At 42.3% G+C, this 57,671-nt stretch carries 49 protein-coding genes, 2 tRNA genes and 1 other annotated feature (2 of these 52 running past the window's edge); of the genes, 20 read left to right on the top strand and 31 right to left on the bottom strand.

Annotated elements, in window-relative coordinates; genetic code table 11:
* From ACN222_RS26550 to ACN222_RS26535, 4 genes are all read right to left on the bottom strand, one after another.
* Positions 1-272, bottom strand: partial view of a hypothetical protein gene (locus tag ACN222_RS26550; RefSeq protein ID WP_010999444.1) — the 5' portion only. It extends 307 nt beyond the left edge of the window; only the first 272 of its 579 coding nucleotides appear in the window; its start codon is at positions 270-272; the stop codon falls past the left edge of the window.
* Positions 273-294: 22 nt separating this feature from the next.
* Positions 295-1,644 (bottom strand): DUF2254 domain-containing protein, encoded by a 1,350-nt coding sequence (locus tag ACN222_RS26545; RefSeq protein ID WP_010999443.1) that lies wholly within the window; start codon positions 1,642-1,644, stop codon positions 295-297.
* A 79-nt stretch (positions 1,645-1,723) separates the two neighbouring features.
* Positions 1,724-2,530, bottom strand: a complete 807-nt coding sequence (locus ACN222_RS26540) for an ion transporter (RefSeq protein WP_010999442.1) — start codon at positions 2,528-2,530, stop codon at positions 1,724-1,726.
* A gap of 51 nt (positions 2,531-2,581) precedes the next feature.
* Positions 2,582-3,871, bottom strand: a complete 1,290-nt coding sequence (locus ACN222_RS26535) for a DUF389 domain-containing protein (protein ID WP_044522601.1) — start codon at positions 3,869-3,871, stop codon at positions 2,582-2,584.
* A 691-nt stretch (positions 3,872-4,562) separates the two neighbouring features.
* On the opposite strand from ACN222_RS26535, the gene ACN222_RS26530 reads away from it, so the two are divergent.
* Both ACN222_RS26530 and ACN222_RS26525 read left to right on the top strand, forming a co-directional pair.
* Complete coding sequence (locus tag ACN222_RS26530) at positions 4,563-5,513, top strand: S-layer homology domain-containing protein (protein WP_010999440.1); 951 nt, start codon at positions 4,563-4,565, stop codon at positions 5,511-5,513.
* Positions 5,514-5,686: 173 nt separating this feature from the next.
* Entirely contained in the window at positions 5,687-6,553 is an 867-nt protein-coding gene (locus ACN222_RS26525; RefSeq protein ID WP_010999439.1) for a DUF2382 domain-containing protein, read from the top strand.
* Between the two features lie 472 nt (positions 6,554-7,025).
* Here the strand turns inward: ACN222_RS26525 and psaB are convergent, their stop codons facing one another.
* Both psaB and ACN222_RS26515 read right to left on the bottom strand, forming a co-directional pair.
* Positions 7,026-9,254, bottom strand: coding sequence for a photosystem I core protein PsaB (psaB, locus tag ACN222_RS26520; protein ID WP_010999438.1), 2,229 nt, complete (start codon positions 9,252-9,254; stop codon positions 7,026-7,028).
* A 796-nt stretch (positions 9,255-10,050) separates the two neighbouring features.
* Positions 10,051-10,266, bottom strand: a complete 216-nt coding sequence (locus ACN222_RS26515) for a hypothetical protein (RefSeq protein WP_010999437.1) — start codon at positions 10,264-10,266, stop codon at positions 10,051-10,053.
* A gap of 553 nt (positions 10,267-10,819) precedes the next feature.
* Here ACN222_RS26515 and ACN222_RS26510 point away from each other — a divergent pair.
* The 4 genes from ACN222_RS26510 (at position 10,820) to ACN222_RS26495 (ending at position 18,774) form a co-directional block, all read left to right on the top strand.
* A complete protein-coding gene (locus ACN222_RS26510; protein ID WP_419756880.1) occupies positions 10,820-13,375 on the top strand; it encodes a CHAT domain-containing protein in 2,556 nt (851 codons plus the stop codon).
* A 188-nt stretch (positions 13,376-13,563) separates the two neighbouring features.
* On the top strand, positions 13,564-14,550 hold the full coding sequence (locus ACN222_RS26505; RefSeq protein WP_010999434.1) for a DUF928 domain-containing protein: 987 nt from the start codon (positions 13,564-13,566) through the stop codon (positions 14,548-14,550).
* A gap of 106 nt (positions 14,551-14,656) precedes the next feature.
* Positions 14,657-17,464, top strand: coding sequence for a CHASE2 domain-containing protein (locus ACN222_RS26500; RefSeq protein WP_010999433.1), 2,808 nt, complete (start codon positions 14,657-14,659; stop codon positions 17,462-17,464).
* Positions 17,461-18,774, top strand: coding sequence for a response regulator (locus tag ACN222_RS26495; RefSeq protein WP_010999432.1), 1,314 nt, complete (start codon positions 17,461-17,463; stop codon positions 18,772-18,774). Before ACN222_RS26500 ends, ACN222_RS26495 begins: the two co-directional genes overlap by 4 nt.
* Before the next feature lie 328 nt (positions 18,775-19,102).
* Here the strand turns inward: ACN222_RS26495 and ACN222_RS26490 are convergent, their stop codons facing one another.
* Entirely contained in the window at positions 19,103-19,294 is a 192-nt protein-coding gene (locus ACN222_RS26490; protein WP_084789123.1) for a hypothetical protein, read from the bottom strand.
* 55 nt (positions 19,295-19,349) lie between these two features.
* Positions 19,350-20,417 (bottom strand): glycosyltransferase family 4 protein, encoded by a 1,068-nt coding sequence (locus tag ACN222_RS26485; RefSeq protein WP_044522594.1) that lies wholly within the window; start codon positions 20,415-20,417, stop codon positions 19,350-19,352.
* Between the two features lie 451 nt (positions 20,418-20,868).
* Here ACN222_RS26485 and xth point away from each other — a divergent pair, with 451 nt between their 5' ends.
* The 3 genes from xth to ACN222_RS26470 all read left to right on the top strand — a co-directional run bounded on the left by xth (position 20,869) and on the right by ACN222_RS26470 (position 24,298).
* Complete coding sequence (xth, locus tag ACN222_RS26480) at positions 20,869-21,651, top strand: exodeoxyribonuclease III (protein ID WP_010999430.1); 783 nt, start codon at positions 20,869-20,871, stop codon at positions 21,649-21,651.
* Positions 21,652-21,828: 177 nt separating this feature from the next.
* Complete coding sequence (locus ACN222_RS26475) at positions 21,829-22,704, top strand: SDR family oxidoreductase (protein WP_010999429.1); 876 nt, start codon at positions 21,829-21,831, stop codon at positions 22,702-22,704.
* Between the two features lie 97 nt (positions 22,705-22,801).
* Complete coding sequence (locus tag ACN222_RS26470) at positions 22,802-24,298, top strand: HlyD family efflux transporter periplasmic adaptor subunit (RefSeq protein WP_010999428.1); 1,497 nt, start codon at positions 22,802-22,804, stop codon at positions 24,296-24,298.
* 238 nt (positions 24,299-24,536) lie between these two features.
* Here the strand turns inward: ACN222_RS26470 and rplL are convergent, their stop codons facing one another.
* From rplL to ACN222_RS26425, 9 genes are all read right to left on the bottom strand, one after another.
* Positions 24,537-24,929, bottom strand: a complete 393-nt coding sequence (gene rplL, locus ACN222_RS26465; RefSeq protein ID WP_010999427.1) for a 50S ribosomal protein L7/L12 — start codon at positions 24,927-24,929, stop codon at positions 24,537-24,539.
* Positions 24,930-25,036: 107 nt separating this feature from the next.
* Positions 25,037-25,582 carry a 50S ribosomal protein L10 gene (gene rplJ, locus ACN222_RS26460; RefSeq protein WP_010999426.1) on the bottom strand — a complete coding sequence of 182 codons (546 nt, stop codon included), beginning with the start codon at positions 25,580-25,582 and terminating at the stop codon, positions 25,037-25,039.
* Between the two features lie 59 nt (positions 25,583-25,641).
* Positions 25,642-25,808 (bottom strand) — a sequence feature (ribosomal protein L10 leader region).
* A 56-nt stretch (positions 25,809-25,864) separates the two neighbouring features.
* Positions 25,865-26,581 (bottom strand): 50S ribosomal protein L1, encoded by a 717-nt coding sequence (rplA, locus tag ACN222_RS26455; protein ID WP_010999425.1) that lies wholly within the window; start codon positions 26,579-26,581, stop codon positions 25,865-25,867.
* A 128-nt stretch (positions 26,582-26,709) separates the two neighbouring features.
* A complete protein-coding gene (gene rplK, locus ACN222_RS26450) occupies positions 26,710-27,135 on the bottom strand; it encodes a 50S ribosomal protein L11 (protein ID WP_010999424.1) in 426 nt (141 codons plus the stop codon).
* 7 nt (positions 27,136-27,142) lie between these two features.
* Positions 27,143-27,775: a transcription termination/antitermination protein NusG gene (gene nusG, locus ACN222_RS26445; RefSeq protein WP_010999423.1), complete on the bottom strand. Its 633-nt coding sequence runs from the start codon at positions 27,773-27,775 to the stop codon at positions 27,143-27,145.
* Positions 27,775-27,996 carry a preprotein translocase subunit SecE gene (gene secE, locus ACN222_RS26440; RefSeq protein ID WP_010999422.1) on the bottom strand — a complete coding sequence of 74 codons (222 nt, stop codon included), beginning with the start codon at positions 27,994-27,996 and terminating at the stop codon, positions 27,775-27,777. Before secE ends, nusG begins: the two co-directional genes overlap by 1 nt.
* 197 nt (positions 27,997-28,193) lie before the next feature.
* Positions 28,194-28,266: transfer RNA gene (locus ACN222_RS26435), tRNA-Trp, on the bottom strand.
* A gap of 141 nt (positions 28,267-28,407) precedes the next feature.
* Positions 28,408-28,770 carry a 50S ribosomal protein L19 gene (gene rplS / locus ACN222_RS26430; RefSeq protein ID WP_044522592.1) on the bottom strand — a complete coding sequence of 121 codons (363 nt, stop codon included), beginning with the start codon at positions 28,768-28,770 and terminating at the stop codon, positions 28,408-28,410.
* A 191-nt stretch (positions 28,771-28,961) separates the two neighbouring features.
* A complete protein-coding gene (locus ACN222_RS26425; RefSeq protein WP_044522588.1) occupies positions 28,962-29,672 on the bottom strand; it encodes a TetR/AcrR family transcriptional regulator in 711 nt (236 codons plus the stop codon).
* Between the two features lie 88 nt (positions 29,673-29,760).
* Here ACN222_RS26425 and ACN222_RS26420 point away from each other — a divergent pair, with 88 nt between their 5' ends.
* Positions 29,761-30,765: an SDR family oxidoreductase gene (locus tag ACN222_RS26420; protein WP_010999419.1), complete on the top strand. Its 1,005-nt coding sequence runs from the start codon at positions 29,761-29,763 to the stop codon at positions 30,763-30,765.
* A 76-nt stretch (positions 30,766-30,841) separates the two neighbouring features.
* Here the strand turns inward: ACN222_RS26420 and ACN222_RS26415 are convergent, their stop codons facing one another.
* Entirely contained in the window at positions 30,842-34,084 is a 3,243-nt protein-coding gene (locus ACN222_RS26415) for an efflux RND transporter permease subunit (protein WP_010999418.1), read from the bottom strand.
* Between the two features lie 60 nt (positions 34,085-34,144).
* Entirely contained in the window at positions 34,145-35,560 is a 1,416-nt protein-coding gene (locus ACN222_RS26410; RefSeq protein ID WP_010999417.1) for an efflux RND transporter periplasmic adaptor subunit, read from the bottom strand.
* Positions 35,561-36,099: 539 nt separating this feature from the next.
* On the opposite strand from ACN222_RS26410, the gene ACN222_RS26405 reads away from it, so the two are divergent.
* Entirely contained in the window at positions 36,100-36,642 is a 543-nt protein-coding gene (locus tag ACN222_RS26405; protein ID WP_010999416.1) for a phycobiliprotein lyase, read from the top strand.
* Positions 36,643-36,785: 143 nt separating this feature from the next.
* On the opposite strand, the gene ACN222_RS26400 is transcribed toward ACN222_RS26405, so the two are convergent.
* The 3 genes from ACN222_RS26400 to psaK (ACN222_RS26390) form a co-directional block, all read right to left on the bottom strand.
* Positions 36,786-38,453 carry a choice-of-anchor I family protein gene (locus tag ACN222_RS26400; RefSeq protein WP_010999415.1) on the bottom strand — a complete coding sequence of 556 codons (1,668 nt, stop codon included), beginning with the start codon at positions 38,451-38,453 and terminating at the stop codon, positions 36,786-36,788.
* 540 nt (positions 38,454-38,993) lie between these two features.
* Entirely contained in the window at positions 38,994-39,272 is a 279-nt protein-coding gene (gene psaK, locus ACN222_RS26395) for a photosystem I reaction center subunit PsaK (RefSeq protein WP_190449668.1), read from the bottom strand.
* A gap of 247 nt (positions 39,273-39,519) precedes the next feature.
* Entirely contained in the window at positions 39,520-39,774 is a 255-nt protein-coding gene (psaK, locus tag ACN222_RS26390) for a photosystem I reaction center subunit PsaK (protein ID WP_011319310.1), read from the bottom strand.
* Between the two features lie 128 nt (positions 39,775-39,902).
* On the opposite strand from psaK (ACN222_RS26390), the gene ACN222_RS26385 reads away from it, so the two are divergent.
* Entirely contained in the window at positions 39,903-40,556 is a 654-nt protein-coding gene (locus tag ACN222_RS26385; RefSeq protein ID WP_010999412.1) for a phosphoribosylanthranilate isomerase, read from the top strand.
* Between the two features lie 43 nt (positions 40,557-40,599).
* Here ACN222_RS26385 and folE read toward each other — a convergent pair whose 3' ends face one another.
* The 5 genes from folE to ACN222_RS26360 all read right to left on the bottom strand — a co-directional run bounded on the left by folE (position 40,600) and on the right by ACN222_RS26360 (position 45,625).
* Positions 40,600-41,307 carry a GTP cyclohydrolase I FolE gene (gene folE / locus ACN222_RS26380; protein WP_010999411.1) on the bottom strand — a complete coding sequence of 236 codons (708 nt, stop codon included), beginning with the start codon at positions 41,305-41,307 and terminating at the stop codon, positions 40,600-40,602.
* Positions 41,308-41,470: 163 nt separating this feature from the next.
* Positions 41,471-42,196 carry an SDR family oxidoreductase gene (locus ACN222_RS26375; RefSeq protein ID WP_044522584.1) on the bottom strand — a complete coding sequence of 242 codons (726 nt, stop codon included), beginning with the start codon at positions 42,194-42,196 and terminating at the stop codon, positions 41,471-41,473.
* A gap of 361 nt (positions 42,197-42,557) precedes the next feature.
* Positions 42,558-43,538 (bottom strand): acetyl-CoA carboxylase carboxyltransferase subunit alpha, encoded by a 981-nt coding sequence (locus ACN222_RS26370; protein WP_010999409.1) that lies wholly within the window; start codon positions 43,536-43,538, stop codon positions 42,558-42,560.
* Positions 43,539-43,667: 129 nt separating this feature from the next.
* Positions 43,668-44,687 (bottom strand): long-chain acyl-[acyl-carrier-protein] reductase, encoded by a 1,020-nt coding sequence (locus tag ACN222_RS26365; RefSeq protein WP_010999408.1) that lies wholly within the window; start codon positions 44,685-44,687, stop codon positions 43,668-43,670.
* A gap of 242 nt (positions 44,688-44,929) precedes the next feature.
* The gene (locus tag ACN222_RS26360) at positions 44,930-45,625 is read right to left on the bottom strand and encodes an aldehyde oxygenase (deformylating) (protein WP_010999407.1); all 696 of its coding nucleotides are present in this window, start codon (positions 45,623-45,625) and stop codon (positions 44,930-44,932) included.
* Positions 45,626-45,802: 177 nt separating this feature from the next.
* On the opposite strand from ACN222_RS26360, the gene ACN222_RS26355 reads away from it, so the two are divergent.
* The 3 genes from ACN222_RS26355 (at position 45,803) to ACN222_RS26345 (ending at position 49,884) form a co-directional block, all read left to right on the top strand.
* Complete coding sequence (locus ACN222_RS26355; RefSeq protein ID WP_010999406.1) at positions 45,803-46,630, top strand: carbohydrate ABC transporter permease; 828 nt, start codon at positions 45,803-45,805, stop codon at positions 46,628-46,630.
* Between the two features lie 374 nt (positions 46,631-47,004).
* A complete protein-coding gene (locus tag ACN222_RS26350; protein WP_010999405.1) occupies positions 47,005-47,307 on the top strand; it encodes a hypothetical protein in 303 nt (100 codons plus the stop codon).
* 264 nt (positions 47,308-47,571) lie between these two features.
* Positions 47,572-49,884 carry a filamentous hemagglutinin N-terminal domain-containing protein gene (locus ACN222_RS26345; protein WP_010999404.1) on the top strand — a complete coding sequence of 771 codons (2,313 nt, stop codon included), beginning with the start codon at positions 47,572-47,574 and terminating at the stop codon, positions 49,882-49,884.
* A 47-nt stretch (positions 49,885-49,931) separates the two neighbouring features.
* On the opposite strand, the gene ACN222_RS26340 is transcribed toward ACN222_RS26345, so the two are convergent.
* On the bottom strand, positions 49,932-50,963 hold the full coding sequence (locus ACN222_RS26340; RefSeq protein WP_010999403.1) for a hypothetical protein: 1,032 nt from the start codon (positions 50,961-50,963) through the stop codon (positions 49,932-49,934).
* A gap of 151 nt (positions 50,964-51,114) precedes the next feature.
* Between ACN222_RS26340 and ACN222_RS26335 the strand changes: the two genes are divergently transcribed.
* The 3 genes from ACN222_RS26335 to ACN222_RS26325 are packed head-to-tail and all read left to right on the top strand — an operon-like array spanning position 51,115 to position 52,910.
* A complete protein-coding gene (locus tag ACN222_RS26335; protein ID WP_010999402.1) occupies positions 51,115-52,245 on the top strand; it encodes a serine/threonine-protein kinase in 1,131 nt (376 codons plus the stop codon).
* A 58-nt stretch (positions 52,246-52,303) separates the two neighbouring features.
* Positions 52,304-52,600, top strand: a complete 297-nt coding sequence (locus ACN222_RS26330; protein ID WP_010999401.1) for a type II toxin-antitoxin system HicA family toxin — start codon at positions 52,304-52,306, stop codon at positions 52,598-52,600.
* Positions 52,590-52,910 carry a type II toxin-antitoxin system HicB family antitoxin gene (locus ACN222_RS26325; RefSeq protein ID WP_044522580.1) on the top strand — a complete coding sequence of 107 codons (321 nt, stop codon included), beginning with the start codon at positions 52,590-52,592 and terminating at the stop codon, positions 52,908-52,910. The genes ACN222_RS26330 and ACN222_RS26325 overlap by 11 nt, the downstream gene beginning before the upstream one ends.
* 123 nt (positions 52,911-53,033) lie before the next feature.
* Here the strand turns inward: ACN222_RS26325 and gndA are convergent, their stop codons facing one another.
* Positions 53,034-54,464 (bottom strand): NADP-dependent phosphogluconate dehydrogenase, encoded by a 1,431-nt coding sequence (gene gndA / locus ACN222_RS26320; protein ID WP_010999399.1) that lies wholly within the window; start codon positions 54,462-54,464, stop codon positions 53,034-53,036.
* Between the two features lie 317 nt (positions 54,465-54,781).
* Between gndA and ACN222_RS26315 the strand changes: the two genes are divergently transcribed.
* Positions 54,782-55,525 carry a Ycf66 family protein gene (locus tag ACN222_RS26315; protein WP_010999398.1) on the top strand — a complete coding sequence of 248 codons (744 nt, stop codon included), beginning with the start codon at positions 54,782-54,784 and terminating at the stop codon, positions 55,523-55,525.
* 343 nt (positions 55,526-55,868) lie between these two features.
* Positions 55,869-56,738, top strand: coding sequence for a DUF5895 domain-containing protein (locus tag ACN222_RS26310; protein WP_010999397.1), 870 nt, complete (start codon positions 55,869-55,871; stop codon positions 56,736-56,738).
* 167 nt (positions 56,739-56,905) lie between these two features.
* Here the strand turns inward: ACN222_RS26310 and ACN222_RS26305 are convergent.
* Positions 56,906-56,977, bottom strand: a tRNA-Lys gene (locus tag ACN222_RS26305).
* Positions 56,978-57,021: 44 nt separating this feature from the next.
* A protein-coding gene (locus ACN222_RS26300; protein ID WP_010999396.1) for a GAF domain-containing protein crosses the window boundary here: on the bottom strand, positions 57,022-57,671 show its 3' end. It continues 1,606 nt past the right edge of the window; the window shows 650 of its 2,256 coding nt (coding positions 1,607-2,256); the start codon falls outside the window, past its right edge; it ends in the stop codon at positions 57,022-57,024.

The following is a 57,671-nucleotide window of genomic DNA, read 5'->3' as shown; positions in this document are numbered from 1 at the left end:
TGAACAATCTCGTCATAAAGCCCTGGCTTACCAAATAAATTCCACACCCAACCAGTAGCATTTAGCAATGCAGCTAAGACAAATAAAAAATCAAACAAGGTGGGTAATTTATCATCTCGCACCACAAATACAAAAGATGCTACAAGGAAAAATGCTAGACCCAAAGCATTTAACCACTTACCTTGAAATCCTGCGGCTATCACAAATATTGCCAATAGAGCTTGTCCTATCCAGGCGATAACTCGATAACCTCTCCAATTTAAACTTTGCATATATACTTACCCAAAAATAATTTTACGATTTCCAATTTTTAATATCGCTATCATTTTCTAAATTTTTAATAACTCGGTAATATCTTTCTTCTACATCTTTACGGTCTTGTTTTTGTGAGATTACCTCACAACTATCTTGTAAAATCATGTCAGCATGATGCCGTAGGGCTGCTTGATATTGGGAATTTTTAGTATAAGTTGCAATTAAAGCAATAGCTTCTAACAAACGCATAATCACTGCAATATCAGAACGTCCATACTGGCGAATTTGGTTAAAAGCTGTATCCATTAATCCAGGAAACTTTACGCCTTCGGCAATGATGCGTAGCTGATTATGATTGTAGCGATAAGGTGAAGGAAACTTTCGTTGCACAAGATGACAGAATCCGGTACTTAATTGGTCAATACAGCGAATTGCAGTAAATGGGTCATTGACTCCAGGAGAAATTGCGCGTAAGGCAATTTCTACTAACTGATTGATGGGAAATTCTACGTCCTGTTGCTCTGTCCGTTCTTTACCAATAATAAAGGCATTATTAATTTTTTTAGTCAGTTTTGAATGCAGTTTGTGTCCAGGAAAAATCAAGACTAAATCACTACCTTGAACTACAAATTTTCCTGGACGAATTTGCAAATGTATAAGCAAATTATAATGACAAGCAATTTTCATTAATTCTTCATTATCAATTGCTTGTAAATAACCAGTTCTATTGGCTCGAATCGGTACAGCTTCTTCCTCCAAAGGCGGAGGAATTTCTGCAACTCCAAGGCTATCTTCTGGTTTACCACGCCCTATTTTTTCGGGGAATAGTCGCTTAATTGCTGAATGCAAATCTGCACTCACATTTTGAATTACATGAGACGCTTGAATGATTGTAGAAGCGTGATGAATAAAATAAATCAGAATACCAATGCTAATTATTGCTAGTAAAATGCCGACTGTTACCGCTAGTTGTGGTACAAATTGGCTGTATCCATCTCCTTCGCCTCGAATTGTTCTGAGTACAAATAAGCAGTAGACAAAAGTACCAAGGAATGTACCAAGTACAACTTGATTACCAGTATCCTGCATAAAATTACGTAGAAGGCGGGGGCCAAAATTGGCAGCAGCTAGTTGCAGTGCCACGATGGTAATTGAAAAGGCTGTAGCTGCAACACTAACCATTGAACCTGCGACAGCTTCTAGGAGCGATCGCGCTCCATCAGCCCCACCAGTGTAAACCCACCAATAATCAATTTCTACCTTGTCTGTACGGTCAAGATTCAGCATTGTAAAAGCTAAAGCAGTAGCTACTACCGCCATAACTGCTGGTATGAACCAATAACTGGAGTGGAGCTGATCCCAGAGTTTGCTAATCTTGACGTTTTTCATCTTTCGTTAGTTTAAGAATCTACTTTGCCGTTACCATCTCGTGAAGTACGCACTTGAGCGTTATAGGGGTTTTGGTCTATTAATTTGAACTTCGATGCAATAATTGTTGAATTTCCTCTCTTAATGCTGCAATTTCACTCTGAAGCAGTTCGATAGATTTTGCTCCGGCTAATTCGGCTTCATCATCATCAGCATCTCGGTCAATAAAGAATGTCGCCAGAGTTGCAGTCACATAACCAAACACAGCAAAAGCATACAACGCCAAGAAAAAACATAGCACCCGACCTTCAGGGGTTTTCGGCCAATACTCAGAACCCATGGTGGTCATGAGCATTGCTGTCCACCATAAAGCAGTGCCATAGTTATGCAGTCCAGATTCCACAGGCACTTCATTCTCAAACGTATACATCCCTGCTGCTCCTAGTAAAGTCACAATCATTGTTAACACCACAACATAACCAAACCCTCGACGGCTCACACTAGCGGCCAAAACCCTCATTCCTCGGTTAGCACGAGTCACGACTCGCAATAGTTGTAGCCCTCTTACAGCCCGTGCTGTTCGTAATATTTTGATGACTCGGATAATCCGAAAAGTTCGCAGTGCAGGCAAAAACAGAGAAATAACTGTTAGCCAGCTGCTTTTGATATAGGAAGGTCTATGAGGAGCGATCGCTAGTTTCAGTAGAAAATCTAAAATAAAAATAATCCAAATAGCAATGCTAACGGCTTGTAGTAAAGAATTTAACCCCCAGATAATCTCAATAATGAATAGTGCTAACCACGCAAAGCCCAGCACCAACATAGGCGTTTCTAGCCAATCTTCCAACTGTTGCAAAACTTCGCTGCGTTCTTTTTCTAGGGCTTGTTTCTCTGAAAGCTTAGTCATGAGTCATGAGTCATTAGTTTTTTCCCTTACACCCCATATACCCCTATACGCTTACACCCCTGTATTTTCTAAAGGAGTTTCTAGCACGTTGACATCAACTAAAGGTGTGACATTAAAAGCTTGTTTTAATAATTGAGTTTGAATAGCTTGGGTGAGGCGATCGCTAATTTCTGCACTAGATAATGTCACTTGTGGTTGACGCTGTACATAAATCACGCAAAGTAGAGTCTCCTGTCCTTCAATGTTGGCGCGTGTAAAGCGCACATTCGACTCAACCAATTTTGCTAAACCCACTTGCTCGACGGTTTTTTGCACTTGAGCGTTAGCACGTTGGGCCAGGCTAGAACGTTGAAGATTAGGTGAATTTATAAATTGCCATGTGAGTAAACCTGCCAAGGTAATGACAGTGATTACCAATGCAGAAAAGAATACTTGTTTTTTACCGCGCTGATAGCGAGTTCCTTGAGCAGACAGCCCAAACATACGGAACAAGAGAGCAGCCGATAAATTGATGCCGCATAGTTGCAAGAACAGCAAAAATACGCCAGAAATTACCATATCCCACCTGCCAATTGCACTGGCCATACCGATAATTCCCGCAGGTGGGGCTAAGGAAGCGGCAACTAACATTCCTGTAGCCGCGCCAGATACTAAACTACTGCGTTCTGATTGTACTAAGTTAAGCGCCCCTGCTGCTCCGGCAGCTAATGGTAAAATTACTGCCACTGCTGAAACTTGGCTATTGTCTAACATTAAACTTGTAGGAATTTCTTGCCGTAATATGAGGCTAAGTAACCAAGTAGTAAAAATCGTGACGGTTAAAGCTGCAAAATATCGTAAAATACTCCGCCCCAAGAGTGAGCGATCGCCCCAAGCCGTAGCAATGGCTGTATTCATTGCCGGGCCTGCAAATGGCGCAATCAGCATCGCCGCTACTAGCAAGTAAGTTGTATTTGTATATAATCCAATCCAAACTACAAAGCCTGCGAGTGCGGCATAACTCAGAAAGCCTTGCCAAGAGCCTACACTCTGCAAACCAGAGAGCAATATCTCAATCGGGCTACGTTCCTCGACATCCACAACTTGCTGCGGTGCTTCCGATGCAGGTGGTTGTAAAGCCATCACACCAGTTGGTATCAGCGTGATATGTACTTTGGGTAAGTCTTGCAATTCCTCTATAACTTTCCCTACTTCTCGATTAGAAACATGAACTATCACTACATCAATTGGTTCGTCTGCATTCCCTTCAAATCGTGCCAAATTTGTGCCGTTATGGAATTTGGCAATGTCAATCACTGCTTTTCCGTTGCCTCTTGGCACTTGGATAATAAGTTGACGCATTTTCACCTCCTACAGCTAACCATGTTGCTTTTTCAGGTAATATCTCTACTACCCAAAGAAATATTTCCTGAAACAAAACATTTAATTATCGCCAGCAATGCCTATGATCAAGCAGATTATGCTCGAAGGATATATTGAGTTATTTCCTCGGCTTAAATTAACACTATAGTCATCCAATTTGATTATTGAACAAACTTAAGTTTGTTCAATAGTAGTCATATAGCTGGATGGAATTCTCTAAATAAATTAGCTATATTCCTAATTGTCAAATAAGTATAACGACTGGAAAAAACCAACCTATCTTAAGCAATGTAAAAATAATAGGACTTAGTTCGTAATAAGGACTAAAGTCCTTTTCTGTTCGCGGAGCCTCTCGCAGAGAGAACTTTAGTTCTCACTACAAATCTTTAATTATTTACTTTGTTCTACTTGTCTGGAACGAAACATTATTTATAATGCGAGCAATTATGGATGCGTATCCTTATAATCATTGCATTTTTATCATAATTGATTCACCATTAATGAACTTAGCTTTTGATTATATGTGAATTACTTCTAAAGAAATAAGATGGTTTCAGTCGGTGGTATTAATTTACTTTTAAAAAACACGAATCCACCAAAAATCCACTATTTACTAGTAACAATGGAGTCACGAGAAAAATACAATTATTAAGATTAGGAGCTATACATAATGACTCAGTTAAAGCGGTTAGCATCAGCAGGTATATCTTTACTAACTTTAAATTTGACAGTACTTGCAATTGGAGCATTAGAAACATATGCCCAATCTTCACCAGTAACCACCTTTAGTGACGTTCCGTCTAGTTACTGGGCGCAGCCATTTATTCAGGGTTTAGCTGCAAGAAATATTGTGGCTGGGTATCCTGATGGAACATTTCGACCAAAACAGCCAGTAAATCGGGATGAGTTTGCAGCCATTATTCGCAAAGCTTTTGATCAGCAACCCATTCGTCAAATAGAAAGTGGTGCTGTATATAAAGATATTCCTACGAGCCATTGGGCTGTTCGTCCTATTGAAGAAGCCTATCAACAAGGATTTATGACGGGTTATCCTGATGGTTATTTTCGTCCTAATCAACCCGTTTCTAGAATTGAGGCTATTGTGGCTTTAAATAGAGGTTTAAATTTAACTGCTACACAAGCAGTTACCGAACCTACTATTACACAGAGTGTGTTTCCCCAAAAAACTACACGCAGAACCACAAAAAGACAGATTTTCTTGCCTCTGGCAATCACAAGTTTGATGCAGCCTTTATTAATTCCACAAGCTCAGGCTGCTCCAGTTAATGTTCCCACACCTTCAACACCTTTAACAACTGAGCAAGAAGTAGCAGAAGCTAGTAAGCCTGCATCATTGCTTGTGACTAATACTTACGATGATGCTAGTAAAATTCCGCAATATGCTATTGGTAGCGTAGCCGCAGCCACCCAGGAAAATATAGTGGTTAATTATCCCAATCTGAGAGTACTTAATCCCAATAAACCTACAACTAGAGGGGAAGTTAGCGCTTTAATTTACCAAACTTTAGTTGCCAAAAATAAAATAGATCCGTTAGCAGAGAATTTACCTGCCAATCAGTATATTGTGCGATCTCCTATTAACAAACAAAATGTTCAATAAGTGTGAAATCAATCGGTGTCAGTAAATAATTTTCGGCTTGAGAAATATTTAACAATCTCAATTTTACCTCAACTTTTAATAGAAAAAGATTGCTATTATCTCAGCCTTCAGGAAGAAGAAGTAGAAAGATAAGTCTTTAGGATCGTAAATATAGCTCTCGGAGGAAGAATAACATGGCTTTATACAAACTAGAAGAGTTTGCTGCCGACTATAGAGATACTGAATTTGATAACTACAACATCAAAGATTTTGATGTTTATTCAGACATCGACAATGACAAAGTTGGCACTGTAAAACACATTTTGGTAGATGATTCAGGTCGTTTCCGGTATTTAGTGGTTGATACAGGTTTTTGGTTCTTTGGTAGACAAGTATTATTACCAATTGGGCGTTCCCGATTTAATTACACTAATCGGCGTGTGTACGCTAATGGACTGACGAAAGAGCAAGTAGAAAATCTACCAGATTTTAATGATTTGGAAGAAATCGATTACGACTACGAGGAAAAGGTGCGTGGTGTTTATCGTACTCCAGTTAGACAAGAACGTTTAGAGACTTCAACACCTGTAGATGCTCCTTCAGTTGCTCACGATCGTAATACATATAGGTATGAACAGGAACCAAATCTTTACGATATGAATGAGCGAAATCACCAAAATCTGAAATTATATGAAGAACGCTTAGTTGCTAATAAATCCCGTGTTAAGACTGGAGAAGTCTCTGTTGGTAAACACGTAGAAAATGAGACAGCAAGAGTTTCTGTACCAGTTGAGAAAGAACGGGTCATCATTGAACGTACTACTCCAGGAGAAGGCGCGAGATCTGTATCGCCTGCTGAGGCTGACTTCCGTGAAGGAGAAGTGACTCGTGTAGACATTTATGAAGAAACTCCTGATATTCACAAGGAAGCAGTTTTGCGTGAAGAAGTGAAAATTAATAAAGTGGTCGAACGAGATACAGTTGAAGCCGAAGAGACTCTTCGTCGTGAGGAATTAGACATTGATAAAGATGATGAGCGATTACATCACAGAAAAAGTTGAGTGACTTTGATATCGTGATCATAGAAGTAACAGGAATAGTTTCTAACTTTGCGTAGTCTATAAGCAGTAGATTCGGCAATAGATTAAGGTAAACTAACTACGCTCATCGCAAGCGATGAGCGTAGGCTTTTAAGTAGCCCTGAACTGTCTGTACTGAGTTCACAACACAAACAGTTCGAGCCTCTAGACTGCTTTTGTAAACCAGCCTCAGTAGCAGATATATTTTTACTGCCGTTATAGTCGCCATCCCTACTCCAAAAATAACCCTCATTAGTACATTTGAAACGTTTTTTGTTATGGACCATGTGTTGAATAGTGGTCTGACTGGTTATCTGATACTTAACTTTTTGCTTGACAACCCTTTTACACCGACATCTCTTAGAAATTTAAGCCAAATTTGAGAAAAAAATCCCCTTTTCACCTAACAGGATCAAGGGGGACAATGGCTAAGGTCAGAGGATATCAAAATTTTTTAACCGAATTTACCAGCCGTTGAGGCGATGAGGAATGCTGCATAGGTAAGGATGTAACCAACAGTAAAGTGAGCTAAACCGACTAACCAACCTTGGACAATAGATAAAGCTACAGGCTTATCTTTCCAACGAACTAAGTTAGCTAATGGCGTGCGTTCGTGCGCCCAAACCAGAGTTTCAATTAACTCTTGCCAGTAGCCACGCCAGCTAATCAGGAACATGAAGCCGGTAGCCCAAACTAGGTGTCCAAAGAGGAACATCCAAGCCCAGACAGACAAATTATTTGTGCCGTAGGGATTGTAACCGTTAATTAACTGAGCAGAGTTAGCCCACAGGTAATCACGGAACCAACCCATCAGGTATGTAGAGTTTTCATTAAACTGAGCAACATTACCTTGCCAGACTCCTAGATGCTTCCAGTGCCAGTAAAAAGTTACCCAGCCCAGGAGATTCAACATCCAGAAGAGAGCCAGATAGAAAGACTGTTCCCAAGAGGAGGTTTGGCAAGTACCACCCCGTCCAGGCCCATCACAGGGGAAGGTAAAGCCGAAGTCTTTCTTATCGGGCATCAGCTTAGTACCACGGGCATCCAACGCACCCTTAACACAAATCAAGGTGGTGGTATGCAAGCCGAGAGCGATCGCATGGTGTACCAAGAAATCACCAGGGCCAATGGTCAAGAATAAAGAGTTAGTGCCAGAGTTAATCGCGTCTAGCCAGTTGGGCAACCAGACGTTAGCGTGGTTTGGCCAAGCTGTATAAGCAATACTATCTGGGTTAGATAATAAAGTATCCATCCCATAAAGCAGTTTGCCATGAGCAGCCTGGATGAATTGAGCAAACACTGGCTCAATCAAAATTTGCTTTTCTGGAGTGCCAAAGGCAACTACAACATCGTTGTGAACGTATATTCCCAGGGTATGGAAACCTAAGAAAAGCGACACCCAACTTAGGTGAGAGATAATCGCTTCTTTATGCTTCAATACGCGGTCAAGGACATTACCTTGATTTTGCTCTGGGTCGTAATCTCGTATCCAGAAAATGCCAGCATGGGCAAACGCACCAATCATCAAGAACCCAGCAATGTACTGGTGATGGGTATATAGCGCCGCTTGTGTTGTGTAGTCCTTAGCTATGAAGGCGTAAGGCGGCAGCGAGTACATATGTTGCGCCACTAACGATAATGCAGTCCCTAATGCTGCCAAGTGTATGGACAGCTGGAAGTGTAGAGAGTTGTTGTATGTGTCGTATAACCCTTGATGGGGTAAGTTGAACTGACCTTCAGTGCGGATACCAAAGAATTGTTTGGCGTTAAGCATCTCTTTGATGCTGTGACCAATTCCGAAGTTAGTCCGGTACATATGCCCGGCGATGATAAAGATGACAGCGATCGCTAGATGGTGATGCGCCATATCAGTCAACCATAAAGACTCTGTTTGGGGATGGAAACCACCCAAAAAAGTCAAAATAGCGGTTCCTGCACCTTGGGATGTGCCAAAAATATGCCCGGTCGTATCTGCATTTTGGGCGTAAACACCCCAGTTACCTGTCCAGAATGGTGTTAAACCTGCTGGATGAGGCAAAGTGGTGAGAAAGTTTCTCCAGCCCACATGAACCCCACGAGATTCGGGGATGGCGACGTGAATCAAATGACCAGCCCAAGCCAAGGAGCTAACGCCAAACAAACCAGCTAAGTGGTGATTCAGACGAGGTTCAGCACTCTTAAACCAAGTCAAACTAGGACGGAACTTGGGTTGCAAGTGTAGCCAACCTGCGAACAGGAATAAGGCTGCTAACAGCAACAGGAAAACTGAACCCTGGTAGAGGTCGTTATTCGTCCGCATCCCGATGGTATACCACCAGTGATAAACACCAGAGTAAGCAATATTCACGGGATAGTTAGCACCACCTTGGCTAAAAGCTTCTATGGCTGGTTTACCAAAGTGGGGGTCCCAAATTGCATGGGCAATGGGGCGAATATGGAGCGGATCTTTAATCCACTGTTCAAAGTTACCTTGCCAGGCAACATGGAACAACAGACTTGATGCCCACAAGAAAATGATGGCAACATGACCGAAGTGAGTGGCGAAAATCTTTTGATAGAGATTTTCCTCGGTCATGCCATCATGACTTTCAAAGTCATTTCCTGTGGCGATCGCATACCAAATTCGACGTGTCGTCGGATCTTGAGCCAGATCCCGGCTAAATTTAGGATATTTTGTAGCCATGTATTCTAGTCATATCCTCCTGAAACGCTAATCCAAATTGCTAGTTCTCATGAGCCAGCAAATTTTTGCAATTGAATCAACATCCTTTCAGCCTACAAATGGAGGTCAATACTAATAGCCAAGGCTGGGGATTATTAGGATTGAACACGCTTAATTTTTGAACTTACATTTTGAGGCAGTATGATGCAATTCATGAGCCTAGAATTAATAAACAAATTAATTACCATTGCTACCATCTAACTAGAGACGGATTCTCATTACTAAATGAGTTTGTAGTTTTCTACACATTGCTGATGCTCCATGTAGCCTATATCATTTCTGTTTTAGGATGAGCTTAATCTTTAACAAAATTTGAATTTCTTGATGAAAAATATTAAGCTGCAAATTACATATAATTCAATAGGCTATGTTGATTTAATACTGGATTATTGATGAGATTGGTTAAGTAAATCAATTGCACCATTCTTAACAAAGTAGGCTGGGAAAACTAATTGCTGGGTTTAAAGTGAAAATAGCTCATACCGCAATACGGTTCAGTTAAGGCTAAAACTAAAACTGGCGTAAGTTGGGTTGAGGAACAAAACCCAACGTTATCAAGGCTTTGTTGGGTTTCGCTGCCTCTCAATCCAACCTACTATTCTTCTTAACTAAATTTTAGCCTTTTTAACGCTGTAGACGCTTCGGCTACTCTACGAGAACGCTAAGAGCGAAACCGCAGGGTGGTTAGCGCGGAGGATTTCTGATGATAATTTGCTAGTTCTAAAATAATTAAGCGCAACTTCATCGAGAATTAGTATTAAGGGTTGATAACTCCGTAGTAAATGGCAGCAACAAATAGGAAAGCCACCAATATCACCAAAGCCGAGATGTAAAGTAATCGTTTATAGGGTAAATTTGGATCAGTTATTCTATTATTTCTTCCTACCTGAGTGATAGATTCAGCTTTGTAGGAGCTTTGAGGATTAATCTGATCAATTGTATTTTCTGTTGTTTGAATTTCTGGCGATCTCATATATTTTTTGCCTCATATTTTGTGGCGGTGTTGTTGCCATAATTCCAAATCTTAACTAATCTGTTCATCATTCTTAAGAATTAGTTTGACTTACCGTTTCTTTCTGCTGAAAGATTTATCTAATATTCAAAAGAGTCAAGCACTCTCAAGATCAGGTATTTCGCTTGACTTTTCAAACATCCTCTAAGGTTGACGGCAAAATTTAGTTGATGGCAGATGAATCTCCTGCCTATTCACACCAACCATTAAAGCAATTCGCAATTCGCTTTTTCCGTGTTGTAACGGGGATTTATACCCCCTATATTTTGTTAACCTGTGTTGTCGTTTCTCAAGGTGGAAGTAATTTACCAACAATAAAGTAGTATGCAAGACTCCAGATTGATTCATGGGGTGATTGATTTTGAATTTTCCGTTCCCCACAGGAATTTGACTAGCTACCCAAAGGTAAAAGCAGGTCTCCATTGATAGTTCACGGTGATAACTGGGCAATATAAGTGTGCAAGATGAATCGTTTCATGGAAACCTCTAAACAGCAAATTTATCAGTAATTTTTATGATTTTCCCCATCAAAAAAAATCCTTGGCTTTATCTGTGTTTAAGTATTCTGAGCTTGTGTTTAGCGGTGACCATCGCCCCTGCAAAAGCATCTATACCGTTACAGACAACTCTCAACGTGTCATTATCCACTCCTCAAGCTACCAATGGGTTAGAACAAGGACGAAACCTTTACCATGCAGGACGTTTTGCGGAAGCTGCTACAACATGGCAAACGGCAGCACAGAAATATCATATCCAGGGCGATCGCACCAATGAAGCCCTCAGCTTGAGTTACTTATCGTTAGCACAACAGGAACTTAATCAGTGGGACACTGCTAGACAATCTATAGAGCAAAGTGTGAAAATTCTGCAAACGGCTAAACCTTCTGTTGATGCAATTATCTGGGCGCAGATATTAAATACTCAGGCAAATTTACGATTACGTACTGGCAAGGCTGAAACCGCTCTAGAAATTTGGCAACAAGCTCAAAAATATTATGAACAAGCAGGCGACAATATGGGCAGCTTGGGTAGTCAAATCAATCAAGCACAAGCCTTACAAAGTTTGGGATTTTATCGCCGCTCGAAACAACAATTGGAGATATTAACGCAAAAGCTCCAACAAATGCCAGATTCGGAAGTTAAAGTGAGTGGGTTGCGATCGCTGGGTTTAACTTTACACGCGATTGGTGATAATAAAAGTCAGCTAATCTTAGAACAAAGTTTAGCCACTGCTAATAAAATTGGCGCTAAAACTCATTTAAGTTCTATTCTTGCGAGTCTGGGGAAAGTTGCCTCTGACTTCCAAGATCCAGAAGTGGCATTAAATTACTTTGAAGACGCAGAAAAAGCAGCCACGAACCCAAATGAATCCTTGCAAGCGCGTTTAGCTCGGTTCAAATTATTGATAGATTACGACAAACTAGAATATGCAGTTCCCCTAGCACCTCAATTACAACAAAAGTTGTCGGAACTACCACCCAGCCATAGCTCACTTTACGCAGCCATTAATTTTGTGGCTACATTGAATCGCTTGGAAAAACCTGACCAAGTTTTACCAATTAAAGATTTGGCGCAACTGATGGCATTGACTGTTAAGTCTGCACAACAGATTGAAGATTCTCCAGCCCAAGCGTATGCTTTGTATCAATGGGGACAACTCTATCGTCGCACAAAGCAGTGGACTGAAGCCAAGGAAGTAGCCCAAAAATCCCTCAATATTGCCCGTCAACTCCAAGCTGACGATATCATCGCTCAATCAGCATGGCAAGTAGGACAGTTGTTTAAGCAGCAGGGCGATCGCCCAAAAGCGATTACAGCTTATACAGAAGCAGTTAAGTCATTAAAAGCATTGCGGGGGGATATGGTTGCAGTTAACCCGGATGTTCAATTTTCTTTCCGCGAAAGTGTAGAGCCTGTCTATCGGGAGTTAGTGGGTCTACTTCTAGAAGAACAACCAACCCAGACTGCTTTAATGCAGGCCCGTGAATTGATCGAATCGTTACAAATTGCCGAACTTGATAACTTTTTCCGCGAGGCTTGTTTAGATAAAGCCCAGCAGATTGACAAAGTTGACTCCTCTGCGACAGTTATTTATCCCATTATTCTCAGCGATCGCTTGGCGGTGATTCTCTCCCAAGCGGGAAAGCCTCTGCGTTACTATGTAACCCGTAAATCTCAAGCTGATATCGAACAAACTCTTGATAATTTGTTAGTAGCCCTCAACCCTGTTTCCGATTCCCAAGTTCGGGCGCGATTGTCTCAACAAGTGTATGATTGGCTGATTCGTCCAGCAGAAGAAGGACAAGCATTTAAAAATACCAAAACACTAGTGTTTGTTTTAGATGGAAAGTTGCGGAATATACCAATAGCCGCTTTATTCAATGGACAGCAATATCTGATCGAGAAATATGCAGTGGCTCTCTCACCAGGGTTGCAACTAATGGCTGCTCAATCCCTGGAGCAAAACAAAATTAAGGCGATCGTCGCTGGTATTAGCGAATCTCGCTCTGGTTTTGCTGCCTTACCTGCTGTGGAATCAGAAGTGAAGCAAATTTCTCAGACAATACCTTCTTCGATGCTGTTGAATCAGAAATTCACCAGTCAAGCCCTAGCAGATCGTATCAAGTCTAGCCGTGCCGATGTGGTTCACCTAGCTACCCACGGACAGTTCAGTTCCCGTATCGAAGATACTTTCTTACTGACTTGGGATGGACAAGTGAATGTTAAAGATTTGTCTGAACTACTCAAAAATCGTAGTGGTGATTCATCAAAGGCGATCGAATTATTGGTACTTAGTGCCTGCGACACTGCAACTGGAGATGATCGCGCCGTTCTGGGACTGGCAGGTTTAGCGGTCAAATCCGGCGCTCGCTCAACTATTGCCACCCTTTGGCCCGTTAAAGATAAAGCTGCTGAGATGCTGATGACGCGCTTCTATGACCAACTACGAAAGCCCAAAATCACCAAAGCCGAAGCATTGAGGCAAGCCCAAATCAACCTGATTCACCAAACTGATTTCCAAGATCCTTTCTTTTGGTCTGCCTTCGTTCTGGTTGGTAACTGGTTGTGATTAAGTAATAATGCGTAGACGCATTAAAATCTTTGCAATATCTTTTACCTATATTTAGCCAAAGTTGGTTTATATTGGTATCAGCTATTCTTCACTTTGATTAGTAGCTAAAGAGACCTTACAAGCTTCTTCCCGCAATCAGAATAAATCTACTTAGTATTACCTTTCATCAAACAAGGGATAGAATCATGAGACTTGGATATTTTGCTAGTACATTGGGCTTGATTGCTCTAATGACTAGCGGTATGTGGAATAGTGCCTACGGTATAACCTTTACCCCACCAATCGATAGCGGCGCTCCTAGACAAGCAACTGGAGGAGCTTCCAGAGGTAATCTCTTTACACCTAACTCTCGCAATGCCGCTCCCAGGCACGCAACTGGAGGAGCTTCCAGAGGCAACCTCTTTACACCTAACTCTCGCAATGCCGCTCCCAGGCACGCAACTGGAGGAGCTTCCAGAGGTAATCTCTTTACACCTAACTCTCGCAATGCCGCTCCTAGACAAGCAACTGGAGGAGCTTCCAGAGGCGAACTCTTTACTCCCGCTTCTGACAAAGGCGCACCTCAAGAGGCAAGTGGAGGAGCTTCTCGCGTTGGTACTTACTACTTGAATCCTTCAACTGTGGGAGCAGCAGGTCCAGCAGCCCTAATTGCACTCTTACCCCAAAGCTTCTATGGCACAACGGTATCTGAGCGTCCCACCATTATGGTGTATATACCTGCTACTAATGCAGAAGAGGCTGTCTTCAGTCTCAAGGATGAAGCTGGCAATACCCAGTATCAAACCACCATTCCTGTTGCTGGGAAAACTGGGGTCATGGGAGTCAAATTACCAGCAGACGCACCAGCTTTAGCCTTAGGGAAAAACTACCAGTGGTTTTTGGCACTAAAGGTGGATGGAAAACTCAATCCTAGTACACCTTATGTTGATGGTTGGATTCAGCGCATCCAACCCACTGCTGAACTGGCAACGGCAATGCAGCAGAGAGATGCCTTGAAGCGAGCAACTGCTTTCGGCAAATCTGGCGTTTGGTATGACTGTGTAGAAACACTGGCTACCCTGCACACATCTCAACCCAAGAATGCAACTATCCTCAAGCAATGGGAAGAACTTCTTTCTTCTGTTAGCTTGAAGGAGATTGTTAAAGCTCCGTTATTAGCGTCTGCTAATTAATCAAGATTAGGGATTGGGAACTAGAAAAATTTATTCCTCAAACCCAATCCCTATCCCTACCTATCCCTAATGCTCATCAATTTTAATTAAAGCGTGTGACGGAACTATGTGGCGCAAATTCCAAGCTTTCATCCAGCGCACTCGCAGTGTCTTGATTATTACGCCTAGTGTTGCCTTAACGATTATTGTCGGACAATCGTTGGGTATTTTCAATTTGCTTGAGTGGAAACTTCGTGATGAATGGGTGCGACTACGTTCGTGTGAAGCAAATACCCTTTTGGAGTGTTCCCACAATACAATGGCTGACGAAATCATCGTTATCACAATTGATGAACAGGATATCCAATCGGTTGGTAAATGGCCGATTCCAGATTGGTCACTGGCAGAGTTACTAGAAAAAATCCGAGCGCAACAACCTCGTGCCATTGGTTTGGATCTCTATCGTGATTTACCGGAAGGTAAGGGGTATGAAAAACTCGCGGAAGTTTTTCGCACTACACCTAATTTGATTGGGGTTGAGAAAATCACTGGTGAACGTGTCAATCCGCCGCCTGAACTGAAAAAAAATGACCAAGTAGGATTAGCTGATTTGGTGTTGGATGGCGATCGCCATGTGCGCCGCGCCCTCTTGACTGCGGTCGATACCAAAGAAGAAGGCAAAATCAAAGCCGGACTAGCAACTCTTGTCGCACTCAAGTACCTAAAAGCCGAAAAAATCAGCTTAGAATCAGTTGATGCCAAACAGCAAAAGTTTCGTTTGGGTAAGCAAATACACTTACCACTACAAAATTCAAGTGCGGGTTATACGGATGCTGATTTGGGCGGCTATCAAATTTTACTTAACTGGTACGGCTCAGAAGCGGCCTTTCGCACAGTTACCATGCGTGATGTGTTGGCAGGGAAAATTCCTCCAGAACTGATGCGCGATCGCATGGTTTTTATCGGTTCAACTGCTGCCAGTACCAACGATTTCTTTAGTACACCTTTTAGCTCATCCTTGATTTCTGCTCAAAAACCTACACCAGGTGTTGTGATCCATGCCAATATTGCTCATCAACTGGTACGAGGGGCAAGAACAGGGAAAGCGAATCTGCGTGGTTTTTCTGGCTTGTTTATGGCAAGCTGGATTATTTTATGGTCTGTGATCGGTTCTAGCGGTAGTTGGTTGTTAGCTAGCGCACGCAGTGGACGACGGATTCCAGGCGGAAAAATTCTTTGGACAACCACATCCATCAGTGGGGCATTTCTGGGAGGTGGCTATGGAATGTTTCTGCATGGTGTTTTGATTCCGGTCACACCCCCTTTAGCAGCTTTCATTGTTAGTGTGATTGCCACAACTAATGCCTATAAACAGCAGAAGTTGGAAGAAGCAAATCAGCAATTAGAAATTGCTAATAGTCAACTTTTAGATTATTCCAAAACCCTAGAGATAAAAGTCCAAGAGCGGACTCATGAACTCTTAGAAGCCAAGCAAGCTGCCGACGCTGCTAACCAAGCCAAGAGTGAGTTTCTGGCTAATATGAGCCACGAACTACGCACACCACTGAATGGCATCCTTGGTTTTGCTCAGGTGCTAGAGGTATCACCCAATTTGAGGGAGAAAGACTTAGAGGGAGTGAACATTATTCACCAATGTGGCTCACATCTTTTACTACTGATTAATGACATTCTTGATTTGTCAAAAATTGAAGCTCGTAAATTAGAGTTGGTGGTGGCTAATGTACATCTGCCAACTTTCTTACATGGTGTGAGCGAGATTTGTAGTATCCGAGCAGCACAAAAGGGGATTGCATTCAAAGTCTCTATGGGCGATCGCCTACCAACAGTCATGGAGGTGGATGAAAAGCGCCTCAGGCAAGTGCTGATCAATTTACTTGGCAATGCTGTCAAATTTACGGATAGCGGCGGAGTGACTTTTAAAGTAGAGTTACTGGACACTCAAGATCAAGATAATCAGCAATCCTCTGTTGCCAAAATTCGTTTCCAGATTGAAGATACAGGCGTGGGTATGTCCCCGGAGCAACTGGAAAAAATCTTCTTAGCTTTTGAGCAAGTGGGTGATTGCAGACGGCAATCTGAAGGTACTGGTTTAGGATTAGCCATCAGTCAAAGAATTGCCGAATTAATGGGTAGCCAAATTCAGGTACAGAGTCGTCTGGGTGAAGGAAGTATCTTCTGGTTGGATGTAACACTTCCAGTACCAATTTCCCATGATTGGCAGACCTATGCCCCAATGCACCAGAAAGTCATTGGTATTCAGGGTAGCGCGCCGCAAATTTTGATTGTCGATGATGATGACAACCACCGTTCTATGTTAAACAGTCTGCTACAAGAAATTGGCTGTCAAACCCTAGAAGCAAGCGACGGCAAACAGGGACTACAGATGGTCAATGAACATCACCCAGATTTGATTCTGCTTGATTTAGCTATGCCTAATATGGATGGCTTTGAGCTAATGGTTCAGCTACAAGAGAATCCACAAACTAGTTCTATCCCCATCATTGTCTCTAGTGCCAGCGTATTCGAGGAAAATCGCCAACGGAGTTTGCAGGCTGGAGCAACAGCGTTTTTGCCCAAGCCCTTACAAATTGATGAACTATTCAATGCGCTGCGATCGCTACTCCAAGTCGAGTGGATTTATGCGCCATCTGCATCTTTGTCTTTATCTCCTCAACCAGGGCCTACAACTCCTACTGAATTGGTTCTGCCATCACAGGATGTTTTGCAACAACTCTATCATCTATCCATGATGGGGGATATACCAGCGATTGAGGGAATTCTTAGAGAGCTAATTCAGCATAATAGTCAGCTAACTCCCTTTGCCACTGAGTTGAGTAAACTTACTACCAACTTCCAAACCGCAAAAATTCGCCAGTTCCTGAAATCATTTGTCATAACGGAGTCGCATCCATGATCACCGAATCTCTTGTACAGCCAACATATGTCCTTTTAGTAGATGACAACCCGAATAATCTGAAAGTTTTATCAGAAGCAGTTCAGGGATGTGGTTGGAAAGCTCTCATGGCAACGGATGGAGAGTCGGCGCTAGAACAAACAGAATATGCTCATCCTGATTTGATTCTCCTTGATGTCATGATGCCAGGTATTGATGGATTTGAAACTTGCCGTAGATTGAAAGCCAATCCCATAACTCAGAATACTCCGGTCATTTTCATGACAGCCTTGTCTGATGCTACAGATAAAGTCAAAGGACTAGAAATTGGTGCAGTTGACTACATTACCAAACCCTTCCAACATGAAGAAGTTATTGCTCGATTAAAGTTACACCTGAAAATATCCCATCTCACCCGTACTCTAGAACAAAAAGTCCAAGAACGGACAGCAGAATTAACTCAATCCATACAACAGTTAAAGCAAACCCAAATACAACTCATCCAAAGTGAGAAAATGTCCACCCTTGGACAACTTGTGGCTGGTATAGGTCATGAGATTAATAACCCAATTGGTTTTATTAGTGGCAATTGCTCTCATATTGAGGAATATGTCAAGGATATTCTTCGTTTAGTGCATCTGCAACAGCAAAAATTATCACACTCAGACCCGGAAATTGAAGAATTAGTTGAAGAAATCGACTTAGAGTATTTAGCAGAAGATTTACCAAAAATCTTGGGGTCAATGCACCAAGGGATTGATCGGCTGAAGGATATCAGCCTTTCTTTACGAACCTTTGCCCGATCTGATATCTCCTCTAAGGTAGAGTTTCAGATTCATGAAGGTATGAATAGTACCTTAATGTTACTGAAACATCGCCTGAAAGACCAAAGCGATCGCCCAAAAATCGAGGTGATCAAAGAATATGGTACTTTGCCACCAATCACTTGCTATCCTGGGCAGCTTAACCAGGTATTTATGAACATTATCGCCAACGCTATAGATGCCTTTGATGATCTCCATCAGAAATGTTCAGACCAGGAAATAAATGTTTCTGAACCTCACACAATTACAATTACTACATCGGTTGATCAGGAGCGGGCAGGTGTGACAATTTGCATTGAAGATAATGCTCTTGGTATACCTCCTGAGGTGCAAGACAGAATTTTTGAGCCATCTTTTACAACTAAGGCTGTAGGCAAGGGAACTGGACTAGGATTAGCCATCACCCATCAAATTATTGTGGATAAGCACAATGGAAAAATTAAGTGCTTGTCAACTTTGGGTAAGGGAACAAAATTTATTATTACTTTGCCAATCTCTAGCCAGTAAGTCAGAGTGAATTGCCTGTATTCAATAATGTAAAAAAATAACCTAGCTTTACAGTGACCTTATAGCTGTAGGCTTATAGATTAGGAAATCAAGCTAAGATAAAACCCTGATAATAAAAACAACTCGCAATAGCCTGCGGCTACTCCTGCGGAGAACTCGCAGAGTAGGCTAACGCCAACGCAATTCGCAATAAAAGGTTTTCAAGTCAGTTAACCGTTATACCTCTTACTAAGTAGGCATAAACGGCAAGACAGCCGCCTAGAAAGGAAACCTTTCTTAAGCAGACTGTCGTCATCAATCCTGCAACGCAGTGGCTCCTCCCTATTCCCTATTCGACGCTGACCGTTGTCTGGACAACACCTGCATTATTGCGAGTATCTACATTCGGTAAACGATTATTGTTAGTTAATAGTGGCACTTCTTGACGGCAAGACAGGCAGAACCAATATAGTTCCCCGTGACGGACATGGCGGAGGAGAGAACCACCGCAACATGGGCAATTATTGGCTCGCAGACTCATACCAATGTCCTCCTAAAAGAAAAATGTTGTTGAAAATGTTAAAAAAAGTTGTTGTTTAAAAGCGGATTTTAGCTGTGTGCTTATAACCGTTTAAGTTAACGCGGTCTTTGATAATTTGTTGATATACCGCTTCATACCCATCAACCATTTGGCTAACGCTAAATTTGTTTTCTACAGATTCTCTACAATCTCGACGATCCAATTCCAAAGTAGCAGGTATCATCTGAATCATTTCTTCATAATTTTGGCAGATAAAACCTGTTTTACCTTGGTCGATCACCTCAGGTACAGAACCAAAATTCATCCCTATAACTGGCGTACCAGTTGCCATTGATTCAATCATCACTAAACCAAAAGGTTCTTGCCAATTGATGGGAAAAAGAGTAGCAGCAGCATTGCCTAGTAGTTCAGCTTTTTCTGTATGGTTAATTTCGCCTAAATATTCAATTTGCTGACAATCTATATGAGGGAGAATCTCTTGTTCAAAAAACTTGGCATCTACTGTATCAACTTTTCCTGCCATCTTTAAATGCCAACCACTCTGCTTGGCGATCGAGATCGCCTTATGTGGGCCTTTTTCTGGAGAAAAGCGTCCTAAAAATGCTAGATATGGCGGCTCTTTTGGTTGAGAAATGAACGGATAATCTTTTGGCTCAATACCGTTATAAACGGTTTTTATATAATTGAGATGAATTTGACGCTGGGCGTTGCTAATACTAACGTATGGTTGTTGATGATGATGACTAAAGACGTTTTGGTTATCTTTGGTAAAATGACCATGCAGCGTATGTACTGTAGGAGTTTTTACCAAACTCGCTAAAGGTAAAGCCGCAATCCCTAAATGAGAATGGATAATATCGAATCCTGTCGCGTTCTGGTAGACTTGGCTCAGTTCTAAAGTTTCATAAGCGGCATAGTCTTGAACATTTTTGTCTAAGCGTAATGCACGCGGATAAACTGTTTCTAAATGTGCCAAGGTTTGAGAATCGCCAGAGGCAAATAATGTTACCTCATGACCACGACGAACTAGTTCGTTTGTCAAGTGACTTACTACTAGTTCAATACCTCCATAACTTGGAGGTGGAACTCGTTCCCATAAGGGGGCAACTTGAGCGATTTTCATAAATTGTTTCGGTTCAGTCGGTAAGATGCTCCCCACAATTAAGACTTACATCATTTTATGAGGAATAAAATTATTACTTCCTGTTTTGACATTTAAATTAACCTAATGAACACTTTAAAGGGGAATATTAGGTTGACCATACTGTAACAACTTACGGAATATATTTTAACCCCTGAATCATAAGCACTAGGCAACTACTTTTAAAATATAGCTTATATTTTCCGAGTTCATCTGTCTGAAGAATCATAAGCAAGTAAAATATTTTGTAGTCTAGCTGACAAAAAGGAGGGTTTTGTAGCGAAAACTACTAAAAATATAGTTTGGGATCAACTCTAAAAGACTTCTCTTGAAAGAAAACGCAAAAAAAACGAAGGAATCTGATAAATATTAAATAATCATAAAAAAAATCGAGGTCAGAGTCATTATTCATTTACATACTGTTAATTAACTAATGAAAATTGCTACTTGGAATGTTAACTCGATTCGCACTCGTCTAGAGCAAGTTTTGGATTGGTTAAAACAAAATCCCGTTGATGTTCTGTGCTTACAGGAGACAAAGGTTATAGATGATGATTTTCCACGATCGCCTTTTGAAAATTTGGGCTATCACTCATATATATCAGGACAGAAAGCTTACAATGGCGTAGCTTTAATTAGCCAGCAACCCCTTACAGATGTGACCACGGGGTTCACACCGATTTTGCCAGATATAGAACCGATATGGGACGAGCAGAAACGAGTAATTACAGGGGTGATAGATGGTGTACGGATTGTCAACCTCTATGTTCCCAATGGTTCAGCGATCGCCAGCGAAAAGTATGAATATAAGCTACGCTGGTTGACTGTATTGAGAGAGTATCTGCGATCGCTTCTCTTATTACAACCTGCCATCTGCATCTGCGGTGACTTTAATATAGCCTTAGAAGACAAAGATATTCACGAAAAAGTCAAAGCTGAAAATCACATCATGGCATCCCTAGCCGAGCGCCAAGCTTTACGAGATGTTTTAGAACTAGGCTTTGCTGATGCTTTTCGCAAATTCACCACCGAAGGCGGACACTTTAGTTGGTGGGACTACCGCGCGGCTTCTTTCCGCCGCAACCAAGGCTGGAGAATCGATCATCACTACCTCACACCAGTACTATACGCACAGGCAAAAAGTTGCACTATTGATGTCTCCCCCAGAAAATTAACTCAACCCAGCGATCATACTCCCGTCATTGTCGAAATTTAAAGTTGAGACTTTAGATTAGATACTGGGGGACTGGTGAAAGAAGAGAGCAGGGGGAGCAGGGGAGCAAGGGAGCAGGGAGCAGGGGGAAAATTTTCCCCAGTCCCCAATCCCCAACCCCCAGTCCTTATTACCCCTTATCCCCAATCCCCAGTCCCCAATCCCTAATCCCTAATCATTATGTTTTTGGTAACTGGAGCAACAGGAGACATTGGCCGCCGAGTTATAAGACTCCTACGCGAACACAATCATTCTGTACGAGGTTTTGCACGTCTTACCTCGCGTTACGGTGAACTGGAACACCGAGGAGCCAACATCTTTATTGGTGATTTGCGGCGCGAACAGGATATAGAAAAAGCTTGCCAAGGTGTTCAATATATTATCAGCGCCCACGGCTCTGATAACGATGCACTCACCCTCGACTATCGTGCTAACATCGCACTGATCGACCAAGCGAAAGCTAACGGAGTGCAGCACTTTGTCTTTATTTCCGTATTAGGAGCCGAACGGGGGTATGAAGACGCTCCCGTATTTAAAGCCAAACGAGCTGTAGAAAATTATTTGGCAGCTAGTGGCTTGAATTACACCATTTTACGTCCGGCTGGATTAGCATCTAACTTGCTACCTTTAGCAGAAAGGTTTCGGGAAACAGGGTTATATTTGCTAATTGGCGACCCTAAAAACCGTACCTCCATTGTGAGTACAGATGATTTAGCAAGGATAGTAGTGGATTCAGTGACCGTTCCAGAGGCTCGTAATCAAATCTTTTCCGTCGGGGGGCCAGAGATTCTATTACGTGAGGACATTCCCCAAATTTTCAGTCATATCTTTAAGAAAGAACCAATAGTGGTTAACTCACCATTATTGGTCATTGATGGATTGCGGGGTGTCTTGGGTTTAATTAATCCCGAAGCACAACAGGCTTTAGGAACTTTCCGCACATTACTGTCCAATGAATTTTTCTGTAGAAAAGATGAAATAGCTAAATTAGAGCAGACCTTTAACTTCCCCTTGGAAACTTTGGAAAGTTTCTTAAGGCGCTATTTAGCTGTTTGAGTAAGTTGGTTGTTAGTGGTCAGTGGCTAATTGTAACTGCATACCAACCACTGATTACTGACAACTGACCCCTGACAAATCCCAAATCAAAAACTTTATGAAATATTCTCTATTAGCTAACGCTCCTCAAGCTCGTCAAACAAAACAACAGTTTGCTAGACCAGAAGACCAACTATCTTATGAACTAGGTAAGGCGGTTAAAGAATTACCGCCACTTTATACTAGATTATTAGCAGGAACCATTAGTTTAGTAGTATTTGGGACGATCGCCTGGGCTGCTCTCTCAGAAATAGACGAAGTAGCAGTTGCACAGGGGGAATTAATCGCTTCTGCTCAGGTCAGACCTGTAACATCCCTTGGTGATGGCACAATCAAAGCGATTCAAGTGAAAGAAGGCGATCGCGTCACTAAAGATCAAGTTTTAATTCAACGTGACCCAGACCTCAAACAAACTGATGTCACCAGACTAGCTCAATCTACTAAACTGATTCAACAAGACATCCAGCGTTTGCAAGCAGAACGCATAGGTGGACAAAGCACTGGTACAGTAATCCAAGATGAACTCTTAAAATCTCGCTTGCGGGACTACCAAGCACGCCAAGGAGCAGCCGAAGCAGAAGCCAGCCGTCAGCGATCGCTCATTGACCAAGCCAGAGTTCGTCTCATTCGGTTACAAGATAATTTAGTCAACGCTAGAACTAGTGTGGCTAATGCCAAAACGAACCTGTTCAATGCTAGAAGCATTAGCAGCAAAGTAGAAGAAAACCTCGAAATTGCTCAAAGTAGAGAGAAAAACTTACGCACTTTGATAACTCCTGGGGCTGTTCCGCGAGTTGATTATCTAGAAGCTAGAGAAAGATTAACTCGCGCACAAACAGATATTACTAGGGCCCAAGATGAAGTCATCAACGCCCAAAATCGCTTAACAGAGGCTGAAGATAAAGTTACATCCTTAGAAAAGGATATTTCTGCACAAGATCAAGAAATTCGCCAAGCCCAACAAGCGTATCAAGCGGCTCGTAATCAAGCACAACGGGTAGTATCAGAGCGCCAAAGTGAAATTCTGACCGAAATGAACAAGCGCAAAGAAGAACTAACCAACGTTGCTGGACAATTGGAGCAAGCCAAAAAACAAACAGACGGTGAAACCATCAAAGCTCCTGTTGCTGGCACAATTTATAAAATCAAAGCCACCAAAGGGCCAGTACAATCAGGCGAGGAGTTATTATCAATCTTGCCAGAAGGCGAAGAGATGCTGCTAGAAGTGAAAGTTCTCAACCGTGATATTGGATTTATTCGCAAAGGAATGAGAGCTAAAGTAAAAATGGCAACTTTCCCCTTCCAAGAATTCGGCACAATTGAGGGTGAAGTTGTGCAAGTCAGTCCTAACGCCACCGTTGACAAAGAATTAGGCTTAGTTTTTCCTACCAGAATTAAATTAAACCAGCACTTTGTAAATGTTCGCGGTCAAAATGTGACATTTACACCAGGAATGGCTGCAAGTGGTGAAATTGTCACTCGTAAAAAGTCAATTTTGACCTTTATCATGGAACCAGTAACGCGCCGATTCAGTGAAGCATTTTCTGTCAGATAGGATGTGTTATGTCGTAGGCGCACCTTCAGAATAAAGCAAACAAGAAAGCGATCGCTGTTATATTTCATCAACTCTGACATCTCTTCTCCAGGAAAGAGGCTTTAGGTCTGTATTAGTCCAACCGCAGACCTAATCCACGAGTACTTGATGTTGTTAGATTGCCAACAAAAAAGGAGTCCGATTAGACTCCTTTTTTTTATAGTAATAATATTTAAGCAATTGATGCCTGATGGCTTAATTACTTAACTGTCACCTTACCGCCAGCTTCCTCAATCCGCTTCTTAGCATCTTCAGCAGCATCTTTAGCGATCGCTTCCTTAACTGCTTTAGGTGCAGCTTCTACTAAGTCTTTAGCTTCTTTCAAGCCTAGACCAGTGATTTCGCGGACAATCTTCAGAACTGCAATCTTCTTATCAGCAGGAACGGATTCGAGAACAACATCAAACTCGGTTTGTTCTTCTACTGGTTCAGCAGCAGCAGCAGCACCAGGAGCAGCCATCATCATCATTCCACCAGCTGGAGCAGCAGCACTTACGCCAAAAGCTTCTTCAATTTGCTTAACTAACTCAGCAGCTTCTAACAGAGACAGAGATTTCAATTGGTCTAAAATTTGATCGGTTGCAGCAGACATTGATATAACTCCCGTAATGTTGATTTATTTATTTGTTCGTTGTCAGTTGTCAGTTGTCAGTTGTCAGTTGTAATTTTTATTAACTACTAACAATAACTAACTACTAATTAGGCAGCGCTGTCATCGCCGCCATTTTCTTTGTCAGCGACAGCTTGCAAAGCGCGCGCCAAGCCACCAGGAACTTCGTTGATACCCACAGCAATCTTGGTAGCCAAAGCGTTGATAGCTCCAGCAATTTGACCCATGAGTTGTTCCTTGGATGGCAAGTCTCCTAAAGCTTTGACATCTGGTTCTTTGAGCAAGCGCCCTTCCATTACGCCACCGCGAAGTTCTGTCTTCTTGGTAACTTTTTGGAATTCTTGGTATGCTTTAATCGCAGAAGAAAAGTCTTCTTTAACGAGCAAAAATGCTGAAGAACCTTTGAGCAACTCCGACAGAGGCTGCCATTTTTCATCATCTTGAATGGCAATACCCATCAAAGTATTTTTAGTTACTTTGCAGACAGTACCACTAGGACGCAGGCGCTTCCGTAAGTCGGTAATTTCAGCAACTGTCAGCCCTTGGTATTCAATTACCAGTGCCAAAGTAGACTCACCCAAAGTTTCTTTGAGGTCAGCTACAATTTCCTTTTTGTTTTCTAACGTTCTACCCATGTCGGTTTCACCTCCTCAAAATAATCGTCGATTGCTCTTTTGATGATTTTTTCTGACCAGGGTACAACAATAAACCCCGACTATCTCAGCCGGGGTTTAGTCTCAAGACTCTGATTACTAAAGCGACGCATTATTTTTCACGTCACATTGAGTAAGAGAGCTTTTACCTCGGCAGGGTGTTTAAGCTGTTAGCACCTGCTGTCTCCGGCTTTGCATATTTAGTTTTGGTTATTAGTCATTGGTAATAGTATTGTATCCATTACCTATTACCCATTACCTCGATTATGCAGCTTCAGTCAGTTTATAATCTCTCAGAGCGTTGATATCGACTCTAATAGATGGCCCCATTGTGGCAGACACATAAAATGTGCGCCAGTAGCGACCTTTGGCTCCAGAAGGACGGTTACGGTCAATCGTCTCTTGCAACGCCTTCAGGTTCACCAACAAATCTTCTGGCGAGAAGGATGCCTTACCAAACATAACATGAACAATGCCTGTACGGTCAGCCCGGAACTCTAGCTTACCTGCTTTAAATTCAGCGATCGCACTTGCTACGTCAAATGTGACCGTACCACCTTTTGGTGAAGGCATTAAACCACGAGGGCCTAACATCTTACCAAGTTTTGCTACCTGTGGCATAACATCTGGTGTGGCAATCAACTTGTCAAAATCCATTCGCCCTTTTTGGATTTCGTCAATCAGTTCTTCCGAACCAACTACATCAGCACCAGCGTTGGAGGCTTCTGTAACTTTTTCCCCGCGAGCAATTACGGCTACTCGCACAATTTGTCCTGTACCTTTGGGTAGTGCAACTGTAGTCCGTAATTGTTGGTCTGTATATTTTGGATCAATACCTAAGCGGATATGCGCTTCTGCCGCTTCGCCAAATTTTGCTGTGGCTGTCTCTTTCAACAGACCCAGAGCATCTAAAGGCCCGTATTCTCTATCTTCAACTTTTGCTTGCAATTCTCGCAAGCGGCGTGATACTTTCTTTGTCATTGTTATCTCCTGGGGTCGATTACGAAGTTTGGCTTCTCCCCCGATAAATTTTTAGTTATGAGTGGCGAGTGCTGGGTAATTAAGTGCTGAATCACTATACCCCTCACTATATAACTCGGAATTTTTAACTAATCGGTGACTGTAACGCCCATATTTCTGGCGGTTCCTGCCACAATTTTCATCGCCGCATCTATGTCGTTAGCGTTGAGGTCAGGCAGTTTAGTTTGGGCAATTTCCCGCAGTTGTGCTGTGGTAATTGTGCCAACTTTTTTCTTATTAGGTTCGTTGGAACCTCTTTCAATTTTCGCTGCCTTACGGATTAATACAGATGCTGGTGGGGTTTTGAGTACAAATGTGAAACTCCGGTCTTCATAAACCGATATTTCTACAGGAATTACCATGCCAGCTTGGTCGGCTGTTTTGGCATTGTACTCTTTGCAGAACATCATGATATTAACACCATGTTGACCCAAGGCGGGACCAACTGGGGGTGCTGGGTTGGCTTTTCCAGCATTCAGGGCCAATTTAATGACCGCTACTACTTTCTTCGCCATTTTTTATTTAGCTCTGTTTTTCTACCTGATTAAATTCCAGTTCTACTGGTGTGTCTCGCCCGAAGATCGATAGCAAGGCTTTTAGTTTACTCCGTTCTGGACTAACCTCAATCACCTCACCTTCAAAGTCCTTGAATGGGCCAGAAAGCACGATTATCTTATCACCACTAGCCATGTCAATTTTGACAACTGGCTCTTGTTCTGTGGTTTGTTTAAAGATACGTTCTACTTCTGAGTGACTTAGGGGTAGTGGCTTAACGTGACCGCGACCTTTGCCTGTACCACGTTTTTGTTCTGCTCCCACAAAGTTAATTACGTGGGATGTATTACGTACCACCTGCCAAGTATCATCATCCATCACCATTCGCACTAACACATAGCCAGGAAATACTTTCTCTTCTGTGTGTTGGCGGCTGCCATCCTTACGGATTTTGACTGCTGGTGTGTGGGGAATTTCTACCTGGACGATTTTCTCCGCCACATCAAAAGTTTGAATGCGTTGCTCTAAATTTGTTTTTACCCGCTTTTCGCAGCCTGAGGCTACTTGTACTGCATACCAGCGTGCTTCTGTAAGTGCTGTTTCTGCTGTTTCCTCTGACTGCAACGCCGAGTTTGTTGGTTCGTCTGTCGCAGAAGTCATCAGAATACCTGCTTTGCTACCCAAGCAAACAATCCATCGACTAAGTAGATTAAGGAAGCGGAGAGTGTCACCATAAGCAACACGGCTGCTGATTCACTTATTAGTTGCTTGCGACTGGGCCAAACTACTTTCTCTAGTTCTTCTTTTGTTCCTTGGAAGAAGTTAGTAAAGTTAAACCCACCAGAAGTCTCTGCGATTTCTGCTTCATTTTTTTTGGCCACGGTCGTTTATCCCCCGTCTTTACTCAATACAGCTATAACTCTGCTAATTTTCATCCAGGTTGACAGCTTCAATTCCATCAAAATTAACTGGAAGCAAAAAAGCTGCAAGTATAAAACAACTACACCCGAAATCAATAGCACTTCCTGCTATCTTAGCAGTTGTACTACTGGTTCGGGCTGTGTTTTTTACTTTCGAGCGCGCCCTGGAGGACTTGAACCCCCGACATCAGGTTTTGGAGACCTGCGTTCTACCAACTGAACTAAGAGCGCACAAGCTGGCTTGATTTTAGTTTATGTCAAACTTTTTTTAGTCTAACGTAACTAGATTACCATTCTACCATAGTTTTGTCGAGGTAACTAGCGGCAGATGCCGCCGATTAATTGAGATTTCTCCCATACCCTGAACAAAAATTATAGAGAACGGTCGAACCGTTGCTTGATCCGGGTGGCTTTACCTACGCGACCGCGTAGATAATAAAGTTTAGCACGTCTTACTTTACCACGACGCAATACTTTGATGTTGTCGATCCGAGGAGAGTGCAGCAGGAAGACCCGTTCTACACCAACACCTTGGAATACACGGCGGACTGTAATGGTTTCGTTGATACCACCGTTACGTCTAGCAATAACAACTCCTTCGTAGGGTTGGACGCGGTATTTTTCGCCTTCTTTGATTTTCACGCCGACTCTTACGGTGTCGCCGATATAAATTTCGGGCAGGTTAGACTTTAGTTGTTCCGCTTCTATGGAGCGGATGATCTCTTGAGCGCTCATGGTCTGTTTGTTTAAAAAACTCACGATCATCTATCATAAATGGATCGCTATGTTTCAGTCCACTGATTTTGCTTTTATAAACATCATTCTTTTTAGTTAAAGATAAGATCTGAGTCTGAATACCAGCAGAGAATCTTTACTAATTTGCAACAGTCAGGTTATGGGTATTTTGATCAAGCGATCGCTTGTCTCTATCCCACAGTTAGTTGACCCAGATGGTCTTCTAAGTAAGTCACCATCATCCGCTTCATGTGAGCAATCATGCCATCAATATCTCCACCAGTATTTTTAATCTCTTGTTCCTGCTGGATTAAATAGCTCATACCTTTATAAAGGGCTTTTGTCACCCGCGCAACTTGCCAACCCTGAGTGGGGTTGAGATGAGGGCATACTCTCAGCAGCAAATCATAGATAGTTGCTAGTATTTCTTGATCGACTCGTTTGGCTCCTTCAGCCAGGATGCCTTCCCCTTCTTGACCGGCATTTAAATGTCTAAAAGCAGGATGCTGGCGCTCAAAGGCAATCATGGGGTCAATTACTCGATCAACCATAGCCGCAAAATCCAGACCGGAGACATCCTGTTGTAAGGCTGCTACCGTATTCCTACTTAATTGCTGCATATATCGCTCCCCCAAGGCAGACAGAATCGCCTCTTTGTTGGAGAAATACTGATACACTGACCCAATCGAAATATTGGCACGATCAGCTAAGGCGTTGGTATTGATAGCTTCAGCCCCTCCGTCTGCTAACAAATCGGCAGCTGTATCTAGGATTAAATCACGCCTTTGCCGGCCGCGATCGCCTGAGGGTTTGCGTCGGCTTTTCTGAGGATTGTCATCGTTGGAAACTGATGACTTCACTTGTTTATTATCTGGGGATTGACGATGTGAGCTTTTGCTCATATACTGCGAAACATGATGTGAGTAATAACTCACACTAGCAATGTTCAGACTGGGTTTACAAGCTATAAGATCAACAGGAATAAATATCATGAGCAGCAAAATAGCTTTTGTGACTGGAGCAACAGGTCTGCTGGGTAGTAATCTTTGCCGAGCGCTTGTATCCCAGGGATGGCAAGTAAAAGGTTTGGTTCGTTCTCTTGATAAGGCCAAACGTTTCCTGGGAAATAGTGGAATTGAGTTTGTTCAGGGTGATATTGAGGATGTACCTGCCTTTACTCAGGCATTAAAAGAAGTCGATGCGGTGTTTCACACGGCAGCTTTTTTTCGGGAGTATTACCAACCGGGTAGTGACTGGCAGAAGATGAAACGCATTAATGTAGATGCCACAATGGAACTTCTACAGGCGGCAGAAGCCCAAGGGGTAGCAAAGGTGGTGTTTACCTCATCCAGTGGGGTAATCCAAACTGATACACATCAGGCAGCCACGGAAACCGCACCTTACAATAAATTTGCTGAACAGAATCTCTATTTCAAAACTAAGGTTTTAGCAGAACAGGAAATTTACCGCTTTCTCAACGCCAGCCAAATAGACGTAGTGATGATTCTGCCTGGTTGGATGATGGGGCCTGGAGATGCTGCACCAACTTCTGCCGGGCAACTGGTGTTAGACCTATTGGCAGGTAAACTGCCTGGGGTAATTAATGGTGGTGCTGCATTGACTGATGTACGGGATGTGGCGGCGGTTATGGTGAAAGCTGCCGAACAAGGAGAAAGGGGTGGACGTTACATCGTAGCGGGGCCACTAACAACCATGAAAGATATTGCCTTAGAACTGGAAGCGATTTCTGGGGTAAAAGCGCCTAGAATAGAAATTCCTGATGGGATGGCGATCGCGATCGCTTGGTTTTTGGAAAAGTTAACAGGTTTGACTGGTGGAGTCAACCCCATGCCACTAGCTGGTATCCAGACTTTATTGGAAAAAGCCAAGTTAAGTTCAGCCAAAGCCGAACGAGATTTGGGCGCAACCTTCCGCCCCTTGAGGGATACGTTGAAAGATACAGTTCTGTGGTATGAGTCTCAAGGCTATCTATAACGATACTACATGAGTTTTGTTGACGGTTGTTGACCGTCAACGTGGGTTCTCTAGGGTCAGTCTTACAGGTAAGTGTTTACAACATGAACCTTTTCTTCCACATCCGCCACCAAATAAACACTGGCTTACTCCAAGCTCCACTGAATAAATCATGGAGTAGGATGTAAAAGCAGGGGATGATAAATAGTGTGAGGAGTGTTGCTAAGGATAAACCGGAAAACACTACTACACCCAATGGTTGCAAAAATTCTGAGCCTTCACCGATTCCTAATGCTAGGGGAAACATCCCCAAAACAGTAGTAATGGTGGTCATTAATATGGGGCGTAAACGTTGGGGAGCAGCTTGTAAAATGGCGGTGCGACGGTCAACTTTATCGCGATCGCGGATTTGATTGGCCAATTCCACCATGATGATGGCGTTATTGACGACAATACCTACTAGTAGAACTGCACCGACGATGACGGTTGCACCAATGGCAGTATTAGTGATGTAAAGTCCGAAAATCCCGCCGGCTAGTGCTAGGGGAATGGTAAACATAATTACTAGTGGGTCAATGAGGGAATTGTACTGCACTGCCATCACGACGAAAACGAGAAAGCTAGCTAATCCGCCTAATAGTTGCAGTGAACTTTGTAGTTGCTGATTGGATTCTGCGGCGGCGCTTGGTAAAACACTTACGCCTTCAGGTAATTCCAGGTTACTAATTACGTTATTTACCTGTTCGATGGCGCGACTTAGACTAGCTCCTTCAATTAAATTCCCGGCAAATATGACAACTTGGCGTTGGTTAATACGCTGAATCTCTCCGGGTGCTTGAGCTTCGACGATTGTGGCGACATCACTGAGGCGAACTTGACGATTGTTGCCAACAAATAAAGGTAGTCTTTCTAGTTGTGAACCTGTTTGCACTGCTGACTCATTTAACTGTACTCGCACATCTACCAAGCGGTTGCCCCGTTGCAGTTGTGTGGGTATGCTGCCCTCTAGGGCGGTCTGAATTGTGTCTCCAATATCTCTAGTCGTTAATCCTAATGCAGAAACTCTTTCCCAGTCAGGCAGGATTTGAATTTCTGGTTGTCGTTCATCAGCATCGGGACGAAATCTCACTTGGGTGGCTTGTTCTTCTAAAGCTGCTAGTACCTGACGGCTGGCTTGTTGTAATGTGTCTTCATTAGTACCCTGGAGAATCACATCAACGTCGGCATTGCGTACAGGGGAGTTATTGGTAATCAAACCCCGTACTTGACCAGGAGCCAAGCGTAAACGAATACCTGCTAAATTTAGTTTATTTAATTCTTGGGTAACTCGTTCGACATAGGTATCTACATTAGTGCCTGGTTTGAGGGTGATGGTGCTGGTACCTCGTAAGGGGTTAGCATTGGTATTAGTACCAAATAAAGCACCACCGGCAGTTGTGAAAGTATATTCTGTTTCTGGCTGTTGGCGAATAATTTCATCCACCGCGCTCATGACTTTGCTGTTAGTCTCTAAGGGCGTACCCGGTGGGAACTGAGCAAATAAGCTGGCTTGTCCTGTACTAATACGGGGGAGGATTTGTTGGGGAATTTGGGGAGCCATCCATAAACTACCACCACCAAATAGGAGAATAGCGATCGCTACTGTGACTAATCGCCAGCGTAAGATGCCAGCTAAAAATCTACTATACCCCCTTGTAGCTGCTTCAAAACGCTCATTGAATTTCCGCAATGGCCAAAAGTTGCTCAACCCACTGGAAAATTTCCAGCCTAATAATCGAGAGGTCAGCATCGGTACAACTGTTACAGCAATGATGATCGAAGCAGCTACAGAAAAGGTAATCGTGAGAATTAGTTCGTTAAATAGTAGAGCAATAAAACCACCAATAAGTAAGAATGGCAACACTGCCACTAAGTTGGTACTTGTGGAAGCAATTAGAGCGGATTCGACTTCTTGACTGCTGGTTTCTGCTTGAGCAATTAGTTGCTTGTGACTTAACCTGCTTTTACTATCCTTACCAGGAGTTACACCTGCACCTTCAGCGATATTCTCTAACATGACGATGGAGTTGTCTACGACTATACCCACGCCTAAAGCTAAACCACCTAAACTAAAGACATTGATGGATAAGCCGAATAACCCCATCAAAATGATTGCAGCTAGGGTGGCCAGGGGAATAGCAACAACGATGATAAATGTCTGTCGTAAGGAACCAAGGAAGAGAAGGACGGCGATCGCTGCTAATGCTGTTCCTATCAATCCAGAACTGGTAACATTTGATATAGAGTTACGGATAAATCTTGATTCATCTAAGGTAGGTGTGATCACTGTACCTTCTGGAACTATGCTAGATTGTCGCAGTTCCTCTAAACGTTTTTTTACAGCATCAACAACATTAATGGTGTTAGCATCTGGTTGCTTTTGAACACTGACTTTGACTGCTGGCTCACCGTTGAGTGAGACATATATTCGTTGTTGTTCTGCACCATCGATAATTTGGGCAAAGTCTCGGAGATAAACGCGGCGGTTGGAGACGTTTTGCTGTTGGTTGGGATTTGAAGAAGCAGTTGAGGAGACTTCAAAGGACAGATTTCTGAGTTCGTCTGCATTTTGAAAGCGCCCAACGGTACGGGTTAAAGGTTCGGAATTTTGTCCTAAAATCCGACCACCAGAAATATCAACGTTGCGGTCTCTGAGTTCATCTAGAACATCTGTTAAACCTACACCCAAAGCTTGCAAGCGGTCTAGATCAATATTGACTCTGATTTCTTCTTGCACTCCGCCAGATACGTCTACCCCGGCTACTCCAGAAACAACACCCAATTCGCGGGCTAGTTCTTCTTCTGCAAAAACGCGCAAATCCAAGCCTTCCAAAGAGGGGGAAGTTAAGGCAAATTCGTATACTGGCAACTGAGAAGGATCGATTTTAAATAGACGTGGTTCTTCAATGGTGTCTGGTAAACGACCTCTAGACCTGTTAAAAGCTGCTGTCGCATCATTTAAGGCCTGGTCAATATTGCCTCCCGGTTGAAAGTACAAATCCAAACTGACTTGTCCTTCACGAGTTTGAGAAAATATCTGCACTACACCCTCAGTTGCAGAAAATGCTTCCTCCAAGGGTCTGGTTACTTCATCAACTCCTACCTCTGGGGAAATTCCGGGTGCTTGTATGCGGACACCGATACGAGGATAGGTAATGGAGGGTAATAAATCTACGGGCAACTTGACAATAAAAAATACACCCAGCACGATAACTGCTAAGGTGAGCATGAGTGTACCGATATGTTGGCGAATTGATACGGTACTAATACTAAATCCAGCACTTTTATTTACTTGCTGCATAAGTCGCTGCGCTCCAATTAAAAATTAAAAATTCACAACCTAAATCTTTACTTTGAATTTTTAATTCCTTGCAGGGTTTCGCTCTGAAAGAATTGAAAGACGCACATTTTCCCCATCTTTTAAGGGTCTACCACTACGTGCGACGTACTGCTCTCCAGGTTGTAAGCCAGATAAAATTTCTACTTTGCCATCAGCACTTTTTCCTAAAGTTACTGTACGGGCTGTGACTGTTGGCTTACCTTGGCTATCTGTAACTACGTACACTGTGCCGTTTTGATTTTGTGATTGTCTTGGGGTTGTTGGGGAAGATTGCTGGTTTTTGCCTTCCCTTTGAATGGCGGTTTGTGACACTACCACTCGTTCTGGAGTTTGACTGGCAAAATTAACTCTTGCTAGTAATCCACTACCAATATTGCCTTGACTATTAGGAGTTACTACTTCTACTGGTATTAAACGAGCTGTAGCATCTGCGGTTGGGGAAATGCGGGTGACTCTACCGATAATTGTTTGGTCGGGGAAAGCATCTAAGCGTACTTGTACAGATTGTCCGACTTGAATTTCTCCTAGTTCTAATTCGGAGACTTGCACTACTACTTTAATTCGGCTCAAGTCAGCAATTTTTAAAATTTCTCCTCCAGCTTGTAAGAGATTACCTGGCTCTGTGACCCTCTCGGTGATCACACCATTAAGGGGTGATGTGAGGCGCGTATAAGAACGGCGTTCTTTTGTTTGGGCTACTACGGCTTGTTGGGCAAATACTCTACCTTTGGCAGCAGCAACGGCTTGTTCTTCGGTTCGCACTTGCTCAGTCGCTGCACGGAGTGCTTGAGTAGCTGTTTTTGCTTCTGTGCGGGCTTGCTCGGCGGCTTGCTCGGATATAGCTCCTTCTTTAAATAATCTCTCTTGACGTTGGGCATCTGCTTCAGCTTGTACAACTTCGAGTCTTGCCCTTTCCACTTGGGCGCGGGCATTACTTACCTGGGTTGTCGCTCTAGCTACTTCTGATTGCAAAGCTGCGAGTTCGGCTTCTGCTTGCTTGAGGTTGGTGGATAATATGATGTCATCTAATTGCCCGACGTTCTGCCCTCGTTTAACTGTGTCACCTACATCTAAGTTCAAAGCTAAGAGTCTCCCTTCTACCTGCGATCGCAGTGATATCGTTCGGAATGGTGTGGTTGTACCTGTATACTCTGGTTGTGTCTCTATTCTTTCTCTACGGGCGATCGCTACATCTACAGGCACTAATCCGCCTCGTTCTCCGCCACCACGTTGCTGAGATTGGGCTTCTGCTGTTTCCTTGGGTAGGGAACCACAACTTGCTGTTAGTACACCCATACTCAACAGACAAGCAACAAATAAGCTGTATTTTGCACATTGCCAGCCAGGAAATATCTGTCTGTGGGCAGATATTTCGCTCCTAAATTGTAATTTTGTGTTGATTAACTGGCTTGTTGCTGGGTAAGTTTGCTGTTTCATGATTTTTGCTGTGGATTTTGGTTGAAAATCATTTATGGTTTCCCTGTTTGTGGAAGTTTTTAAAATAACAGCCTTTTTTACCTAGCAATCATGTCCATATAGTGCCAACTGAAAAATAGTATTGAGAATAGACCAAGTTTTCCAAAGAAATTTTTTGTGTCAAACATTACTACTCTTACGAAATAAAGTCAAAACAGATTTCTCTACTACTCTATTTACGCAATTGCAGGATTGTGTTTGATATTTGATTGGGCTATGTAAGGTGTATGAATTTTTTATGTTGGTCTGAAAAGTCTTCCTGTTAGGGAACTTGAAGAAACTAAAATTAGTCCTTAGCTTTTTCCCTAAAAATTATTAAGTGCAAATATTTAGCTTTACTAAATATACACAAATATTAGCAATAATACTAGCAATGTCATAGGCAATTCTGAGAGATTTCGATAATATATTAAATTTTCTGAACAGAAATTGCTTTTAGCTACGATATATTATATAGGCAAAATCAGTTATTTATGCCATTTAGGTGAGGACAATCACGAGTGAAATCACTGTCAAAACTTGTACGCACAGTTGATGAATCCCAAATCATCGAGTTTTTTCAAGAGTCAGTTGGTGAGTGGTGTTCACAAAGGCGTTATTATACTCTCCCTGATGGGGAAACCAAGGAGATGATGAGTATGATCACTATCCGATTTTTGGAACAAGGTTGCGATGAATTACAAAAACTGGCTCAGATACATAAGTTAGCTGAGTCAGTTTTTTTGATCTGTGGTGCAGAGGTTACATGGTGCAGTACAGATGTTCTCAAGAATAGGAGTGAGTCGGAAGGTTCCACACTATTTGGTGCTTTAGGAAATATCTTGTACCGCGATCGCGGTTTTGCCACATCTAAACCAGTTACAGCCCAGTATAATTTTCCTAACCCCAAAACCTTATGTTTGCGAACCGAGTACAATGGTTCAGTGTTTGAGGAAGAATTAAAGTTAATTGGTAGCAAATATCGCACCAGACAAACTATTATTTCTCGTGCTGGTGAGCAATTAATGATAGGTCAGTATATAGAAAAGAGAATAGTTCAGTAGTGATTAGTAAATGCTTCTTCTATTGCTTTGGACTAATGACTCTTTAATTATTACTCCCCTTCCCTTGTAGGGAAGGGGTTGGTGGTTATTTTTGAGAGAAAATTGCACAAGGCGTTAGTTAGCCGTGACCAAAGAAATTTGACTTAGCGTCTGCGCTTTACTCTAAGGATGGTTGTTGAAACAACTGCACCTAAAGCAAGCATAGTTCCGGGTTCAGGGACTGTTTCTATGTCCAGAGAGTAAATAGTAGTTGTTCCACTCACCTCATTGGCTGCAACCAGCAAAGGCTTCCTGGTGGGACTATCTGCGGCTGAGATAAATAGTAAACCTTCTGCACCCAAGTCTCCGGCTGCTGGGTTTGTCGTTCCATCCGCATTCTCTGTAGGAACTGTAAAATCACGATTGTTCACGTAGTCCACAAATACGGGACTGACTGGATCTGTAATGTCATATACCATCACACCTCCTACCCGTTCCAGACCAACAAAGGCGTAAAAGCGACCGTTAATTTCCCCAATCTTTACGTCTTCTGGTTCTGGCCCCTTGTCATCGCTGCGGGTATCAAAACTATTTTCAGTATGATTAGAGTTGAAGAATGCAGGTAGACGTTGGGCAATAATTTTTTCAAATTGATCGCCACTATCAAACACTAACTTAAGCTTACCAGTAGCCTGATCCGATTCCCAAATGGAGAAAGAGCGCGCACCATAGGAGTAAATCTTTTCAAACCAGCCATCTTCGTTTTCATCACCTAAAGCTGTGGTGACATTGAGACGACCTAAATTAGCAGTGTTTTTTAAAACACTAGCATTAGGAAATGCTGTAGGGTCAAGGACATACTGATTACTACCCAGGCGTACTGCTTCACGAAAACCATTGTAATCCCGTGCGTCGCCTTCATTAGCAGTGACAATATAAGTTTTGCCGTTCACAGTATAGGAAGCTATACCATCGGGTTGATACATACCCAAAACAGGCCAATTGGCAATATTAATGGCATTGTCGCGATCGCTAGCATCAAAACCATTCCCTGGCAGGCTATGATCCTTAAAGCCTAAGGGGCTGATACTAGTAATCTGATTTGTCATCAGGTCTAAGGTAGCGATCGCATTATTTTCTTGCAACGATATCCAAGCCTTTTTAGAATCAGGGGAAACAGTTATATACTCTGGTTCTAAATCTTGAGCAACGGTAGCATTAGGCCCAAAAATTCTCACTCCATCTGCCCGTAACTGATCGATTTGACTATTGAACTGACCAAAGCCAGCATTGATAACACTGAAGTCAGCTATATTAATAATGCTAATTGAGCCTTCGGGGTCATTTGTATAGTTGCTATTCGGTTCACCTTCATTGGCTACTAGGACACGTTTGCCATCTGGTGTAAATGTGAGCATATCTGGTAATGCACCAACAGCCACCGATTGGATTAATTCGCCATTGGCATTAAAAAAGACGGCCTTACCCGGATTTTGGGGAATAAAATCTTCAATGGCTGCTGCAAGTAAGCCATTCTTAAAGGCGACGCTGTTCACTCCTCTACCGTAGTCTTGGATACCGATATTAAACAAGAATGAGGGTTTAGTCGGATCACTGATACTGATAACATCAATACTACTAGTCCCCCCATTAACCACAAATAGCCGTTGACTTATAGGGTCGTAAGCTGGAATTTCTGCGCCACCCTGCTCAAATAGACCTGTGCTGTAAGTACCTATCGGTTTGAGGGTATTTGCCTCTGCTGGAGCCAACATTGCTCCTAAAAGAATAAAAGATGGAGCTATTGTGGCGATAAGCTTTTGGATAGTCATGGTTTGGATATAATAACTGATGCCTGATTTGTTGATGTTGTGCCGCAAATTCGTAGCATGAAAACTTCACCACAAGCCGGAAATTAAGGCTGGCGGAGTTTTATTACTCATTACTGAGTAGACTAAATTAGTCGGAAGTTTTCAGATGAATATTGAGTGGACTGTCAATTACAGGTACATCCGAGAATTTATTGGTCAAAAGTTAAGGTAAATATAAATTCAGGTTAACTAAAGATTAATAACCGTATTTTTACGTATTCTTTATTTAAATAAGTAAAAACTTATCGTAACTATCATTTTTTTCTGCCAACATCTTCAAGATGGGCGAAAAGTATCAGCCTCTCTCCCCAGCAATTACGGCATACACACAAAAAACAAAAAAATATACAAGGGTGCATCAGTATGAATAATTGCTAAATTATAGTTAGGTTCTATCGCACTAACGCACCTTACCAAAACATCAATTTCGGATAATTATATTTTTTGGTGTTCCTATAGACCTTAGCCTGAGCAGAGAGAGCGGAATTGCAGACAGATTAACTAAATAACACCAAGGTTAGTCAATCCCAACACGGCAGCAACACCAATAATATGACCAAAACTCATAGCCGCCAAAAATGTGGCAACGCTGGGATTATTGAAAATTGAAGGGAAAGGCAAAGGCATCTTTGTCCCCACATGGGGATAGCGAATAGACCTGCCGGCAATTAAAAGTACTAATAGACAACTAGCAATGATAATAGGTGTGCCATTCCAGTTCCAGGTTGTACCTGTGTTGGGTACGGTGGCTTGAGCCGCTAGTAGGATTGATGAGAGCATAGTTCTTTCTCCTGTATGAATAAATTGATTTAGCTGATTAGTTAACAGCAACATCAATACTCCACTTGGTGAAGCAGTAGAATCCTCTCTCATAAGAAAGGTTCAACTCTCCTTCTAAAGTTGGGGTAATGATGCAAAAGCTAACTGCACCCAAATGGCAAGTCTCATCGCTGGAGAAAGAACAGAAATTATTTGTAAACTTGAATTCGTTAAGACCAGAAAATTCCAGTCTTAACGATATCCAATTCTACAGACGACCAATATTAGTCAACCCCAAGACTATACCAATACCAAGAACATGACCAAAAGCCATTGCACCGATAAAGGTGGGAACGCTAATAGGCAACCCAGGGAATTTGGGGCCTACTTGGGGATATTCAACTTTGAGAGCGAACAAAAGAGCTACCACACTGCTAGCACTAATGATAATGCCTACGGTTGGCGACCATTCAGGTGTTGCAGGTACAGTTGCAGCTACTGCTAATAAGGTTGATGAAATCAAGCTTTTGTCTCCTAAATATCTAGGGCAAAGTTAATCTAGACCTAGAAAATTATAGAGTTAGTTAGGACACAACCGAACTTAATCAATTAAAATTCGACTTTTTTTAGTTCCCAATATCGGAAATTCTTATGCGTGTGAAAATTTGCGGCATCACTCAACCACAACAGTCAGTAGCGATCGCCTCTTTGGGTGCAACAGCGCTAGGATTTATATGTGTACCTTCTTCACCGCGTTACGTTACCGCCGGACAAATTCGAGATGCTGTCACACCCTTACCAGAAAATATTGATAAAATTGGCGTTTTTGCCAATAGCAGTATTGCGGAAATTTATCAAACAGTGATTGATTCTGGGTTAACTGGTGTGCAGTTACACGGTGACGAAACCCCAGAGTTTTGCGACCAAGTGCGTCAATCACTTCCCCAAGTAGAAGTATTGAAAGCGTTGAGAGTTCGTAGTCTTGAGCATTTGGAACAAGCAGTTATTTACACTAAGTATATAAATACTTTATTACTTGATGCCTATCATCCCCAGCAATTAGGGGGGACTGGTCAAACTTTAGATTGGCAAATGTTGCAAAAATTTCGCCCAAGTTGCCCTTGGTTACTAGCCGGAGGACTAACACCAGAAAATATCTTAGAAGCTTTAAGCCAACTGAATCCTGATGGTATAGATTTATCTAGCGGTGTCGAACTTAAACCAGGCGATAAAGATTTAGATAAAGTTGCATTACTTTTTGAAAAATTAGAGAGTAGGGAGTGGAAGAAGGGTTCAGGAGAATAAATAATTACTCATTACCCATCCCCCATTACCCATCCCCCATTCCCTAAAAGAATGCTGGTTGATGACGAATCAAGTTAAAGAATTCTTCTCTAGTTTTTTGTTCTTCTTGGAATACGCCTAACATTGCGCTAGTTACAGTCCAAGAGCCTGGTTTTTGTACACCGCGCATCACCATGCACATATGGCTTGCTTCCATCACAACGGCTACACCTTGGGGTTCTAAAATGGTCTGCACAGCTTCAGCAATTTGGCGGGTTAGCCTTTCTTGTACTTGCAAGCGTCGGGAATACATCTCGACAATCCGGGCTAGCTTGCTTAGTCCTACTACCTTCTGGTTGGGGATATAAGCAACGTGCGCTCTGCCCATGAAGGGTAACATATGGTGTTCGCATAAACTAAAGAAGTTAATGTCTCGAACTAATACCATCTCGTTATGACCTTCATCAAAGACAGCACCGTTGAGTAATTCTTCTAAAGATTGGTTGTAGCCACTGGTGAGGAAACGCATTGCCTCTGCCACTCGCTTTGGTGTTTTCAATAGACCTTCTCTTTCCGGGTCTTCTCCAACACCCACTAATATTGACCTAACTGCACCCATCATTGATTCCATATCTTCTTCTGAAGGTTGGTGCAATTCTGGTTCTCGGCCATTATGGGTATTGCGGTCAGGTCTGGTATTGATGGCTTCTGCCAAGTCGGTAATTAGGGGTGATTGTGCGCGATTGGAACCGTTGGAACTAGCAATAGTCATAATTTCAGTCTTGGTTATGGTTTGTTCAATGGTTAACCCCGTAAGGGGAATTCAAAATTCAGAATTCAAAATAATCCTACAAACTAAGTAGGAGTTAGCTTTCTCTGGATCAGTGCAAGCCTAGCCGTAGGCTATTACGAATTACGAATTTACGAATTACAAATTACAGCGCACCTGCGCTGGGCATGAGCGTCAATTCATCAATTACTGCTTGTGGTGGTAATAATGCAGTGTAGAGAATTGACTGAGCCACAATTTCCGGGGTGAGCATTTTGGAACGGTCAAAGTCAGCTTTAACCGTCTCTGTATCCCAAAGTCCAGTATTTACTGCCCCAGGACAAATCGCAGTTACCCGAATACCGTGGACACGTTCTTCTTGTGCCAAGGTTTGAGAAAGTGCCATTAATCCTGCTTTACTGACGCTGTAAACTCCCCAGTGCGGAAAAGATTGTTTAGCTGCAATCGAAGACACATTGATGATTGTGCCTGTATGCCGATCGCGCATTGTTGGCAAAATTCCTTTAATACATTCAAATACGCCCGTCAGGTTCAAGTTAATTACTTGTTGCCAGTCTGCTAAAGGCGTTTCGCTCAAGGTAGCCGTATATGCTACACCCGCATTATTGACAAGAATATCTATATCTCCAAAGTCAATAGCGATCGCTTGGATTTTTGCCTCTACTTGCGATACGTCTGCTAAGTCTACAGTATACGCTTTGGCTACTACTCCAGTCTGTTTTGTTGCTTCTACTACAGGTGTCAATTTATCCAAAGAACGGCTCACCAAAGCCACGTCTATTCCCGCTTTTGCAAAGGCTAACGCCGTTGCTTTGCCAATTCCACTACTTGCCCCAGTAATCAGAGCGCGTCGTTTCTGCTCCAAACTCATGCTTTCTCCCAATTTTTTGGCAGTTTTGCAAGCCCTTGTCACCCAATTATCGAAACTTTTAGAGTCAAATAGATTAAATTAACCTTAAATTTCGATGATATTCCCTGACAAATGCTATGATTATTTGCTATAATTAGTGTTCTCTGCAATTTTGGTTTACGCAAAAATAACAAACGCTAGTTTAAAGACTAGCCCATGTCACTACAGTTAATTAGCAAATACTTTTGACACAGCCACCCATCTACAATTAGTGGCTATTTAGATATAAATACCTATGGCTGACGAGATTGTTAAAAATCTTTAAGTAGCCACAGGTAATTATAACACTGGTTTTGGGTAATAAATCAATTAAGCGCGTTTGTTAATGTGCAACTTCTGTAAATACACCAATTTTGCGGAATTTATCATAACGCAGTTGGCGGCGTTCTTGTGATGTTAAGCGGTCTAGTTCATCCAAGTTATCTAACAGGGCTTGTTTTAAGGTTGTAGCAGCTGTTAAAGGGTCAGAGTGAGCGCCACCTGTGGGTTCAGGTAATATCTGGTCAATAATGCCCAAATTTTTCAGGTCATGGGAGACGATTTTCAGGGCGACGGCGGCTTGGGGAGACTTGCTAGCATCTTTCCAAAGAATCGCCGCACAGGCTTCGGGGGTAGCCACAGTATAGACAGAGTGTTCAAACATTAATAGGCGATCGCCTACACCAATACCCAAAGCGCCACCAGAACCACCTTCACCGATAACGGTGCAGATAATTGGTACATCTAAAGAAAACATCTCGCGCAAATTATAGGCGATCGCTTCCCCTGCGCCTTGGCGTTCGGCTACCACCGTAGGTAAAGCGCCTGGGGTATCGATAAATGTCAAAATCGGCATACTAAATTTGTTGGCGTGTTCCATCAGCCGCATGGCTTTGCGATAGCCGCCTGGAGTCGCCATCCCGAAATTGCGAGCAATATTATCTTTGGTATCTCGTCCTTTTTGATGACCCAAAATCACCACAGGTTTACCACCCAAACGCGCCACACCGCCGATGAGAGCCGGATCATCACCACCACAGCGATCGCCATGCAACTCCATCCATTCATCACTGATGGCCTGAATGTAATCGAGAGTACTAGGACGGCGGGGATGACGTGCTACTTGTAGTCGTTGAGATGGAGACAGAGTACTAAAAATTTCCTCACGCAGTTGCATAGCGCGTGTTTCTAGCTTGCGAATCTCACCAGACACATCTACGCCATTCTCCTCTGCCAGTTGCCGAATTTGATCAATCCGGTTTGCCAGTTCTGCTAGTGGCTTTTCAAAATCCAACAGTAGTGGTTTGCGCTCAGTTGTAGCCATAGTTAGGGATTAGGTATTGGGTATTAGGTATTGGGTATGAGGAATTGGTATTGGGGATTGGGTCTTGGGTACAATCTTGTGACTAGGGTGTATTTTTCTTCCTAATCCCCAGGCCCCAGTCCCCAGCCCCTAAACCAGCAGTGGTCTAAACCCATGTTTCACTGATGCTTGACCAATCTGCTCCATTTTGTCTACGGTAATCTGATTGCGCCCCCAAGAAAAGTTCGTGTACAACTTCTCAAATTCCAAGAGCATAGATTCCGCAAAACAAGCAAATAATTGGCGTGCAGGTACATCCATATTGACTATTTTCATGATTTTCCAGTCAATATCCAGCGAATGTTCGACGATACCGCCGTTCAGTACATAAACACCAGGATACTGAACTTTTGTACCCAAGTTTTTCGGATAACCCCCATCAATCAGCAAACAGGGTTGCTTCAAAACTTGAGGATTAATTTCCACACCTTTAGGCATACTGGCTACCCAAACTACGATATCAGCTTGGGGCAGTGCTTCATCAAGGCTCATGATTTTACCGCGTCCCAGCTCGCTTTGCAACTCTTGGAGACGTTCTTGATTACGGGCGATTAACAGCAATTCTTTCACGTCTGTTTTAGCATCCAGCCAGCGAGTAACTGCACTACCAATATCACCAGTAGCCCCACATATAGCTACTGTTGCTTGGGAGAGTTCAATGCCGAGTTGTTGTGATGCTTGTTCTACCTGCCGACAAATAATATATGCTGTGTGAGTGTTGCCTGTAGTGAAGCGTTCAAACTCTAGTGTCACATTACGAACTTGGCTAAACTGCTCCAATTTAAAGTTTTCAAAAATAATGGAGGAGAAACCACCCAAAGCTGTGATATCAATGCCATTCTTTTGAGCATGAGCCATAGCATTGAGGACTTTGCGGGTTGCGGCTTTAATCCGACGACTGGCTAGCATCTCCGGTAAAAAGCAAGATTCTACATACCTCCCTTCAATTATTTCACCAGTAATACTAGTAACTTTAATGTGGTCAACTATTTGCGGTGGAGCGCTACACCAAAAATCTAGCCCTTGGTCGGCGTATTCTGGGTATCCCAGTTCTTGAGCTACCGCTTGAGCGTGTTCTAAACTTGTCAGATGTCCAATTAGACCAAACATGGAGTGATATATTTAGGCTTGTGCCTTGGCGAATGCGTGGGATATGTGGATAAGAGATAATACTTAACTCTTAAAAATACTATACAAAGTGTGATGAATGCTGAGTCCTGAGTAATGAGTTTGATCATGGGTAATTGGTAATTGATAATTGGGAATAAACTTTTACCCATTACCTATTACCCATCACCAGCCTGAAATCGATAATAACTGGCAGCCTTACTTTAATCAGGAATCAGAACTATTTAAGCTGCTGTAAGTCCGTAGGCTGACATCCGCATAATATCTCTGGTTGTGAAGCCAATATTACTTAACGCTTCGCCGTACTGAATCATAAAATCTTCGACTAGGGCTTCTTTTTCCATAGCTAAGACTGCGGCATCATCCGCGACTTGATTGAGCATTTTCCAAACTATGGGAAGATTATGACGATTAGCTTCTTCTAATTCTGCTTTGGATTGGGCAAAATTTTTCTGTAACCAAACTTCGCCGAAGTTGAGGTGGCTGTATTCATCTTTGACTACACCCTCAGTGATTTTACGAGCAAAATCGTCAGCAACGGGAATGTAGATATTGTATGCGGCGATCGCAAAACATTCAATAATCAGGGACTGAATCAATAGACAGGTAACGATTTTACCTTCAGCCGCCGCTTTTTGGAAGTTACCGTGTAGTCCAGCAAAGAATTCTTTGGCAAACTCCATATCTGGTGATACTTGTAGGTTCCGTCCACAAGCTTCAAATCCTTTTTTGTGACGGCTTTCCATTTTCGAGAGGCGAATTAGGTCTTCTTTATCGTCTGGCAGCAGTTGGGATAGTTGAATGTAATTCTCGTATGCTTCTTGTTCCCCTTCAATCACGATCGCATTTATGCGACTATAGGCATCTTTATATTTTTCGCTCTTGAAATCAATTTCTAAATCGGCTGCAACCTGCTGCATGATATGTTTACTCCTGTAAACCTGAATTATTTGATACCAAACTTTAATCTACCCTATGAATTTAAGGTAATGCTCATTGTGGTTTAATTTTACTTAACAATTGCCTATGTTGTAGATTAGCGGTTGCTGAGGTCGATACTGTATTACCAAAGAAACAAGTGCTTGGCGATCTAACTCATGACCAAATTAAACTGGAATTGGAAATCTGCTGATTTTTGGAGTCTATCAGCACTACTGCTGGGGGCATTGATTGTGCTATCGCCACTGTTTGTGGTTTTTCTCACTTCTTTTGCACCTCCAGGTTCAAATTTAGAACTTTTGCCCAAAAATAATTGGTCATTCGCTAATTACCGCGATGCTTGGCAACGAGGTAAGTTTTTGTTGGCATTCGCTAATTCTACCTTGGTAGCGATCGCAGTGACGGCATTTCAGATTGTGACTTCGGCGTTAGCGGGTTACGCTTTGGCAAGGCTGAAATTCCGGGGTCGGCAAACACTACTTCTGATTGTTTTAGCAACTTTGATCATTCCTTTTCAATTATTAGTGATTCCCATCTTTTTGGTGTTGAAGTGGGGACACCTGATAAATACCTACGGAGCATTAATTTTACCAACTGCTGTCAATGGCTTTGGCATTTTTCTCTTGCGTCAATATTTCCAGACAATTCCTGTAGAGTTGGAAGAAGCTGCAACTATCGACGGGGCTAACCGATTGCAAATTTTGTGGCAAGTCATGTTACCTTTAGCCCGTCCTGCATTGGTGACGCTGTTTTTGTTTACCTTTATTGCTGAATGGAATGATTTATTTAAACCTCTGGTTTTCACCACAAAACCAGAATTAAGAACTGTGCAGCTAGCATTGGCAGAGTTTCAGGAGCAGTTTACCAATAATTGGCCTTTGATGATGGCGGCAGTAACTATTGCAACTGTACCTGTAATGGTGCTATTTCTCATCGGTCAGCGTCAGTTTATCCGGGGAATTGCTACTACGGGTATAAAGAATTGAAATATAGGATTCGTACTTGATTTTTGAAAATGGAAGTAGTGGGGGTATTGCACGCCTGATAATGGTTTTGGTGGGCTTGATAGAAATCTAAATCCAGTATGAGTAGTATGTGCGATCGCATAGCCATCTCGGTCACATCCTTGAGCAATGGCCTAGAAACTATAAACTTTTGTTACTGATTGCATAATTCATCCTCACCCAAACTGATAAATAATTAGCTAAGAGTTGTCATTGCTTTATGCGAACTGATTCGTCTAATGGCTTTTAAAGTTCTTAGCCGTTAGACATAAGAATATTTCAATAAAGCTGGTCTTAAACTTATTAGTTTAAAAAAATTAGTCCTACATCTACCTATCTAGCAACACTCAGGATTTATGGATTCTTCCAAATTAAAGCCATCAGTTACTAGCTCACCAACATTAGAGAGTTTACAAGCATTCATTCAGGAAGAAGTGCTGACGCTATTGAAAAGCTCTAAGCTAGCAGAGATTTTCAAAAATTATAATATCTCAGGAGAAGACGCAGTTAAAATTCAGTTCAGCCTTGATAGAAATAAAATTACGTCAAGGACTGCAAATCTAATAGATACAACTAATATTGTTACACAAACTAACAGTGATTATTGTATTTGCTGGTCAGAAGAGAAACAAGATTTTGTTCGCTGCCCTTGTGGATAAATGAAAATTGGCTGCATATTTATGTAATCTCAATGGAGGCAATAGAATTTTATTGTCTCCATTATCATTGGTTATTTAAAAATAAATTATTATTATCATATTTTGTGAAAACTCTCTGGAAATTTAACGGTTTTTCAGAGTGATGAGAGCGTTATCAACACAAATTTATATTCGAGAAACATCCTCATAAGCCATAATTGATGTTGGTTCAAGGCCGCTATCAATTGTCAACCGGGATTGTTTCTGTGGGGTGTAATAGCTGGTATGAGTAATCTTGGGATGTATGTTAAAGTTTTAGGGGTTGCAGTCAGTAGTTTAATAATTTTCTCTGTAAACTCTGCGATCGCCCAAATTACACAAGATAGTACTCTACCTGAAAATTCCAGAGTCACAAAACAAGAAAACAACATCATTATCGAAGGTGGAACCTTATCTCCTGATAGACGTAATTTGTTCCATAGTTTTCGGGAGTTTTCTGTGCCAGAAAACTATACGGCTGAGTTTAAAACAATCGGTAGTGTCCAAAACATCATTAGCCGAGTAACTGGTAGTTCTATTTCTAGCATTGATGGCATAATCAAATCTGATAGCACAGCCAACCTGTTGCTGATCAATCCCAATGGAATTATTTTTGGTTCTAATGCTGCATTAAATATTCGCTCTTCCTTTTTAGCAAGTACGGCAAATAGTCTGAATTTTGCCGATGGTACTCAATTTAGTACCATCAATCCTCAAAACACATTTGTGCTAACAGTTAGCATTCCTAGTGGGTTACAATTTGGCGCAACGGCAAATCCTATTAAAAATCAATCTCAAGCACGGAATATAAGTGGTAGATCTGTTGGTCTTCAAGTCCCAAATGGTAATACGTTAGCCTTTGTGGGTGGCAACATCACACTAGAAGGCGGCAACTTAACAGTACCATCAGGAAAAATTGAACTAGGAAGCGTTGCTCCCAATAGTCTAGTGATCCTTAATCCAATCAACCAAGGTTGGTTAATAGGGTATCAAGGTGTGCAAGAATTTCGCAACATTCAATTGAGGATTCGCCAAGGGGCTAACGGTAGACAGTTACCCTCTCAGATAGATACTACTGGTAATAATGGCGGTGAGATTCGTCTACAGGGTAACTCCGTAGAACTCAGTGGTGAAAGTGTGCGCTTGAGAAGTATCACTACAGGTAATGCCAATGGTAAAGATATAACGATTAATGCAACAAAGCTAATTGTTCAGAATGGCGCACAGATAGCTACTTCTACCATCAGCCGGGGAGGCTCAGGAAATTTACTAATCAATGCCTTCGAATCTGTAGACATTATTGAGAGTGATACTTTGTCAAGTACAATTACTGGATTAATTGGCATCAGTGCAGGTCAAGGCAGAGCAAGTGACATTAAAATCACTACTGGGAAGTTACGTATCCTTAATGGAGGCGTTGTAACAGCAGACTCTAGTGGATTTTTGAGGACTAATGATTCACCTGTGATACCAGCTGAAGGAAAGGGCGGCAATATCATAGTCAACGCTTCGGAGTCAGTGGAGATAGCGGGAAATGTGAAAACACGTTTTTCTAGTGTCTTGTCTGCGGGGACGAGAAATGCTCAAAATGCAGGAACAGTTAATATAACTACAGGGAAATTAATTGTCCGCGACGGTGGGCAATTAAGTGTAAATGTGGGAGCATTCAACAATCCAGTTAACTCAGGAACACCGGGAAAATTAAATATAACGGCTAAGTCTATATTGCTAGACAATCAAGGACAAATCACTTCTAATACTAGGTCAGGTCAGGGTGGTGATATAAATTTGCTGGTGCAAGACTCGCTACAGATGCGCCGTAACAGTTTGATTTCCACTAGTGCAGGCACGTCCAACGCTCCGGGAAATGGTGGTAATATCACAATCAATGCTCCTAATGGCTTTGTGTTTGCTGCTCCCTTAGGCAATAATGATATTACGGCTAATGCCTTCTCTGGCATTGGTGGTAAAATCACCATCAACGCCAAGAAAATTTTTGGGTTTATACAGCGCGATCGCTCAGACTTAGTAAGGTTATTAAACACTGAAGATCCAAATCTACTCAATCCCAACAAATTGCCAACCAGCGACATTACAGCTTTTTCTCAGCAAAGCCCTTCATTCAATGGCATTGTACAAATTAATACGCCCGATGCTGACCCAAATAAAGGGTTAGTGGAATTGCCGAGCAATCTGATTAATGCTTCTGAGCAAATTGCTGCTAGTTGTAGTCCTCATCGAGGTTTGCAAAGAAATTCGTTTGTTTCCACAGGACGAGGAGGAATTGCATCTAGCCCTACTGATACGCTGATTGATGATGCTGTGTTGGTAGGTTGGACTGTGTTACCGACACAGATAAACGATAGTGCTGATAGGATTCCTGAACAGCACACACAGCAGGTTAATTTAAGCGCTTCTCCCCAAATTGTAGAAGCACAAGGCTGGCAAATAGATCGCAACGGTAATGTAGTACTAGTGGCGCAAGCACCTATTGTAATTCCTCACACCCCCACCCTACATTCGTCAGCTTGTGCTTTATTGGGGAGTAGGGGGGAATAACAACTAACGACTGTACAGACGCGATTAATCGCGTCTCTAACAAATAGCTAATTCGTTTCTTGAATTTGCAAACGGACTGTGTGTTCAGTTGCACCACTGAGTTGCACTTCCATAATTTCACCGCCTAGAGGTTCTATGCAGGTAAGGAGCGATCGCAAGTTGGGCGTACTCGCACCAGTATCTACATATAATCTATCTGCTAAATTACTGATACGTTTCCAAGTCATATATAATTTGGCAATGGTTTGTTCTATTTGCGATGCTTGATTGACCAAATCAGCCGCTACACTCAAACAGCCGACTCTTTGGGCTTCTTCTAGGGCTGTTTCAATATCTACATCATTCTCTGTTAAAGCTTGGACTTGGGCGGCAGATTTGAGATATTTGCCTAATTGTCGCGCTTCTGTTGTGGCTTGTTTGAGAGTGTCCACATCAGGATTCGCCGCTATTTCTTTCTGGATGAATTTTTGGTGTGATTCTGGCAGTTTTTCCATTTCCTTCACCAGAGGGGCAATGTAGCGCGGAGGAAGGGAATTTTCTGCGGCTTTTACTTTGACTTGTTCTGGTAATAAATCTGACGACATCGCCGTCCATTCGTCAGTGAGTTGACGGACTTCGCGCCTAGTGATGCGATCGCCTTTACTCGCGGCTTCACTAACCATTTGTTGTACTTCTGGGGAGGCTTTGGAGGTTTCCACAAAAGCCCGTTTACTAAAATTATTAACTGCACTTGGCTCCAGTTTGCCCTCTTCTAGGAGGGTATCAGCGCTATTTGCCAGTTGAATCCAGGCGTAGGCTTGACTCTTACTGATTTCTCGTTCCTTAAGCCAATTGAGAAAGCCTGTACCGCGCCCGTCACCACCTTTCTTTTCTCTGTCGCGGATTGCTCTTAAGATTCTTCCCCGCCAGATTTCGGTTTGCAAATCAAAGCGATCGCATACCTGCCAAGCTACATCCAACTGCTGTTGGAAGTCTGACTCTGGAATCTGTTCATCTTCCGGATCGGGCAGTTCAAAAGTGATATCAGCAGGCTGTTGTAAAGCAGCTGCTAGGTCGTTGATATTATCCGTTGATTGCACAGTCGGTAACTTATTACTCTAGCGATCGGCTTATTATTACACAATCTGGTGACATCGGCTCAACAGAGTATTGAGACAAGGAATATAACCACTCTGGGCTAGCACAAGGCAAAATAAAGACAGTAAGAGCGATGTGAACGCCATCCCACCAATGAGCTACTGTCTGAACCCCCGTTGTCCCAAGCCTGAAAATCCTCATGATGTGAAATTTTGCCTGAGTTGTGGTTCTAAGCTACACCTAAAAGAACGCTATCGGGCTATCAAACCCATCGGACAAGGTGGTTTTGGCAGAACTTTCTTAGCAGTGGATGAGGATAAGCCCTCCAAACCTCGCTGTGTCATTAAGCAATTTTACCCCCAAGCTCAAGGTACTAACACAGTCCAGAAAGCGGTGGAATTATTTACTCAAGAAGCTGTACAGTTAGATGAATTGGGTAAGCATCCGCAGATTCCTGAACTTTTGGCATACTTCACCCAAGACGATCGCCAATACTTGGTACAAGAATTTATTGACGGGTTAAACTTAGCGCAGGAACTAGCACATAAAGGTGTTTTCCAGGAAACGCACATTATTCAATTATTAAACGATTTATTGCCTGTACTGCAATTTTGTCATAACAGACAGGTGATTCATCGGGATATTAAACCAGAAAATATTATCTTACGTAATAGCGATAACAAACTAGTTGTAGTAGATTTTGGTGCTTCTAAATCTGCCACTAATACAGCCTTAAATCACACTGGTACAAGTATCGGTAGCCCAGAATATGTTGCTCCAGAACAAATGCGGGGTAGGGCGATATTTGCCAGTGATATTTATAGTTTAGGGGTTACTTGTATTAATTTGTTGACTGGGCGATCGCCTTTTGATTCCTACGACACCAACAATGATACTTGGATTTGGCAGCAATATTTAAAACCACCAGTTAGCAATCATTTACATAAAATTATTAACAAAATGACAGCAAGCGTTCCCGCTAGACGCTATCAAAATGTAGAGGAAGTTTTAAAAGATTTAAATCAATATTCACCTGTAGTAAACACGCCAGCAAAATCTAGTCATCAACCTCCACAAATACCTTCCCCACAACCTGTGTCAAAATCCCAAAGTCAAATTGATTTGGAATTAGAGGAATTGAAAACTCAGTTTTTGCCTGGGGGGAAATCAAAACCGCAAAATATACAGCCGCAACCTGCAACTAATAATAATGCGGCTAAAAGTGAAATAGATTTAGAGCTAGAAGAATTAAAAGCTAAGTATCTTGGGAATAATAACGCCTAACATCTAGCAAAATGTAACCAGTACGATGGATAATAGTATCACCAAATGATACTATATAATGGGACTTAACAGTAAACATCAAAAAACACTGGATGACATTTTTGAAAATCCCGTTAGATCCAATATTCCTTGGAGTGATATTGAGTCTATGCTAATTGCCCTTGGTGCGGAAGTGTCAGAAGGAAGGGGGTCAAGGGTGAGAATAGCTCTTAATGGTGTCAAGGCGACTTTTCACAGACCACACCCGGAAAAAGAAACCGATAAAGGTGCTGTTAAGTCTATGCGGCGCTTCTTAACAGAGTCTGGGGTTCAAGAGGACTTGGAGACGGGAGGACTTAGTGACAATGAAATATAAAGGATATGAAGCCATTGTCGAATTTGATGATGAAGCTGAAATTTTTCATGGGGAAGTAATTAACCTTCGAGATGTGATTACATTTCAGGGTGACAGCGTCAAAGAGCTAAAGCAAGCTTTTCATGATTCAGTAGACGATTATTTAGAATTTTGTCAAGAACGTGGCGAAGAACCTGAAAAACCCTTTTCAGGAAAACTCATGCTCAGAATTAACCCTGAATTACATAAAATCATCGCCATCAAAGCGAAGAAAGAGGGACAAAGCCTTAATTCTTGGATAGAAAAATGCTTGTGTATGTATGTTCCTTAGGTTAATCCAGTATTATCCAGGTTTTCTTGAGTGACTGTACGAGTGGACTTAACTTGATAAAAAAGTGACTCTAATATTTAGAGTCACTAATAAATTAAATTCAGAATTTAGAGAATTACCAGCTTATTTCTTCGCTTCAGCGATAGGAACCCATTCAGTGTGGAAAGCGCCAGCTTTATCGGTACGCAAGTAGGTGTGTGCGCCGAAGTAGTCGCGTTGTGCCTGGGTGAGGTTTTGGGGTAGGCGATCGCGGCGATAGCTGTCAAAATAATCCAAGGATGCGCTAAATGCGGGTACTGGGATTCCGAGTTTTGCCGCAGTGATGATTACTTCCCGCCAAGCTGCTTGTCTGTCGAGAATTGTTTGTTTAAATTCAGGAGCGAGTAGCAAGTTGGGTAATGCGGGATTTTCGTTAAATGCCTTCTTAATCTTATTCAAGAAGCCAGCGCGAATAATACAACCACCTTTCCAAATCCGCGCCATTTCACTCAGATTCAAATTCCAATTAAATGTGGCTGAGGCTGTAGATAACAGCGCCATCCCTTGAGCATAAGAACAAATCTTGGAGCAGTAAAGTGCATCCCGGACTTTGTTGATAAACTCTTTGGTATCGCCATCATATTTGCCACTGGGGCCTGTCAACTGCTTAGATGCAGCAATCCGTTCATCTCGAATGGAAGAGATAATCCGAGCATTCACGGCTGCTGTAATGGTAGGGATAGAAACACCCAATTCCAAAGCAGTTTGTACAGTCCAGCGTCCAGTTCCCTTTTGACCGGCTGCATCAACAATCAAATCCACCAAAGGTAACTTGGTCTCTGGGTCGATGTAGGGGAAGATGTTGGCTGTAATCTCAATCAAGAAAGAATTGAGTTCGTCGGTAGTATTCCATTCTGTGAATACTTCATGTAGCTGTTTAGCATTCAGCCCACCAGCATTTTTCAGCAAGTCGTAGGCTTCTGCAATCAACTGCATATCGCCATACTCAATACCGTTGTGTACCATTTTGACGTAGTGACCGGAACCACCAGGGCCAACATAAGTTACACAAGGGCCATCATCAACTTGAGCAGCAATTTTGTTGAAAATTGGGGACAGATACTCGTAAGAACTTTGTGTACCACCGGGCATCAGTGAAGGGCCATTAAGTGCGCCTTCTTCACCACCACTGACACCCATCCCCAGGAAGCGTAAGCCTGCTGGTTCTAGTTCTTGAGTCCGTCTTTGGGTATCTTCAAACCAAGAGTTGCCACCGTCGATGATGATATCGCCTTCATCTAGTAGAGGTTTGAGCTGCTGAATTACTGCATCCACTGGTTTACCAGCTTGCACCATCACCAGAATCTTGCGGGGACGTTCTAGTGCGGCGACAAACTCTTCCAGGGTAAAAGCAGCTTTAACGTTGCGTCCACCAGCACGCTGTGCCATGAAAGCATCGGTTTTTTCTCTGGAACGGTTATAAACTGCAATTGGGAAGCCATTACGCTCCACGTTTAGAGCGATATTCTCGCCCATAACGGCTAAACCAATCACACCAAAGCTTTGTAGTGTCATAAACTATGTTTGGCTAACTCTTGCAGGTTCTTTCATCTTTAAGGGTAGACCGAGTTTTTCTCTTCTCCCCTAAAGAAGACATTAAGAGTTAATTTAAAGAATAAAAGCTCACTAGTAACACAGATAAATAGTTTTAATTTGTATCCAAATCAACAATTAACTTGTAAAATTTGCGAAATTGGGGCTAGGGATTGGGGACTAGGTGCTGGGTACTAGGGGATGAGAGAAGAAAGTGAGACATATTTTCCATCCCTAATCCCCGATTCCCAATCCCCAGTCCCCAATATCCAATCCCTAGTAAAAGGAGTAACCAAAAAATGCTGGCAAATGTCCTAGCCTTGGTGGTTGGCCTTGGTAGTTTAGCAATCTACATTGCAGCTTTCTTTTTTCCGGAAATCCATCGTAAGAATGATTTTATTTGGAGTGGGGTAGGGCTTTTTTATGCCCTAGTTTTGTGGATTTTCGCGCCAAAAATTTCTGGAGGTCTCTTACTGGGTCATGTGGCTAGTGTGGCACTCCTAATTTGGTTTGGCTGGCAAACTCTTTCATTACGCCGCCAGGTGACTCCACTCGCACAACAAACCGCCGTACCAAGTCCTGAGGTGGTACAGTCAACCATCCAAGAACAAGCTGCTAAGTTTTCTCTTCAAGAAAAATTTGCCCAGTTACAACAGGGTGTGAGTGGTACATTCAGTGGTTTGAAAAACAAAGTACAAAAAACTGATACGAAAAAAGCCACAACTACCCCAGCGCCCGCTCCAGCAAAACCATCTGTTGAGATCATCGACAAAACCGAAAAACCATTAGAGGAGACTGTTAGCGCTACTGGAACCCAAACCACAGAACCAGTAACAGCAGTTGTCTCTATTGAGACTGCATCCACAACCGAAGTCATACCAGAAGTGATTCCACCCAACCCCCCAGCCCCTGAATTGGTGGAAGCAGCCCAATCACATCCTGAGTCTGAAAACAAGGAACCAATTCCTGTGGAAGAAATTGCCCCTGATGCGGTACTCGCTCCCCCCGCAGAAGCACCACCGGAGTCATTACCACCGACTTAATAAGACTTAGATTCTGGCAGGGTATATTGTGAGGGTTGTTGACGGTTGACAGTTAACTGTTAACAGCCCTTATTCGACCCAATTTTTTGATAAAGGACAATTGATACAAGAGTGCAGATAAAAAAATTAGGTTTACGCGGTTTTTTGGGGAAATTAGGTGTTAGCTGGGGAAAATACGGTTAAGTGGGAGTGAAGTTGTTGTTAAAAAACAAAACAGGGATTGCAACATAGATTGATTCTGTCTTAATCTGGAAAAACAATGGGCTGGTTTCTTTAACTGGCATCAAAGTGTCGGTACTGTGCCGACGAATTTCCCTAGAAAAACACCCCGTAGCCTAAAACGATGAAAGCATCTGCTAAGTTCGACTTTGAGGACGAGAAATTTAATGCACCCCCTTCTCAAGTCATCCCTTGGTGTCAGATGATCAATCCTCGGTATGGCACAGATGGTATTCAGCACCACGGTTTAGCGATTAAGCTGGATAATGCTCAAGCTGTGGGCTTTCAGCCGGATGAAAATTGGCAAAAGGTGGAACATGAATTTAGTTCCGGTATCGAAACAGTTTTCATTAGTGCGACTCCCCGAATAGTGATAGTGCGGCGGGGGCCTTTGTCTGTTAAAGACAGAGAGACTGGTATCAAATTGGGAACGTTGAAAGAAAATTATGATGCGTTTTTGGCAGATAAACTGAAATTTAAGACCTTTACACGTTATCTAATTTTCTTGGTTGGTGGAAATAAAAAGTTTTTGCATGAATCACCACTGCAATTAACCTTAAATGGTGCAGCCGGAGCAAGTTTTAGCAAAACTTATTGTGAATTTCAACAAGGCAAAGTAGTTAGTGGTTTTGTGGCGGAGATAGAAAGAGCTTACGCTTTATATCGCAAGCAGCCAATCACGCCGAAAGGGCCTTTGTTCCATGCTCACGGTATTTTCTGCCCGATTATTGAGTGTGAAGAAAGAGGAATTGAACCAAATACGGTTTTGGTGGCTTCAACTGTAGATTATGAACATCCATCAATTGGTAATCTGACTAATTACCTGATAGCTTCTGATGCAACCGAATCTACAATTATTTGTAAAACATTTGAAGATTACAAAGATTTTGGCAAGGAACCTGTCAGAACAGAAACTCCGAAAATGGCAATGGCTGGGGTTTCTAGCTCTTACATTTACCCTGATGAAGATGATTTTGGCTATCCACCCTATTAAAAAATTAAAAATACCCTACAGAATAAGTCTGTGGGTATGAAAAATTACAAATTAATGTATAGGAACATGGCATTTCATATTAGGCGTAAATAGCCAATAATGAAGCATTCAGGTGACTTACTTACTATGAAACCCAATTTATTTTTTGAGAATAATTATAGAATAAGTGGGTGACGAGGGATTTGAACCCGCAACCAATAGATTAAGAGTCTACTGCTCTACCGTTGAGCTAGTCACCCACACCAATCACTATATTAACAAAATTCTGTAGTTCTGCCAAGATTTAGCTGAGTGAGCCGGGAAATCTGATTATAAAAGTGGTTTGACCATGACCACTCTCGACAGAAATTGAGCCGCCTAAATGCCTGACCATTTTCTGTACTAATGCCATTTCCAAGCCAGTACCACTATATTTCCAAGGATCGTTGTTAGAAATATGATAGAACGGCTCGAAGATGCGCGATCGCACATGAGTAGGAATTTCTAACCCAGAATTGCTAATACTTAGTTGCACAGTGTCAGCTATGAATTGGGCGGAAACTGTAATTGATTCACCAGCCGGAGTATATTTGCAGGTATGACTGAGTAGTTCGGTGACAATCCGTTCTAGTTCGGTGATATCTGTTTCTAAACGTGGTAACCCTGGCTCAATCATCAAGTTCAATCGCTGTTGCTGACAACTGCTGAGGTCACGAAAGGATTCTACGATGGGGGGAAGCCAGGTTTGGAAGTCGATGGAAATGAGTGTAGGTGGTTCTGGTTTGGTTTGCAGATAGGTAAGTGTCAATAAGTCGTTAATTAACTTGCTTTCTCTACCGCACTCATTATGCAGAATCTGTAAAAGCTGGGGGATGATTTCATCTAATGTAATTGTCGGTGAAAGGACAGTTTCGAGAGTTTGCGCTGCTAGGCTAATACTAGTTATTGGTGTCC

It is taken from the genome of Anabaena sp. FACHB-595, assembly GCF_048568275.1.
Lineage (GTDB): Bacteria > Cyanobacteriota > Cyanobacteriia > Cyanobacteriales > Nostocaceae > Trichormus.
Note: the sequence above shows the minus strand (reverse complement) of the source record. Positions and strands in the feature narration are given on the sequence as shown.

Excerpts from the sequence above, each read along its gene's own strand:
- ACN222_RS26545 (WP_010999443.1), bottom strand. The coding sequence starts at position 1,644 with ATGAAAAACGTCAAGATTAGCAAACTCTGGGATCAGCTCCACTCCAGT.
- ACN222_RS26540 (WP_010999442.1), bottom strand. The coding sequence starts at position 2,530 with ATGACTAAGCTTTCAGAGAAACAAGCCCTAGAAAAAGAACGCAGCGAA.
- ACN222_RS26535 (WP_044522601.1), bottom strand. The coding sequence starts at position 3,871 with ATGCGTCAACTTATTATCCAAGTGCCAAGAGGCAACGGAAAAGCAGTG.
- ACN222_RS26530 (WP_010999440.1), top strand. The coding sequence starts at position 4,563 with ATGACTCAGTTAAAGCGGTTAGCATCAGCAGGTATATCTTTACTAACT.
- ACN222_RS26525 (WP_010999439.1), top strand. The coding sequence starts at position 5,687 with ATGGCTTTATACAAACTAGAAGAGTTTGCTGCCGACTATAGAGATACT.
- psaB (WP_010999438.1), bottom strand. The coding sequence starts at position 9,254 with ATGGCTACAAAATATCCTAAATTTAGCCGGGATCTGGCTCAAGATCCG.
- ACN222_RS26515 (WP_010999437.1), bottom strand. The coding sequence starts at position 10,266 with ATGAGATCGCCAGAAATTCAAACAACAGAAAATACAATTGATCAGATT.
- ACN222_RS26510 (WP_419756880.1), top strand. The coding sequence starts at position 10,820 with ATGATTTTCCCCATCAAAAAAAATCCTTGGCTTTATCTGTGTTTAAGT.
- ACN222_RS26505 (WP_010999434.1), top strand. The coding sequence starts at position 13,564 with ATGAGACTTGGATATTTTGCTAGTACATTGGGCTTGATTGCTCTAATG.
- ACN222_RS26500 (WP_010999433.1), top strand. The coding sequence starts at position 14,657 with ATGTGGCGCAAATTCCAAGCTTTCATCCAGCGCACTCGCAGTGTCTTG.
- ACN222_RS26495 (WP_010999432.1), top strand. The coding sequence starts at position 17,461 with ATGATCACCGAATCTCTTGTACAGCCAACATATGTCCTTTTAGTAGAT.
- ACN222_RS26490 (WP_084789123.1), bottom strand. The coding sequence starts at position 19,294 with ATGAGTCTGCGAGCCAATAATTGCCCATGTTGCGGTGGTTCTCTCCTC.
- ACN222_RS26485 (WP_044522594.1), bottom strand. The coding sequence starts at position 20,417 with ATGAAAATCGCTCAAGTTGCCCCCTTATGGGAACGAGTTCCACCTCCA.
- xth (WP_010999430.1), top strand. The coding sequence starts at position 20,869 with ATGAAAATTGCTACTTGGAATGTTAACTCGATTCGCACTCGTCTAGAG.
- ACN222_RS26475 (WP_010999429.1), top strand. The coding sequence starts at position 21,829 with ATGTTTTTGGTAACTGGAGCAACAGGAGACATTGGCCGCCGAGTTATA.
- ACN222_RS26470 (WP_010999428.1), top strand. The coding sequence starts at position 22,802 with ATGAAATATTCTCTATTAGCTAACGCTCCTCAAGCTCGTCAAACAAAA.
- rplL (WP_010999427.1), bottom strand. The coding sequence starts at position 24,929 with ATGTCTGCTGCAACCGATCAAATTTTAGACCAATTGAAATCTCTGTCT.
- rplJ (WP_010999426.1), bottom strand. The coding sequence starts at position 25,582 with ATGGGTAGAACGTTAGAAAACAAAAAGGAAATTGTAGCTGACCTCAAA.
- rplA (WP_010999425.1), bottom strand. The coding sequence starts at position 26,581 with ATGACAAAGAAAGTATCACGCCGCTTGCGAGAATTGCAAGCAAAAGTT.
- rplK (WP_010999424.1), bottom strand. The coding sequence starts at position 27,135 with ATGGCGAAGAAAGTAGTAGCGGTCATTAAATTGGCCCTGAATGCTGGA.
- nusG (WP_010999423.1), bottom strand. The coding sequence starts at position 27,775 with ATGACTTCTGCGACAGACGAACCAACAAACTCGGCGTTGCAGTCAGAG.
- rplS (WP_044522592.1), bottom strand. The coding sequence starts at position 28,770 with ATGAGCGCTCAAGAGATCATCCGCTCCATAGAAGCGGAACAACTAAAG.
- ACN222_RS26425 (WP_044522588.1), bottom strand. The coding sequence starts at position 29,672 with ATGAGCAAAAGCTCACATCGTCAATCCCCAGATAATAAACAAGTGAAG.
- ACN222_RS26420 (WP_010999419.1), top strand. The coding sequence starts at position 29,761 with ATGAGCAGCAAAATAGCTTTTGTGACTGGAGCAACAGGTCTGCTGGGT.
- ACN222_RS26415 (WP_010999418.1), bottom strand. The coding sequence starts at position 34,084 with ATGCAGCAAGTAAATAAAAGTGCTGGATTTAGTATTAGTACCGTATCA.
- ACN222_RS26410 (WP_010999417.1), bottom strand. The coding sequence starts at position 35,560 with ATGAAACAGCAAACTTACCCAGCAACAAGCCAGTTAATCAACACAAAA.
- ACN222_RS26400 (WP_010999415.1), bottom strand. The coding sequence starts at position 38,453 with ATGACTATCCAAAAGCTTATCGCCACAATAGCTCCATCTTTTATTCTT.
- psaK (WP_190449668.1), bottom strand. The coding sequence starts at position 39,272 with ATGCTCTCATCAATCCTACTAGCGGCTCAAGCCACCGTACCCAACACA.
- ACN222_RS26385 (WP_010999412.1), top strand. The coding sequence starts at position 39,903 with ATGCGTGTGAAAATTTGCGGCATCACTCAACCACAACAGTCAGTAGCG.
- folE (WP_010999411.1), bottom strand. The coding sequence starts at position 41,307 with ATGACTATTGCTAGTTCCAACGGTTCCAATCGCGCACAATCACCCCTA.
- ACN222_RS26375 (WP_044522584.1), bottom strand. The coding sequence starts at position 42,196 with ATGAGTTTGGAGCAGAAACGACGCGCTCTGATTACTGGGGCAAGTAGT.
- ACN222_RS26370 (WP_010999409.1), bottom strand. The coding sequence starts at position 43,538 with ATGGCTACAACTGAGCGCAAACCACTACTGTTGGATTTTGAAAAGCCA.
- ACN222_RS26365 (WP_010999408.1), bottom strand. The coding sequence starts at position 44,687 with ATGTTTGGTCTAATTGGACATCTGACAAGTTTAGAACACGCTCAAGCG.
- ACN222_RS26360 (WP_010999407.1), bottom strand. The coding sequence starts at position 45,625 with ATGCAGCAGGTTGCAGCCGATTTAGAAATTGATTTCAAGAGCGAAAAA.
- ACN222_RS26355 (WP_010999406.1), top strand. The coding sequence starts at position 45,803 with ATGACCAAATTAAACTGGAATTGGAAATCTGCTGATTTTTGGAGTCTA.
- ACN222_RS26350 (WP_010999405.1), top strand. The coding sequence starts at position 47,005 with ATGGATTCTTCCAAATTAAAGCCATCAGTTACTAGCTCACCAACATTA.
- ACN222_RS26345 (WP_010999404.1), top strand. The coding sequence starts at position 47,572 with ATGAGTAATCTTGGGATGTATGTTAAAGTTTTAGGGGTTGCAGTCAGT.
- ACN222_RS26335 (WP_010999402.1), top strand. The coding sequence starts at position 51,115 with ATGAGCTACTGTCTGAACCCCCGTTGTCCCAAGCCTGAAAATCCTCAT.
- ACN222_RS26330 (WP_010999401.1), top strand. The coding sequence starts at position 52,304 with ATGGGACTTAACAGTAAACATCAAAAAACACTGGATGACATTTTTGAA.
- ACN222_RS26325 (WP_044522580.1), top strand. The coding sequence starts at position 52,590 with ATGAAATATAAAGGATATGAAGCCATTGTCGAATTTGATGATGAAGCT.
- gndA (WP_010999399.1), bottom strand. The coding sequence starts at position 54,464 with ATGACACTACAAAGCTTTGGTGTGATTGGTTTAGCCGTTATGGGCGAG.
- ACN222_RS26315 (WP_010999398.1), top strand. The coding sequence starts at position 54,782 with ATGCTGGCAAATGTCCTAGCCTTGGTGGTTGGCCTTGGTAGTTTAGCA.
- ACN222_RS26310 (WP_010999397.1), top strand. The coding sequence starts at position 55,869 with ATGAAAGCATCTGCTAAGTTCGACTTTGAGGACGAGAAATTTAATGCA.